This is a genomic window from Streptomyces sp. NPDC093598, assembly GCF_044764825.1.
GTDB lineage: Bacteria > Actinomycetota > Actinomycetes > Streptomycetales > Streptomycetaceae > Streptomyces.
Genome location: NZ_JBIWIV010000010.1, coordinates 221,546 through 264,032, shown reverse-complemented (window position 1 = coordinate 264,032; position 42,487 = coordinate 221,546). Strand labels below are relative to the sequence as shown.

Here is a 42,487-nt window from a genome sequence, read left to right as displayed (position 1 = left end):
CGCCCCGGGGGGGGGGCGCGGGGGCGGGGGGGGGCCGGGGTCGCCGGCCCCGCGCTGGGCCCCCCCCCCCTGCCGGGGGGGGGGCGGCCCCGTCCGGGGGGCCCGCCCCCGCCGGCATGAGGGGGGTGTGGTTCAGGCGGCTTCGGGCTGCTTGCCGTCGTGCAGGGCGATCGCGCGCTGCATCGCCTTGCGGGCACGCGGGGTGTCGCGGGCGTCGTGATAGGCGACGGCCAGACGGAACCAGGTGCGCCAGTCGTCGGGGGCGTCCTCCGTCTCGGCCTTGCGCTGGGCGAAGACCTCGTCGGCCGAGTCCCGGTCGATGCGCCCACTGGGGGTGCGCCGCAGTTCGTCGACGGGCAGACCGCCCTCGGCGTCCAGTTCGGCGGCGAGTTGGCCTGCCTTGCGGGCGAACTGGGTGTTCTTCCACAGGAACCACAGGCCGATGACCGGCAGGATCAGCACGGCGACACCGAAGGTGACGGTGAGGGGCGTGCCGGTCTCGATGAGCAGGACACCGCGGCTGCCGACCAGGACGAAGTAGACGACCAGGACGGCGGCGGTGAGGGCGTAGGTGAGCTTCGCGCGCATGACGGTCAGGGGCTCAGTTCAGGTCCAGGAAGTGTTCCAGGCCGAAGGTCAGGCCCGGAGTGCTCACCACGCGGCGGGCGCCGAGCAGGATGCCCGGCATGAAGCTGCTGTGGTGGAGCGAGTCGTGCCGGACCGTGAGGGTCTCGCCCTCGGCGCCGAGCAGGACCTCCTGGTGTGCGAGCAGGCCGCGCAGCCGGACGGCGTGGACCGGGACGCCGTCGACGTCGGCGCCGCGGGCACCGTCGAGGGCGGTGGTCGTGGCGTCGGGGGCCGGAGCGGTGCCGGCGGCGCGGCGGGCCTCGGCGATGAGCTGGGCGGTGCGGGTGGCGGTGCCGGAGGGGGCGTCCACCTTGTTCGGGTGGTGCAGCTCGACGACCTCGACGGATTCGAAGTAGGGGGCGGCGAGCTGCGCGAACTTCATGGTGAGGACGGCCCCGATGGAGAAGTTCGGCGCGATGAGCACACCCGTGTCCGGGGAGGCGGACAGCCGGCCGTTCAGCTGCGCGAGGCGCTCGTCGGTCCAGCCGGTGGTGCCGACGACCGCGTGGATGCCGTGGCCGACGCAGAAGTCGAGGTTGGCCATGACCGAGTCGGGCGTGGTCAGTTCGACCGCGACCTGGGCGCCGGATTCGGTCAGCGTCTCCAGCTTGTCGCCCCGGCCGAGGGCGGCGACCAGTTCCATGTCCTCGGCGGCCTCGACGGCCCGGACGGCTTCCGAGCCGATCCGGCCCTTGGCGCCGAGGACCGCCACGCGCAGCTTGCTCATCTCTTGTGCTTCCTTCACCAGGGGATGGTCAGGCGACGGCGTCGTGCAGCCGGGCCGCCTGCTTGTCCTTCAGCGGGCCGATGACCGACAGGGAGGGCCGCCGTCCCAGGATCTCTCGGGCTACCTCACGGACGTCGTCCGGGGTGACCGACGCTATACGGGACAGCATGTCGTCGACGGACATCTGCTCGCCCCAGCACAGCTCGCTCTTGCCGATACGGTTCATCAGCGCGCCGGTGTCCTCCAGGCCGAGGACCGTGGACCCCTGGAGCTGGCCGATCGCCCGCCCTATCTCGTCGTCGGACAGGCCGTGCTCGGCGACGTGGTCGAGTTCGTCGCGGCAGATCTTCAGCACGTCGTGCACCTGCGACGGGCGGCAGCCCGCGTAGACGCCGAACAGGCCGCAGTCGGCGAAGCCCGAGGTGTACGAGTACACGCTGTAGGCCAGGCCGCGCTTCTCGCGGACCTCCTGGAAGAGCCGGGAGGACATGCCGCCGCCGAGGGCGGTGTTCAGCACGCCGAGGGCCCAGCGCCGCTCGTCCGTGCGGGACAGGCCCGGCATGCCGAGCACGACATGCGCCTGCTCGGTCTTGCGGTCGACCAGCTCGACGCGGCCCGCGGTGCGCAGGGCCCGCTTGCCGCTGCGCGGGGCGACGGGGTCGGCGGCGAGATCCTTGAAGGCACCGGCCTTGTCGAAGGCGGCGCGGACCTGCCGTACGACCTTGGCGTGGTCGATGTTGCCGGCGCAGGCGACGACCAGGTGGGTGGGGTCGTAGTGCTTCTTGTAGAAGCGGCGGATGCGGTCGGCGGTGAGGGCATTGACCGTGTCGACCGTGCCGAGGACCGGGCGGCCGAGGGCGTTGTCGCCGAACATCGTGTGCGCGAACAGGTCGTGCACGCAGTCGCCCGGGTCGTCCTCGGTCATGGCGATCTCCTCGAGGATGGCGCCGCGCTCGACGTCGACGTCCTCCTCGCGGATGAGCGAGCCGGTCAGCATGTCGCAGACGACGTCGATGGCCAGCGGCAGGTCGCTGTCGAGCACGCGTGCGTAGTAGCACGTGTACTCCTTCGCCGTGAACGCGTTCATCTCGCCGCCGACCGCGTCCAGCGCGGAGGAGATGTCCAGGGCGGACCTGCGGCCGGTGCCCTTGAAGAGCAGGTGCTCCAGGTAGTGCGTGGCGCCGTTCAGCGCCGGGGTCTCGTCGCGGGAGCCGACGTGCGCCCAGATGCCGAAGGTCGCGGAGCGGACCGAGGGCAGGGTTTCGGTGACGATGCGCAGGCCGCCGGGGAGGGTGGTCTTGCGGACCGTGCCGATGCCGTTCTCGCCCTTGATGAGGGTTTGGGTACGGGCGACGGCCCGCGCCTCCGAGGAGGTGCGGGCCGTCGCCTGGAAACCGCGGGACGTCACTGGTCGCCGTCGTCCTTCTGCTCGTCGCCGTCTTCGCCCTCGATGACCGGGATCAGGGAGAGCTTGCCGCGGGAGTCGATCTCGGCGATCTCGACCTGGACCTTGGCGCCCACGCCGAGCACGTCCTCGACGTTCTCCACGCGCTTGCCGCCGGCGAGCTTGCGGATCTGCGAGATGTGCAGCAGACCGTCCTTGCCCGGGAGCAGCGACACGAACGCGCCGAAGGTGGTCGTCTTCACGACCGTGCCCAGGTAGCGCTCGCCGACCTCCGGCATGGTCGGGTTGGCGATGCCGTTGATCGTGGTGCGGGCGGCCTCGGCGGACGGTCCGTCGACCGCGCCGATGTAGATCGTGCCGTCGTCCTCGATCGTGATGTCGGCGCCGGTGTCCTCCTGGATCTGGTTGATCATCTTGCCCTTGGGGCCGATGACCTCACCGATCTTGTCCACGGGGATCTTGACGGTGATGATCCGCGGGGCGTTCGGGGACATCTCGTCCGGCGTGTCGATCGCTTCCATCATCACGTCGAGGATGTGGAGGCGGGCGTCACGGGCCTGCTTGAGGGCCGCGGCCAGGACGGAGGCCGGGATGCCGTCCAGCTTGGTGTCGAGCTGGAGGGCGGTCACGAACTCCTTCGTGCCGGCGACCTTGAAGTCCATGTCGCCGAAGGCGTCCTCCGCACCGAGGATGTCGGTGAGGGTGACGTAGTGCGTCTCGCCCTCGATCTCCTGGGAGATCAGGCCCATGGCGATACCGGCGACGGGGGCCTTCAGCGGCACACCGGCGTTCAGCAGCGACATGGTGGAGGCGCAGACCGAGCCCATGGACGTCGAGCCGTTGGAGCTCAGCGCCTCGGAGACCTGGCGGATCGCGTAGGGGAACTCCTCGCGCGTCGGCAGGACCGGCACGAGGGCGCGCTCGGCGAGGGCGCCGTGGCCGATCTCGCGGCGCTTCGGGGAGCCGACGCGGCCGGTCTCACCGGTGGAGTACGGCGGGAAGTTGTAGTTGTGCATGTAGCGCTTGCGGGTCACCGGGGAGAGGGTGTCCAGCTGCTGCTCCATGCGGAGCATGTTCAGGGTGGTGACGCCCAGGATCTGGGTCTCGCCACGCTCGAACACCGCGGAGCCGTGGACCCGCGGGATGGCCTCGACCTCGGCGGCCAGGGTGCGGATGTCGGTGACACCGCGGCCGTCGATGCGCTTCTTCTCCTTGATGACGCGCTCACGGACCAGGGTCTTGGTCAGCGAGCGGTACGCGGCGGAGATCTCCTTCTCGCGGCCCTCGAACTCCGGGAGGAGCTTCTCGGCGGCCAGGCCCTTGACGCGGTCCAGCTCGGCCTCGCGCTCCTGCTTGCCGGCGATGGTGAGCGCCTGGGCGAGCTCGGGCTTGACGGCGGCGGTGAGCGCCTCCAGGACGTCGTCCTGGTAGTCGAGGAAGATCGGGAACTCGCCGGTCGGCTTGGCGGCCTTGGCGGCGAGGTCCGACTGGGCCTTGCAGAGCACCTTGATGAAGGGCTTCGCGGCGTCCAGACCGGCGGCGACGACCTCCTCGGTCGGCGCCTCGGCGCCGCCCTCGACCAGCTTGATGGTCTTCTCGGTGGCCTCGGCCTCGACCATCATGATCGCGACGTCGCCGTCCTCCAGGGTGCGGCCCGCGACGACCATGTCGAAGACGGCGTCCTCGAGCTCGGTGTGCGTCGGGAAGGCCACCCACTGGCCGTTGATCAGCGCGACGCGGACGCCGCCGATCGGGCCGGAGAAGGGCAGGCCGGCCAGCTGCGTGGACGCGGACGCGGCGTTGATCGCCACGACGTCGTACAGGTGGTCGGGGTTGAGCGCCATGATCGTGGCGACGACCTGGATCTCGTTGCGCAGGCCCTTCTTGAAGGACGGGCGCAGCGGGCGGTCGATCAGGCGGCAGGTGAGGATCGCGTCCTCGGAGGGACGGCCCTCGCGGCGGAAGAAGCTGCCGGGGATCTTGCCGGCGGCGTACATCCGCTCCTCGACGTCCACCGTGAGGGGGAAGAAGTCGAGCTGGTCCTTGGGGTTCTTGGAGGCGGTGGTGGCCGACAGCACCATGGTGTCGTCGTCCAGGTACGCCACGGCGGAGCCGGCGGCCTGCTTGGCCAGGCGGCCCGTCTCGAAGCGGATGGTGCGGGTACCGAAGGCGCCATTGTCGATGACGGCCTCGGCGTAGTGGGTCTCGTTCTCCACTAGCGTTATCTCCTCGTCTTCGTCCCGCCGCTGCCCGTGTGGCAGGGGGACGGTTGCGGAGAAGCGCTCCGGGCTGTGCGGGCCGGTCTTCGATCGAAGCACCCGGGGCTCGCTTTCCCCCGGGGGCCACTACCGAGGACCGGCGGCGGCTAGGTGCGCCTCTCCTCTTCTTGTCGTGCTGTGTCGTCCGTATTGCGTTGTGCTACCACACTACAAAGCAGTGGTGACACTCCGCACGTACAGCAAAGGGAGCGGTCCCCTTTCCTTCGGGAACCGCTCCCCTCACGGCGTCTTACTTGGCGCCCGCCGCACCGCGGCGGATGCCGAGGCGGTCGACCAGCGCGCGGAAGCGCTGGATGTCCTTCTTCGCCAGGTACTGGAGAAGGCGGCGACGCTGACCCACCAGAATCAGCAGGCCACGGCGGGAGTGGTGGTCGTGCTTGTGGGTCTTGAGGTGCTCGGTCAGGTCCGAGATGCGGCGCGAGAGCATGGCGACCTGGACCTCGGGGGAGCCGGTGTCGCCCTCCTTCTGGCCGAACTCGCTGATGATCTGCTTCTTCGTAGCGGCGTCGAGCGGCACGCGTACTCCTCGTAGTCTGTGATGGCCACCGAGTGCCCCCGGTCTGTGTCTCGGGGGAGCTTCCATGACTCGGAAGGCGGGGATCCGCTGGGCGCGGCCTCCAGAGCGGTGAGCTCCGGGGGTGCGTACACAAACGGCCGTCGACCAGCGTACCAGGCGGCCGGGGTCCTCTTTGCCCTGGTCTTTCGAACCCCCCGGCCGGAGCGGAGGGGGCCACTAGGGTGAGCGGATTCGGATCGTTCGTACGTCGGGAAGGGGTCGCTGCGGCATGGCGGAGACGGCTGAGGAGATCAAGGCACGCAAGGAGCGGGAGCGGGACGAGCTCTACGCCCTCGACATCTCCGGTGTCGAGTGGCACAGCGCGCCGGGCACCGAGGGGCACGAGGAGCGGGTCGAGATCGCCTACCTGCCCGAGGGTGCCGTGGCGATGCGGTCGTCGCTGGACCCGGAGACGGTGCTGCGCTACACGGAGGCGGAGTGGCGGGCGTTCGTGCTGGGGGCCCGGGACGGAGAGTTCGATCTTGAGCCGGGGGCGCACGACGGGGGGCTCGAAGCCGGGCGGTAGGCAGCACGGTGGACGACGAGGGGTGAGCCGGTGAACGGCCGCCCCTCTTCGCATGTCTCTTGCGCCGCAAGGCGCCTGCTTCCTCCTGGCCTCAAAACGACTGCCTGGCAAGGTCGTTCACGGATCTTCACGCTTATTGCCCTGTTTGTTCACCAAAGTGCGTGCCGTATACGTCACTTCCGGGCACCTTCTGGGCAGCTTGTGACGCGACGGACAGCTGCTCGCGGGTGGACGGGCCTGCCGGGGCGGGGCTTGTGGTGATTAGGCTGGGACGGGGCGCGCCGTCAGAACCCGTGGTAGGCGTGGGCGTCCCGGGGGGAAGGCGGGGGAGCCTGTGGATCGGACGACCTCGGACGACCTCGCTACGCCTCACACGGCTTCGCACGACGTCGGACGACAAGCAAGGGTCGCCCCCAGCACGGCATGAGGGTGCTCGACCACACCAGGAGGAACACTGTGAGCAGCGATCGGGACGGGATCCGCGGGGGCTGGGCGACACCCGGCGATGACCAGCCCGACGCGGAGTCCGCAGCAGAGGTGACGGGCGAGTTCACCATCGACTACGCGCCGCCCGCCTGGTACACGCAGAACGCCTCGGGGGGTTCGGGGCAGGGGGCGGGGGCGTCCGAGGACTCCAGTGCTTCGGGGGCGCCCGGGGGTTCCGGGCCGGGGGCTTCCGGTGTGCCCGGGGCGAACGGGGCTTCTGGTGTGGCCGGCGGTTCCGGAGCACGGGCTGCCGGGGTGCCCGGAGGTGCCGGGATGCCGAAGGGGCCGGTGCCGCCGCTGCCCGGGCTCACTCCGCCGCCGCATGCCAACCCTTCGGGTGGGTCTTCGTCCCTTCCGGCGTCCCTGCCGGGGCAGGCGTCCGCACCGGCTCCCGCGCCCGGGGCGCCCTTCACTCCTCCCGCGCCGGCGCCCGCTCCGGGCGCTCCGTTCACGCCTCCCGCGCCCGCGCCCGGTGCGCCCTTCGCGCCGCCGGCGCCGCCCGCGCAGCCCGCGCCTTCTTCGCAGGGCCCTTCCGCCGTACCCAGGCTTCCGATGGGCAGCGGCTTCGAGCCGCAGGGGGCGCAGCCGGGGGACCGGTCTCAGGGGCAGTCCGAGGCGCCCGCGGGTGACGCGGCCTCTCCTACGGCCGTGCCGAACATCCCCGTCGGTGGGTATCAGTCGCCGTGGACGCCGCCGGCTCCGCCGGCGGCACCGGTCGTTCCCGGGACTCCGCCTGCCGCTCCTCAGACTCCGGCCACTCCGCAGACTCCGGCCACTCCCGAGGCTTCGGCGGCGGCTTCCGGTGCTGCCGCGGAGCCGGAGAACGGCGATCTGGAGAGCGGTGCCACCATGCGTTTCTCCGCCGGCGCCCTGAAGCGGGAGATCGAGGAGCGTGCCGCTGCGGAGGCGGCTTCCCCGCCCGAGGCCCCCGACGTCACCGAGGCGGAGGACACCGACGGGGCGGCCGGTGGCGGTGCCCGTACCGAGGACGCGGAGGACGAAGGCCCCGGTGTGGAGGCGGACGACTCCGCCGCGGTTTCGGAGTACGCGCTGGACGCGGACGCCTTCACCGACGTGCCGCCGGTCGAGGAGGCCGAGCCGGAGAACACCCGGCCGGAAACCGAGGACGTGGCGCCCGAGGTGCTGGAGCCGCAGGTCGCAGCGCCCGAGGACACGGAGTCCGAGGACGCCGGGTCGGAAGACGCCGAGTCCCAGGACGCCAAGGCCGACGACACGGAGTCCGAGCAGGCACAGCCCGCGGACGCCCAGCCCGAGCACGCACAGCCCGGAGACGCCCAGCCCGACTCCGACGCGCCTGAGGACGCGGTGCCGGCCAGGGCCGAGCACGAGCGCGAGGACCCGGTGGCGCCTGCTGCCGAGCCGGCCGACGCGCCCCCCGCCGACGGCGCGCCCGCGCAGAACGAGCCGGAGGACGCCGTACCGGCCGTACCGGTCTCCCCCGATGCCCCGCCGAGCCCGCCGTCCGACTCCACTCCCCCGCCCCCGCAGGGCGTGCCGCCGCTGCCGCCGTCGTACCAGCCGGCCGCTCCGGTCCCGGCGAGCGAGTGGCCCGCCCCGCCGCAGCAGCAGCCCCAGGCGCAGCCCTCGGACCCGAACGCGCCCGCTCAGCCGCAGCCGCAGCCGACGGCCGCACAGGGACAGCCTCCGGTGCCGCCGCAGCCCTACGTGCCGGCACAGCAGCCGCCGTTCCAGCCACAGGCGCCGCAGCCCGCGCCCGCCTCGTGGAACCAGCCTGCCGCACCGACGCCGCCCCACCAGCCGCCCACCCAGCCCGCACCCCAGCCCGGGGGCTATGGCTTCCCGCACCCGGGAGCTCAGGCCCCGGCCGCGCCGAACGCACAGGGCGGCTACGGCTTCCCGCACCCCGGTGCCCCCGCCCCGGCCGCACAGCCCCCGGCCCCGCAGCCGGACGGCCCGCACGCGCCCCCCGCACAGGGCGGCTACGGCTTCCCTCAGCAGGGCGCCCCCGCCCCGGCAGTCCAGCAGCCCCCGGCCCAGCCCCCTGTCACTCCCCCCACCCCCGCGCCGACGCCGCAGGACGGCTACGGCTTCCCGCAGCCGGGCGTCCCCGCCCCGGCCGCGCCCGACCCCCAGGGCGGTTACGGCTTCCCGCACCCCGGCGCCCCCCACGCACAGGGCGGCTACGGCTTCCCCCAGCCGCCCGCACAGCAGTACCCGACTCAGCCTCACCCCGGCGTGCCCCCGCAGGCCCAGCCGCAGCCCGAGCCCCGGTCTCCGCACGGCGGGCAGCCCGACCCGTCGGGGCAGCCGCACCCCGGGCAGCAGCCGCCCCGGCAGCCCGTGGACCCCCGTACCGGTGCCGCCTGGCCGCAGCCCATGCAGCACGACCAGCGGCAGCCGACCAACCCCGGGGCCGCGCCGCTCGGTTACACCGCTGCCGTGGAGCTGTCGTCCGACCGGCTGCTCAACAGCAAGAAGCAGAAGGCGAAGAGCAGCCGTCCGGTGGCCGGAGGCGGGCGGTTCAAGATCGGCGGGAAGAAGGAGGAGGCCGAGCGGCAGCGGAAGCTCGACCTGATCCGCACGCCCGTGCTGTCCTGCTACCGGATCGCCGTGATCAGCCTCAAGGGCGGTGTCGGCAAGACGACCACGACCACCGCGCTCGGCTCCACGCTGGCCACCGAGCGACAGGACAAGATCCTCGCGATCGACGCCAACCCGGACGCGGGCACCCTCGGGCGCCGGGTGCGGCGGGAGACCGGGGCCACCATCCGTGACCTCGTCCAGGCGATCCCGTACCTCAACTCGTACATGGACATCCGGCGGTTCACCTCTCAGGCCCCCTCGGGTCTGGAGATCATCGCCAACGACGTCGACCCGGCCGTGTCCACGACCTTCAACGACGAGGACTACCGGCGCGCGATCGACGTGCTGGGCAAGCAGTACCCGGTGATCCTCACCGACTCCGGTACCGGTCTGCTCTACAGCGCCATGCGCGGCGTGCTGGACCTCGCCGACCAGCTCATCATCATCTCGACGCCGTCCGTGGACGGTGCGAGCAGTGCGAGCACCACGCTGGACTGGCTGTCCGCGCACGGGTACGCCGACCTCGTCTCGCGGTCCATCACCGTCATCTCCGGGGTCCGCGAGACCGGCAAGATGATCAAGGTCGAGGACATCGTGACGCACTTCGAGACGCGCTGCCGGGGCGTCATCGTCGTGCCGTTCGACGAGCATCTCGCCGCCGGGGCCGAGGTCGACCTCGACATGATGCGGCCGAAGGTGCGGGAGGCGTACTTCAACCTCGCGGCGATGGTCGCCGAGGACTTCGTCCGCCACCAGCAGTCGCACGGACTGTGGACCTCCGACGGCAACCCGCCGCCGGTCGCGGCCCCGCCGCTGCCGGGGCATGCCATGCCCGGCCAGCCCGGACCCGGTCAGCCCTACGCCCAGCCGGGCCAGCCCCCGTACCCCGGGCAGCAGCAGCCGGCTCCCGGTCAGCAGGCCCCCGGCCGGCCGGGCCCGTACCCGCAGCAGCCTCAGGTGCCTCAGCAGCCGCAGCCCGGGCAGCCGTATCCGCAGCAGGGCCCGCCCCCGGCCCAGCCCGGTCAGCCGTACCCGCAGGCCGCGGGCCAGCCGCCCTACCCGCAGCCGGGGCAGCCGGCGGCCCACCCGGGGCAGCCGTACCCCCAGCCCGGACAGCCCCCGGCCGCACCCCCGCAGCCGGGCTACGGCTACCCCCAGCCCGACGGGCAGACCCCGCCGCCCCCGCCTCCTTCGCAGTAATCGCCTCACCCGATCGGCCCCTTTCGAGGGGCCGATCCCTTTGGTGGCCCGCGCCGTTCCGACTCGGCGCGGGCCTCGGCGCGTTCAGGGGTGAATTCCGTTGCCAGGCCCTGGCCAGGAGGGCGTCAGTGGTCTCGACCAATGGGTGCGAAAAGCTCGCCAATTCGTTATTTCCGCAGGCCACAAGGGGTGAAAGCGGCGTTGACGGGTGGAGAGGCCGCTGGTACACACACATCACGCATCTGACAGCTGATCAACCCGTCCTTCCCGTCCGAGCGATGACGCGAGGTCCGACCATGGGCACGAACGATCAGAAGCACAGCCTCCCGCGCGGCCTCCGGCTCGTCGCCCTGGCCGGGGCGGCCGCGCTCACCCTCACCGCCGGTCTCGCGACCCCGCTCGATCCGGCGCCCCAGCAGGCCCGGGCGGCCGACGACGGCAAGAAGGTGCTGACCGTCGCGGTGGCGCAGAGCGTGGACTCGCTCAGCCCGTTCCTCGCGGTCCGGCTGCTCAGTACGAGCATCCACCGGCTCATGTACGAGTACCTGACCAACTACGACCCCAAGGACAACCACGCCATCCCGGGCCTGGCCACCAAGTGGGAACCGTCGCCGGACAAGCTGACCTGGACGTACACGATCCGCTCCAACTCCGCGTGGTCGGACGGGCAGCAGGCCACCGCCGAGGACGCGGCCTGGACGTTCAACAAGATGATGACCGACACCGGCGCGGCCACGGCGAACGGCAGCTACGTCGGGAACTTCCGCAAGGTGACCGCCCCGAGCCCCACCAAGCTGGTCATCGAGCTGAAGAAGCCGCAGGCCACGATGGCCGCGCTGGACGTGCCGATCGTGCCGAAGCACGTGTGGGAGAAGGTCTCGGACTTCTCCGAGTTCAACAACGACAAGACCTTCCCCGTCGTGGGGAACGGGCCGTTCGTGCTGAGCGGCTACAAGGCCGACAGCTACGTCCGGCTCAAGGCCAACAAGAGCTTCTGGCGCGGGTCACCCAAGTTCGACGAGCTGGTCTTCCGCTACTACAAGGACCAGGACGCGGCCGTGTCGGCGCTGCGCAAGGGCGAGGTGTCCTTCGTCGCCGGGTCCCCGTCCCTGACGCCCGCTCAGGCCGAGTCCCTCAAGGGCGCGGACGACATCCAGGTCAACGACGCCCCCGGCCGCCGCTTCTACGCCCTCGCCACCAACCCGGGGGCGAAGGCGAAGAACGGCAAGAAGTTCGGCGACGGCCACCCCTCCCTGCTGGACCAGCGGGTGCGCCACGCGCTGTTCCGGGCCGTGGACCGCGAGGCCATCATCGACAAGGTGTTCCGGGGCCACGCCGTCGAGGGCGAGGGTTACATCCCGCCGCGCTTCCAGGACTACTTCTGGAAGCCGTCCGCGAGCCAGAAGCTGGCGTACGACCCGGCCGAGGCCGCCCGGCTGCTCGACCAGGCCGGGTACAAGAAGAACGGCGACGGCAAGCGCGTCGGCAAGGACGGCAAACCGATCACCTACCGCGTGCTGTGCCACGCCACCGACCCGAACGACAAGGCGGTCGGCAAGTACCTCCAGGAGTGGTGGGGCAAGCTCGGCATCGGCGTCCGGCTCAACTGCCTGGACAACGTGACCGACCCCTGGCTGGCAGGCAAGTACGACCTGGCGTTCGACGGCTGGTCGGTCAACCCCGACCCGGACTTCGTCCTGTCCATCCACACCTGCGGGGCGCTTCCGGCGACCCCCGAGGAGACGGGCGCGACGGACAACTTCATCTGCGACAAGAAGTACGACGAGCTCTACGCCCGGCAGCTGGCCGAGTACGACCCCGCCAAACGGGCGGACATCGTCAAGCAGATGGAGTCGCGGCTGTACGACCTCGGGTACATGAACGTCATGGCGTATCCGAACGCGGTCGAGGCCTTCCGGACGGACCAGATCAAGTCGATCACCACCATGCCGGCGAAGGCGGGCAACATCTACGGCCAGGACGGCTACTGGAGCTGGTGGTCGGCGGTCCCGGCGGACTCCGGCGGATCCTCGGACAACGCGTCGTCGACGGGCGTGGTGGTCGGGATCGTCGCGGGTGTCGTGGTGCTGGCCGGGCTCGGCGCCTTCGCGGCGATGCGGCGGCGGGCGACCGCCGAGGAACGCGAGTAGGGCGGCGAGCGGGCACTCATGACCGCTGACGCGACCCCCGCGCTGGTCGAGGACAAGCAGCAGACGGCGGCCGGGCCGCGGGTACGCAAGAGCTCCGCGTACCCGCGGTACCTGGCGGGCAAGGTGGCCGGTGCCGCCGTGTCGCTGCTGGCCGTCCTCGTGACCAGCTTCTTCCTCTTCCGGCTGATCCCCGGCGACCCGGTGAAGACCATGACGGGCGGTCGTCAGGTGTCGGCGGAGCAGCTGGCCGCCTATCGCGAGGAGTTCGGGCTCGACCTGCCGCTGTGGCGGCAGTTCAGGGACTACTGCGGCAAGGCGCTCACGGGCGACTTCGGCACGTCGTACCAGTTCCGTGCCCCCGTCGTCGACAAGATCACCGAGGCGTTGCCGAACACCCTGCTGCTCACGGGGACCGCGTTCGTCCTCTACACGGCGCTGGGCATCTTCCTCGGCACCCGGTCGGCGTGGCGGCACGGCAAGCTCGGCGACCGCGTCAACACGGGCCTCGCGCTGACGCTGTACTCCATCCCGTCCTTCTGGCTGGGACTGCTGCTGATCATCGTGCTGTCGGTGGGCATCGGCCCGCTGCCCGGCATGTTCCCGACCGGCGGCATGGAGTCGGGTGGCGAGGAGGGCTTCGCGTACGTCCTCGACGTGGCGCACCATCTGGTGCTGCCGGTGGTGACGCTGGTGGCCGTGGAGTACGGGCAGACGCTGCTGGTCACCCGCTCGGCGCTGCTGGACGAGATGGGCAGCGACTATCTGACGACCGCGCGGGCCAAGGGGCTGCGCGACGACCTCGTACGCCGCCGGCACGCCGTGCCGAACGCGCTGCTGCCGACCGTGACCCTCATCTTCATCAACCTCGGCCGGACGGTGGCGGGCGTGATCCTGGTGGAGACGGTGTTCTCCTGGCCCGGCCTCGGCGGGCTGTTCTACCAGGCGCTGAGCGTGCCCGACCTGCCGCTCGTGCAGGGGCTGTTCTTCGTGTTCGCCGCCGCGGTGATCCTGATGAACACCCTCGCCGACCTGGTCTATCCGCTGCTGGACCCCCGGGTGGCCCGATGACGACGACGACCGGGACGACCCCGAGCCCGCGTGCCCTGGCCCGGCAGCGGCGCCGGGCCTCCGTCGCCCGCTTCTGGCGGCGGTACCGCTCCGAACGGGCGGGGCTGTACGGCCTGACCGCGCTCTCGCTGTGCGCGCTGCTGGCGCTGTTCGCACCGCTGTTCGTCGGCTCCGACGTGAGCAGCGTGACCGACGCGCCGGGGCGTCCGATGCAGAGCCCGAGCGCCGAGTTCCCGCTCGGCACCGACCAGTTCGGGCGGGACCTGCTGGGCCTGGTGATCTGGGGCTCGCGGGTGTCGCTGCTGGTGGGGCTGCTGGCCGCCGTGCTGTCGGTGGCGATCGGCACCCTGATCGGGGTGACGGCGGGGCACTTCAAGGGCTGGTACGCGACGGTGATGATGCGGATCACCGACTGGTTCCTGGTCATGCCGACGCTGGTGCTGGCGATCGCTCTCGCGACCGTGATGTCCCGCTCGCTGACCACGACCGTCGTCGCGATCGGCGTCACCACCTGGCCGACCACCGCCCGGCTGGTGCGCGCCCAGACCCTCGCCGTGGAGACCCGGCCGTACATCGAGCGGGCGCAGGCGCTCGGCGGCGGCCACTGGCACATCATGTCCCGGCACGTCCTGCCCAATGTGATGCCGCTGGTGCTGGCCCAGACGACCCTGATCATCTCCTCGGCCATCCTCGCCGAGGCGACCCTCGCCTTCCTCGGCCTGGGCGATCCGACGGTCGTGTCGTGGGGCGGGCTGCTCCAGGACGCGCGCGAGGCGGGCGCGGTCAGTGCCGGGGACTGGTGGTACCTGGTGCCGCCGGGCATCGCCATCGCCGTGGTGGCGCTGGCGTTCACGCTGTGCGGGCGGGCCGTGGAGTCCGTCCTCAACCCCAGGCTGGGGGTGTCGCGTTGAGTCTGCTCGACGTCAGGAACCTGACCGTGACGTACGCGGGCGGGGCGGCCGCCGTGCGCGGGGTCGACCTGCGCCTGGAGGCGGGCCACAAGCTCGGCCTCGCCGGGGAGTCCGGTTGCGGCAAGTCCACGCTGGCACTGGCCCTGCTGCGGCTGCTGCCGGCGGGTGCCCGGATCACCGGGGAGGTGCTCCTCGACGGCGAGGACGTGCTGACCATGAAGTGGGGCCGGGTGCGGGCCGTCCGCTGGGCCGGGGCCTCCATCGTCTTCCAGGGCGCGATGCACTCCCTCAACGCCGTGCACCGCGTCGGCGACCAGATCGCGGAGCCGATCCTGCTGCACAGGAAGGCGACCGCCGCCGGGGCGAAGAAGAGGACCGGCGAGCTGCTGGAGCAGGTCGGCCTTCCTGCGGCCCGCGCGGACGCCTACCCGCACGAACTGTCCGGCGGGCAGCGCCAGCGCGTCATGATCTCCATGGCACTGGCCTGCGACCCCCGGCTGATCATCGCCGACGAGCCGACCACCGCCCTCGACGTGATGATCCAGGCCCAGATCCTCCGGCTCATCGAGCAGCTGGTCGCGGACCAGGAGCTCGGCCTGATCATGATCAGCCACGACCTGGCGGTCCTCGCCGACACCTGTGACCGGCTCGCGGTGATGTACGCGGGCCGGGTGGTCGAGGAGGGCCCGGCCGTCCAGGTGTACGAGGACGCCCGGCATCCGTACGCCCGGGCCCTGTCGGCCGCGTTCCCGCGCATCGGCGACCCGGCGTCCCGGTTCGCGCCGCAGGGGCTGGCGGGCGACCCACCGGACCCGGCCGCGCTGCCGTCCGGCTGCACGTTCCATCCCCGGTGTCCGGTGGCGCTGGAGTCGTGTGCCGAGGAGGACCCGGTGCTGCGCGAGGCGGGACCGGAGCGCCGGGCGGCGTGTGTGCTGGTCGGGCCGCCGGCGGCCGGGTCCGAGATCTCGGACGCGCAGGCGGCGCACCCTTCACGGGCCCGTGACGAGCGGTCGGCCGAGGAACCGGAGGCCCTGGAGGAAGCGAGGCCCAGCACGCCATGACCACGTCCCCGACGGCCCCCGAGGTCACCACGGCCCCGCTGCTGAGCGCCCGGGGCCTCCACGTCACGTTCCCCGGCCGGCACGGCGGCCCCCGGGCCCGCGCGGTGGACGGCGTCGACCTCGACATCCGCCCCGGCGAGATCGTCGCGCTGGTCGGCGAGTCCGGCTGCGGCAAGACGACCCTGGCCCGCAGTCTGCTGGGGCTGGTCGAGCCGACGGCGGGCCGGGTCGCCTTCGACGGCCGCCCGCTGGACTACTCCGGCCGGTCCCTCAAGGCCTACCGCAAACGCGTCCAGCTGGTCCTTCAGGACCCGAGCGGTTCCCTCAACCCCCGCCACACGGTGTACGACGCGGTCGCCGAGGGCCTGCGCATCCACGGCTACGGCGGCGACGAACGCACAGCGGTCGCCGAGGCCCTGTCCCGGGCCGGTCTGCGCCCCCCGGAGCGCTTCTTCCTGCGCTACCCGCACGAACTGTCCGGCGGGCAGCGCCAGCGGGTCGTCATCGCCGGCGCGCTGGTCCTGGAACCCGAACTCCTCGTCGCCGACGAGCCGGTGGCGTCCCTGGACGCCTCGGTACGCGGCGAGATCCTCGCGCTGCTGCTGCGCCTGCGCACCGAACTGGGCCTGTCCGCGCTGGTCGTCACGCACGATCTGGGTCTGGCGTGGAACATCGCCGACCGGGTCGCCGTGATGTACCTGGGCCGGATCGTGGAGACGGGTGCCGTGGAGCAGGTCCTGACGGCACCGCGGCACCCCTACACGCAGGCGCTGCTGTCGGTCCTCCCTGAGGCCCCGGGTGCCCCGGTCGTCCTCACGGGCGAGCCCCCGGACCCCTCACGCGTCCCGCCCGGCTGCCGCTTCCACGTCCGCTGCCAGATCCTGTCGAGCGGCGAGGCGGAACGCGCGGGCGTGGCGGAATCGTGCAGGGGCCGGGACTTGGCCGTGCTGAGCGGGGGCGGGGAGTCGCAGGTCGCTTGTCACTGGGCGGTTGCCCCGCGCCCTTAGGTGCGCGGGGAACTGCGCGACCAGCCATGGCGCACCCGCAGACGGCCTACCCGAGACCTAGGCAGCCCCCTCGGCCGCCACCAGCTCCCTGCACTTCTGGACGTCCCGCCCCATCTGCTCCAAAAGCGCATCCAGCGTCTCGAACTTCGCCTGCCCCCGCACGAACGCCAAGAAGTCGACCGCGACATGCAACCCGTACAGATCGAGCCCCACCCGGTCGATGGCGTACGCCTCCACCGTGCGCTCGGTCCCCTCGAACTGCGGATTCGTCCCCACGGAAATGGCGGCCGGCATCACCTCACCCTGGGCGTGCAGCCAGCCGGCATACACACCGTCGGCCGGGATGGCGGTGTGCGGCAGCGTCTCGACGTTGGCCGTCGGGAAGCCCAGTTCCCGCCCGCGCTGCGCGCCCCGGACGACGACGCCCTCGACCCGGTGCGGACGGCCCAGGATCTCCGCCGCGCCCCGGACGTCGCCCTCGGCGACCAGTCGCCGCGTCAGCGTGGAGGAGAACGGCTCGCCGCCGCCCGCCTCACCGGTCACGTACAGGTCGACGACCTCGACCTCGAAGTCGTAGGTCTTGCCCTGCGTGGACAGGAACTCCACGTTTCCGGCGGCCTTGTGGCCGAAGCGGAAGTTGGGTCCCTCGACGACGGCCTTGGCGTGCAGCTTGTCGACCAGGACCTTGACGACGAAGTCGGCCGGGGACAGCTTCGAGAACTCGGTCGTGAAGGGGAGGATGAGCACCGCGTCCACGCCCAGGTCGGCCATGAGTTCGGCGCGGCGGTGGTGCGGGGCGAGCAGCGGCGGGTGGCTGCCGGGGCGGACGACCTCGCTGGGGTGCGGGTCGAAGGTGACGACGACGGCGGGCACGCCCAGCTCCCGGGCGCGGTCCACGGCATGCCGGATGATCAGCTGGTGTCCGCGGTGGACTCCGTCGTAGGAGCCGATGGTGACGACGCTGCGCCCCCAGTCCTGGGGGATGTCCTCCAAGCCACGCCAGCGCTGCACTGTGCCTGCTCCTTGTCGAAAGCTCGTCGAACCCGTGTCCGGTCGTTGTCCGTGGTTGCCTCGTGCGCAGGTCTAAGGGTGCCATGCCGGGTGCCTCCTGCCCGCATCGGCATGGGGGCTGTGACAGGGCGCACGGCGGCGTGCTGCGGCCCGGCGCCCCGGAGCGGTCATGCGGGGACGCCGGCGCCCGCCAGGTTCTCGATCGTCCGGTGGGAACTGGGCCCGACCAGTGCCGCCCACTCGTCGGGCGCGTCGGCCAGCCAGCCGGCCGCGCGGGCGGCGAAACCGGGCACGTGCCGGCTCAGGTCGACCAGCGCGCGGTCGAAGCGGGCGGCGCCCTCCGGGGTGCGCACGAGGAGCAGTCCGACGCGGTGGACGAGGTCGCGCAGGTCGTCGCCGCAGTTGCGGGCGGCGGCGTGCAGCAGCGCGTCCAGGACGTCGGTGTCGTGCTCGCGGGCCAGGAGCGCGTCGCGCAGTTCGCGGCGCAGCGGCCGTGAGGCGGGGATGCCCGGCGGCGTGAGGACGGCGGCGAGGGCGCAGCGCAACCGCACGTCACCGCCCTCCAGCAGGCCGGTGACCAGCGGGAGGAGCACGGGCCGGGCGGTGGGGCCCCGGTCGAGCCGCTGGTCCGTATACGCGGCCACCTGCCCGGCGAGTTCCGGCCGCTGCCGTGCCGCCCGGCACACCAGGGCGGCGATCCGCCGGGCCAGGCCGGGCGGGGTGGCGTCGGCGAGTGCCCGCAGCGCCTCCTCCGCGTCCGACCGTTCCAGCCGGGCCGCGAAGGCCCCGAGGACCGGCTCGGGGTCGGTGAGGAGGGCCCCGGCCAGCGCGTCCGGTGAGACCTGCGGGTCGCCCGCCGCGAAGTGTTCCAGTGCCCGGGGGAGGTAACGGGCCCGGGTGCGGGGGTCCTGGACGAGGAGGGCGAGCGCACCGCCGTGCAGGGCGCGGTCGGCGGGGCGGGCGAGCAGGGTGAGGGCGGCGTAGCGCAGGAGGGCGCGGTCGCCTCCCGTGCTCACATGCGGCGCGACGCGCAGTCCGTGCGTCACCGCGGCGCTGCGCCGCGCCGGCCGTTCGTCGCGCGCCCACCGGTCGACGGCCCGGCACACCGCCGACGGCTCCTCCTCGGCCAGCACGGCGAGGAGTTCGTCGGCCCGCCGGTGCGCGCGGTCGACGAGCACGTCCGTCAGCTCGTCCAGGGCGCCGTGACGGTGGGTGTGCAGCAGCGCCTGCGCGGCGGTGGCCACGGTCGCGTGCGGGGTGGCGGGCAGCGGCTGCTCGTCGTGGAACCAGCGGACGAGCTGCGGTTGCGCGGCGGCGGGATCGCCGGCGAGGAGTCCGGCGACGGCGTCCAGGAACCGCGGCCCGGCCTCGCACGGCGGCCCGTCGGCGTGCACCAGCCGCCGCAGCAGCGTCCAGCGCGCCTCCTCGGGCAGCCGTACGCCCGTCCAGAAGGCGGGTCCGAGCTCCTCCGGCACGGGCCGCTCCTGCCGCCGCCAGGCCACGATCCGGTCGGTGAGCAGCCGCAGCACCTCCGCGTACGGCGCCGCGTCGGGCAGGGCCGACAGCGTCCCGGCGAGCAGCCGGGCGGCCCACCAGGACCGCGGATCGGCGTCCAGGGCGTGGACCAGGTCGGCCAGGCGGGTGGCCAGTCGACCGGTGCCGTGCTGCCGGGCGAGGCACAGCAGGGCCTGGACGACCGGCCCGATGCGGTGGCGCGGCACGGGGTCGGACTGGGTGTCCTCGCCGCGGTGGACGAGGACGTGCAGAGCCTCGTCGAGGTCGAGGTGCGTGCCCTGGAGCCAGTCGGCGAGCCCCTCGTGCGCGAAGCGGAAGCCGCGCCCGGCGGGCACGAGCAGCCCCTCGGCGAGTACGGCCGACGCCCAGCCCGGGCAGCCGCCGAGCCGCGCCGGGGCGGGCCCCCACGGGAACACCGCCTCGAACGTCTCCCGGTCCAGGTCCCCCGACCCCGGGCCGAGGCTGCGGCGGGCGGCCTCGTGCACCTGCCCGGCGACCTTGGCGGCCAGCCGGCGTACGGCGGTGCCCCGCAGGCCGTGGCCGGCGGCCAGCCGCTGGGCGATGCGCAGGGACATCAGGTCCAGGTAAGCCGAGAAGACGTCGTTCCGGTCGACCGCGGCCGCCTCCAAGGGCTCGGTGACGGCCGCCCGGACCTCGGCGAGCAGACCGAGGGTGAGGGGATGCCGGGCGTCGGCCGGGACGAGGGCGCGTTCCGGGATGCCGTGACTCCGGTACGCCTCGCGGGCCTCGTCCTCGGTGAGGTCGCCGAGACGCACGCACTGCTCCGCCGGGAAGGACGCGGTCTCCCAGTACTCCGGCCGGCACGCCACCACCAGCCGGGCTCCCGTCTCCCGCAGCCACCGTGCGGTCCCGTCCGTCCAGTCGGTCGGACGGCGGGCCAGGGCCGGTGGCATCTCCTCGGGGCCGTCGAGCAGGAGCAGCAGAGGGCGGTCCAGGGCGTGGGCGAGGTGGGCGAGGCGCTCGGGCGTGGTGTCGCCCAGGTCGCCCCGAGCCGTGGCGGCCGCCACGGCGGGGGCGGCCCGGTCCAGCGCCCGGCGTGCCGCGTCCGCCACCGACGTGTCACCGTCCCTCAGTTCACAGCCGCGCAGCCACAGCGTGGGCCGCCCGTCTCGCCGACGCCGCGCGGCGAGCGCCGCGAGTTCCGTCGTACGACCGCTGCCCGGTGGTCCGACGAGGCCGAGCACGGTCGCCGGGCCTCCCATGAACGCGGTGAACTCTGCCGCCACGGCCGCCCGTTCGACCGGTTGCGGCACACCGGGGCCGTCGGGCGGGCCCTCCAGCGCCACCGAGGCGCCGGTCAGCTCCAGCACCCCGGCCAGGTTCAGATCGGCCCCGTAGGCGGGGACCGTCGCCGCGTTCTCGGCGAGCAGTTCGGCGAGCGGGCCCCCGGTTCCGGTGACCCGGGAGTGCAGCGGTACGGCGAACCCGACGTCGCGGTGGTCGGAGCTGAGCGCGGTGCCGAGGACTGCGACGACGGCGCCGGTCCCGGCGTCGAGCACGGGCCCGCCGGCCGCCCCGCCGCCCGGCCGCAGGGCGTCCCGCCCCGCCGTGCCGACCGCCAGCTCCAGGGCGTCGAGGCGGTGGCAGCGGTCCGTGGCCGCGTACGTCACGGCGGCCGGGCCCAGCACCCGGGCCTCGCGCCAGCCGCCCGCGGCGATCCGCACATAGGCGCCGGTTCCGGCGCCGTCCCGCACGGTGACGGGCAGCGGCGGCACGCCGAGCCCCTCGGTCCGTACGAGGGCCAGGTCCAGCGCGGGCAGCGGGGTGATCGCGTCGGCGGCCACGACCCGTCGGCGGTCCCCGGCCCCGTGCAGCACGAGCCGGGACAGGCCGTCGACGGCCTCGTGGCTGGTGATCAGCGTGCCGTGGTGGTCGGCCAGGAAGCCGGTGCCGCGGGGGCGGCCGGCCAGGTCGTGGATACGGACGAGGGCGTCCCCGGGGATCGCCCCGTCCTCGTGCCCTGCTGTTCCGGGGCGGTCCGGGGAGCCTTGTGGGCTGTCGTCCGCTTCCCGGGACCGGTTCCGCGACGCCATCGTCGAGCCTCCCCGCCGTACACCCGTGCCCTTGTGTTCGACAGTAGGGGCGGGATGATCAGCGGGACAGATCGCTCCGCGAAAGCGCCCCCTTCCGCTCCCCCGGTTCACTCCGAGCGCCCGCACGGACGGGTGAAGGAACCGGGGCGGCTGGATACACCCTAGGGGTGGGGGAACCGAGGGGGGACCGTGGAGCGGCGGCAGTGGAGGTACCCCGTGGCCGCCGCTCCACGGACGGGCACCCGGTCCCCCGGTTCCTCCGTCAGGCGAAGACGGCCAGGCTCTTGGCCTTGCCCCGCTGCTCCTCGACGAGGGCGAGGAAGCGGCCCTCCGGGTCGAAGACGGCGACGGGGCCGGAGCCCGCGTACGTCTCGGGCATCTCCAGGCGTACGCCGTTGGTGAGCAGCTTGGCCCGCCGGACGTCGACGTCCCAGCGGGGGAACGCGGCCGCGGCGGCCTCGGCGATCGGCATCACGGTCAGCTCCTGCTGGAGCTGGTCGAGCGTGCGGGCCGCGTCCAGCTTGTAGGGGCCGACGCGGGTTCGGCGCAGGGCGGTGAGGTGACCGCCCACGCCGAGGTCGGCGCCCAGGTCGCGGGCCAGGGCCCGGATGTACGTGCCGGAGGAGCAGACGACCGAGACGACCAGGTCGAGTACGGCCGTGCCGTCGTCTGCGACGGCGTCCCGGACGTCGTACACGCCGAAGGAGGAGACCGTCACGGGCCGGGCCGGGATCTCGAACTCCTCGCCTTCCCGGGCCCGCTTGTAGGACCGCACGCCGTTGATCTTGATGGCGCTGACCTTGGACGGCACCTGCATGATGTCGCCGGTCAGCTTGGCGACCCCGGCGTCGACGGCGTCGCGGGTGACCGCGGAGGCGTCCGTGGAGGAGGTGATCTCCCCCTCGGCGTCGTCCGTGAGGGTGTTCTGCCCGAGCCGGATGGTGCCCAGGTACTCCTTCTCGGTCAGCGCGAGGTGGCCGAGCAGCTTGGTGGCCCTCTCCACGCCGAGGACGAGGACACCCGTCGCCATCGGATCGAGCGTGCCGGCGTGCCCGACGCGTCGCGTTCTGGCGATGCCGCGCATCTTGGCGACGACGTCGTGCGAAGTGAAGCCCGACGGCTTGTCGACGATGACAAGGCCGTCGGGCGTGGTGTGCTTCTGGGTCATTCGGCGCTGTCGTCCGTCTCGTCGTCCTCGGGCTTGCGGTACGGGTCGGCGTCGCCGGCGTACTTCGCGCCCGCGGACGCCTCGCGCACCTTCTCGTCGGACTCGCGCGCCTTGTCGAGGAGGTCCTCGATGGTGCGGGCGGTGTCCGGGAGGGCGTCCATGACGAAGGCGAGGGTCGGCGTGAACTTCACGCCTGCGGCCCGGCCCACCTCGGAGCGCAGCACGCCCTTGGCGCTCTCCAGGCCGGCGGCGGCCGCCGCGCGCTCCTCGTCGTCCCCGTACACGGTGTAGAAGACGGTCGCCTCCCGCAGATCACCCGTGACCCGGGTGTCCGTGATGGTGACGTGCGAGCCGAGCCGCGGGTCCTTGATCCCGCGCTGCAGCTTCTGGGCCACCACCTCTCGGATGAGGTCCGCCAGCCTCTTAGCCCGCGCGTTGTCGGCCACTGGTCCGTCTCCTTAACTGCTTACTTGTTGCTTCAGTCTTCGTCGCTGTGGAGCCTGCGTCGAACCGAGAGCAGTTCGACTTCGGGCCGCCCGGCGACCAGCCGCTCACAGCGGTCCAGTACGTCGGTGAGGTGTCCCGGCTCCCCTGAGACCACGGCGAGACCGATCTCGGCCCTGCGGTGGAGGTCCTGGTTGCCCGTCTCCGCCGCGCTCACACCGTACTTGCGCTGGAGTTCGGCCACGATCGGACGGACGAGAGAGCGTTTTTCCTTGAGCGAGTGGACGTCGCCGAGGAGCAGATCGAAGGACAGAGTCCCCACATACATGTGTGTATCCGGATGTCCCGCCGGTTCGGGGTACGGGCGCCGCGCTTGGACGCCGATACGGGAACCGTACACGCAACGGCCGGGGCCGATCGACGGAACAAGTCCCGCCGACCGGCCCCGATCGTGACTCAGGTCAGACGCGCGGCTTCTCGCGCATCTCGTACGTCGCGATGACGTCGTCGACCTTGATGTCGTTGAAGTTGCCGAGGTTGATACCGCCCTCGAACCCTTCGCGGATCTCGGTGACGTCGTCCTTGAAGCGACGCAGACCCTCGATGTTGAGGTTCTCCGCGACCACCTTGCCGTCGCGGATGAGGCGCGCCTTGGTGTTGCGCTTGACCTCGCCGGAGCGGATGAGAACACCCGCGATGTTGCCCAGCTTGGACGACTTGAAGACCTCGCGGATCTCCGCCGTACCGAGCTCGACCTCTTCGTACTCCGGCTTGAGCATGCCCTTGAGGGCCGCCTCGATCTCCTCGATCGCCTGGTAGATGACCGAGTAGTACCGGACGTCGACACCCTCGCGCTCGGCCATCTGCTGCGCACGCCCGGCGGCGCGCACGTTGAAGCCGATGACGATGGCGTCGGAGCCCATGGCCAGGTCGATGTCGGACTCCGTGACCGCACCGACACCACGGTGCAGGACGCGGATGTCGACCTCTTCGCCGACGTCCAGCTGGAGCAGAGAGGACTCGAGCGCCTCGACGGATCCGGAAGCGTCACCCTTGATGATGAGGTTGAGCTGCTGGATCTCGCCGGCCTTGAGCACCTTGTCCAGGTCCTCGAGGGAGACACGGCGCGTGCGCTTGGCGAACGCGGCGTTGCGCTCACGGGCGGCGCGCTTCTCGGCGATCTGACGGGCCGTACGGTCCTCGTCGACCACCAGGAAGTTGTCGCCCGCACCCGGGACGTTGGTGAGGCCCAGGACCTGCACCGGCGTCGAGGGACCGGCCTCGGCGACGCTGTTGCCGTTGTCGTCGTGCATCGCCCGGACGCGGCCGTACGCGTCGCCGACCACCATGGTGTCGCCGACCCGCAGCGTGCCGCGCTGGACGAGGACCGTCGACACGGCACCACGGCCGCGGTCGAGACGGGACTCGATCGAGATGCCCTGCGCGTCCTGGTTCGGGTTGGCCCGCAGGTCGAGCGAGGCGTCGGCCGTGAGGATCACGGCCTCCAGCAGGGAGTCGATGTGCAGACCCTGCTTGGCGGAGATGTCGACGAACATGGTGTCGCCGCCGTACTCCTCGGCCACGAGGCCGTACTCGGTCAGCTGACCGCGCACCTTGGTCGGGTCGGCGCCCTCGACGTCGATCTTGTTGACCGCGACGACGATCGGGACCTCGGCCGCCTTGGCGTGGTTGAGCGCCTCGACCGTCTGCGGCATGACGCCGTCGTTGGCCGCGACGACCAGGATCGCGATGTCCGTCGACCGCGCACCACGGGCACGCATGGCGGTGAACGCCTCGTGACCCGGGGTGTCGATGAAGGTGATCTTGCGCTCTTCGTCGTTGACCTCGGTCGCGACCTGGTAGGCACCGATGTGCTGGGTGATGCCGCCGGCCTCGCCCGCGATGACGTTCGTCTTGCGGATGGCGTCGAGGAGCCGGGTCTTGCCGTGGTCGACGTGACCCATGACGGTGACGACCGGCGGGCGGACCATCAGGTCCTCCTCGTCGCCCTCGTCCTCACCGAACTCGATGTCGAAGGACTCGAGGAGCTCGCGGTCCTCCTCCTCGGGGCTGACGATCTGAACCGTGTAGTTCATCTCGTCGGCGAGGAGCTGCAGCGTCTCGTCGGAGACGGACTGCGTGGCCGTGACCATCTCGCCGAGGTTCATCATGACCGCGACGAGCGACGCCGGGTTGGCGTTGATCTTCTCCGCGAAGTCGGTGAGGGAAGCACCACGCGACAGGCGAACGGTCTCGCCGTTGCCGCGAGGCAGCATCACACCGCCGACCGACGGGGCCTGCATGGCCTCGTACTCCTGGCGCCTCTGCCGCTTCGACTTGCGGCCACGACGCGCGGGACCGCCGGGACGGCCGAAGGCACCCTGCGTGCCACCACGGCCACCGGGACCGCCGGGACGACCACCGAAGCCGGGACGGCCACCGCCGCCGGGACCACCGGGACGACCGGCGAAACCGCCGCCACCGCCACCGGGACCACCGGGACGACCGGCGAAACCGCCACCGCCGCCACCGGGACGACCGGCGAAGCCGCCGCCACCCGGGCGACCGCCGCCGCCACCGGGACGACCGCCGCCGCCGGGACCGCGGCCGCCGGGGCCACCGCCACCGGGACGCGGGCCGGCAGCCGGACGCTGCGGCATCATGCCGGGGTTCGGACGCGGGCCGCCCGGACCGCCGCCGGGACGCGGACCGCCGCCCTGCGGGCGGGGCATGCCGCCCGGGGTCGGACGCGCGCCGCCCGGAGCCTGCGGACGAGGACCGCCGCCGGCACCCTGCGGACGGGGACCGCCCTGGCCCTGGCCCTGCGGGCGCGGGGCGCCACCGGGCGCACCGGGGCCGCCGGGACGCGGGGCACCGCCCGGACGGGGCGCCTGCGGGCGCGCCATGCCGGTGGAACCACCAGAGGTGAACGGGTTGTTGCCCGGACGGGGACCCGCCGGACGGGCACCGGGACGCGGGGCGCCGCCACCCTGGCGCGGAGCGCCGGGACGGTCGCCACGCTCACCACGGCCCTGGCCACCCTGGCCGGGACCGCCCTGACGCGGAGCACCCGGACGCGGCGCCTGGCCGGCCGGACGCGGGGCACCCGGACGCGGTCCGGAGCCCTGGGACGCGGCCGGGGCGGCGGGAGTCGACGGGGGCGCCGTGAACTCGGGCGTGGTCGGAGCCGGAGACGCCGGGGCGGGCCGCGGCGCGGGCTTCGGGCCCGGGGTGGGACGGGGGCCGGGAGCGGCCGGCGCGGCGGGAGCCGCGGGCTTCTCGGCGGCGGCCGGCTTGGGGGCCGGCGGGCGCGGGGCGGCCGGACGGGCAGCCTGCGCGGGTGAGGGGGCGCCCGGCTTCGCCGGGGCAGCCTTGCGGGCAGGAGCGGACTTGCCGCCTCCGCTGCCCTGCTGGAGGGCGTCCGTCAGCTTGCGTACAACAGGCGCTTCGATCGTCGAAGACGCCGAACGGACGAATTCACCGAGTTCCTGGAGCTTGGCCATGACGACCTTGCTCTCGACACCGAACTCCTTGGCGAGTTCGTAGACCCGGACCTTAGCCACTTCGCTCCTTTGAGGTCCGGGTTGCGTCCGGACCGTCGCTAGTTCATGGGCGTACTCATCGCGTACTCATCGAGTGCTCATCGCAATCTCGACCTGCTTTCGACTCGCGAGGTACCTAGCCGCACGGGGTTCCGTACGGCACGTCTTACCGTGTTGCCTGCTCGGCAACTGTCGTCTGCTCGACGTATCGGCGCAACGCCTTTGTGTCGAGCGGTCCCGGGACGCGCAGTGCCCTCGGGAACGCCCGGCGGCGTACCGCCTGGTCGAGACAGACCGGTGCGGGGTGTACGTACGCACCCCGGCCGGGCAGCGTACCGCGTGGATCAGGGACGCATGCGTCCTCGATCGCCACGATCCGCAGCAGTTCCGTCTTGGCCGCTCGCTCCCGGCACCCCACACACGTGCGTTCAGGGCATGCTTGGTCGCGCGTCCGGCCAGACACCGTTAAGTCTACCTCCCCGTGCGCGCCTCATCCCTTTGGGGCAGGATTCGAACAGTTGGCGCGCATGAACCTGTCGTGATCTGAACGGCCCGCGGCTTGGATCTATTCCTCGGAGTGGTTACCGGCCGGTTCCGTGTCCGGGCGGATGTCGATCCGCCAGCCGGTCAGCCGGGCCGCGAGGCGGGCGTTCTGCCCTTCCTTGCCGATGGCCAGGGACAGCTGGTAATCGGGCACGGTCACCCGGGCCGACCGGGTCGCCATGTCCACGATCTCCACCTTGGACACCCGGGCCGGGGACAGCGCGTTCGCCACCATGTCCCCCGGGTCCTCCGACCAGTCCACGATGTCGATCTTCTCACCGTTCAGCTCAGCCATCACGTTGCGCACCCGGCCGCCCATGGGGCCGATGCAGGCGCCCTTGGCGTTCAGGCCGGAGCGGGTGGACCGTACGGCGATCTTCGTGCGGTGACCGGCCTCCCGGGCGATCGCGGCGATCTCCACCGACCCGTCGGCGATCTCCGGCACCTCCAGGGCGAAAAGCTTCTTCACCAGGTTGGGGTGCGTGCGCGACAGCGTCACGGACGGACCGCGGACGCCCTTGGCGACCCGGACCACATAGCTGCGCAGCCGCATGCCGTGCGGGTAGGTCTCCCCCGGCACCTGCTCCTGCACCGGCAGGATGGCCTCGAGCTTGCCGATGTCGACGAGCACGTTCTTCGGGTCACGGCCCTGCTGGACCACACCGGTGACGATGTCGCCCTCGCGGCCGGCGTACTCACCGAGCGTCGCGTCGTCCTCGGCGTCGCGCAGGCGCTGCAGGATGACCTGCTTGGCCGTGGTGGCGGCGATACGGCCGAAACCGGACGGGGTGTCGTCGAACTCGCGGGCCTCCTGGCCCTCCTCGAGGTCGTCGGGGTCCTCCTTCGCCCACACGGTCACATGGCCGGTCTCCCGGTTGAGCTCCACGCGCGCGTGGCGGCGGCTTCCCTCGGTGCGGTGGTAGGCGATGAGGAGGGCCGACTCGATCGCCTCGACCAGCAGGGGGAAGGAGATCTCCTTCTCCCGAACCAAGCCCCGCAGGGCACTCATGTCGATGTCCACGGCTACGCCTCCTCTTCCTTCTTGTTGTCCTTGTTGTCCTTGCGGCTGAACTCGACCTGGACGCGCGCCCGGACGATGTCGTCGAAGACGAGTCTGCGCGCGGTGGGCTTGCGGCCCTTCACCCCGGGCACCTCGGTGTCGACACCCTCGTCGTCGACCTTCAGGATCCTGGCGACCAGCTCGCCGCCCTCGGCCAGCTGGAACTTCACCAGCCGGTCCGTGGCGCGGACGTAGTGCCGGTGTTCCGTGAGGAGGCGCTCCGCGCCCGGGGTGCCGACCTCGAGGGTGTACTCGCCCTCGCCCATCGCGTCCGTCTCGTCGAGCTTCGCCGAGAGCGCGCGGCTCACATCGGCGATCTGGTCCAGGTCGGCGCCCGTGTCCGAGTCGACGACGACGCGCAGCACACGCTTGCGTCCGACGGAGTCCACCTCGATCTCTTCGAGATCCAGGCCCTGGGAGCTGACGAGCGGTTCCAGTAGCTCTCGCAGCCTCTCGCTCTGGGTGGTGCTCATCCGGGTGACTCCTCGGCCGCGTGTGCTGTTGTGGGACGGTGCGCGTGTCTGGTCAAAGGGTATCCGGTCGCGGGGAGTGTTGCCGTCCACCCGGTCACGAACAGTGCCGCTGAGTGATGCCGGGCGGAGGGCCGGGTACCGTGATCACGGGCGTGCAGCCCTTGCAGTCGCTGTCTTTCTCGAATGTTTCTCGAAACGAGCCCCGAGGACGTCTGACGTGCCGTTCCCCTCATCGCCGCGCGCCCGCTCGGGGCCGCGCAGAAGGAGTCTGCTCGCCGTCGCCCCCGCGGCCCTCGCCCTGTCGGGCTGCACCGGCGGGGAATCCGGTGGGCCGGGCGGCGACGGTCCGTCGGCCGCCGACCGGGCCCGCGCGCGTGCGGCCCGGGACAGCGAGGGGCTGGTGGAGCGGTACGACGCGGTGATCGCCGCCCGGCCGGGGCTCGCGGGGCGGCTGCGGCCGCTGCGCGAGGAGGTCGTACGGCACGCGCAGGCGTTCGGCGGTGGCCGGAAGGCGTCGCCTTCCGCGCCCTCCGCGGTTCCTCCGTCGGCGTCCTCCTCGGTGTCGCCCGCTCCGTCCGCGGCTGTGCCGGGAAACGACAAGGACGCCCTCGCCGGGCTCGCCGCCGCGGAACGGGAGCTCGCCGACCGGCGGGCCAAGGCGCTGGGCGGGGTACCGGGTGAGCTGGCGCGGCTGCTGGCGTCGGTGGCGGCGGCCGGGGCGGCGCACGTGTATCTGCTGACGGAAGGTGACGCGTGAGCGAGGCGAAGGACCGGGAGCTCAGGGCCCTCCAGGCGGCGCTGGCGGCCGAGCACGCGGCGGTGTACGGGTACGGCGTCGTCGGCGGGAGGATCGGCGGGAGGCAGCGCGCCGAGGCACTCACGGCGTACGACGCGCACCGGGCGCGTCGGGATGCGCTGGTGCGCGAGGTGAAGGACCTGGGGGGCCGGCCGGTGGCCGCGTCCGCCGGATACGCGCTGCCGTTCGCGGTGCCGGACGCGGCGGCGGCCGTGCGGTTCGCCGCCGAGCTGGAGGACCGGGTGGCCGGGGTGTACGCCGACCTGGTGCGCGCGGCGGGTGGCGGGCGGCGGGCGCTGGCCGCCGAGGCGCTGCGGGAGGCGGCGGTGCGGGCGGTGCGCTGGCGCGGCGGGAGCGTAGCCTTCCCTGGGCTCGCCGAGCGGGCCGGCACGGCCCCGCCCTCGGCGGCGCCGACGGCGTGACCCGCGCAGGGCATGCACCGCGGACGGTACGAAGGGAACGACTCGCGCATGGTTTTCGAACCGCCGGAGCGTCTGGTCAGGGCGCTCGGTGAGACGGCGCCGGACGGTGACGACTGGCTGGGGAAGCTGCCCGAGGCGGCGCAGCAGGCCGTCGCGCTACGCGAGTTGACCGTGGAGCGGGTGCAGGTGCCCGGCGGGCGCAGCAGCCTGGTCGTGCTGGTGCGGGTGGCCGACGGGACGCCCGCCGTGCTGAAGCTGGCGCCGGGCCGGGCCCGTCCGGAGGCGGAGCGGGCCGCGCTCGCGCACTGGGCCGGGCGGGGTGCCGTACAGCTGCTCGAGCCCTTCTCGGTCGAGGGCGTGCTGCTGCTGGAGCGGCTGCATCCGGATGTGTCGGTGCGGTCGCTGCCGGAGGCGAAGGCGCTGCTGGAGGCGGCGGGGACGCTGCGGCGGCTGTGGGTGGAGCCGCCCGCCGACTTCACCTTCGAGACCGTGGCCGAGCGGACCGGGCGGCAGGCCGAGGCGATGCGGGCGCGGGCGCAGGCCGATCCCGAGGTGGCCCCGCTGGTCGACCTGGCGCTCGCGGCGCGTGAGGAGCTGCTGGCCGCGCCGCCCGAACACCGGTTGCTGCACGGCACGTTCCGGCAGAGCAAGGTGCTGGCCGGGGAGCGGATGCCGTGGCTGGCCGTGGGGCCCGACCCGGTGGTCGGCGAGTGCGCGTTCGACCTGGCCCGGCTGGTCCGGGACCGGGTGGAGGACCTGATCGCCCAGCCGTCCGGCGCGGCCACGACCCGGCGCCGGGTGAAGCGGCTGGCCGAGTCCCTGGACGTGGACCAGGAGCGGCTGCGGGGCTGGACGCTGTTCCGGGCCGTGGAGTCGGGTGTGCGGGCAGGGCGAGTCGGCCGGCCGCGCGATGCGGAGCTGTTGCTGGAGTTCGCCGGCTGGCTGTAGGGCGTCGGGGCTGAGGGGCCGGGTCCCTGGCCCCGAGTGCCGGGCGGACTGGATCGGTCAGCCCGCCCGGCCCCCTCGGTGCTATGCCGTGAGGCGGGCGACGGCCTCCTCGACCGTCAGTTCCTCACGCTCGCCGGTGCGGCGGTCCTTCAGTTCCACCACGCCGTCTGCCGCACGTCGGCCGGCCACGAGGATCTGCGGTACGCCGATCAGCTCCGAGTCCGTGAACTTGACGCCCGGGGAGACGCCGGGCCGGTCGTCGACCAGGACGCGGACACCGGCCGCGGCCAGCTTCGCGGAGATGTCGAGGGCCAGCTCGGTCTGCAGGGCCTTGCCGGCGGCGACCACGTGGACGTCGGCCGGGGCGACCTCTGCGGGCCAGCACAGGCCCTTGTCGTCGGCGCTCTGCTCGGCCAGGGCGGCCACCGCGCGGGAGACGCCGATGCCGTAGGAGCCCATGGTGACGCGGACCGGCTTGCCGTTCTGGCCGAGGACGTCGAGCTTGAGGGCGTCGGCGTACTTGCGGCCCAGCTGGAAGATGTGGCCGATCTCGATGGCGCGGTCGAGGACGAGGCCCGTGCCGCACTTGGGGCAGGGGTCGCCCTCCTGCACGACCACGACGTCGACGTAACTGTCGACCTCGAAGTCACGGCCCGCGACGACGTTCTTGGTGTGCGTGCCGGCCTTGTTGGCGCCGGTGATCCAGACCGTGCCCGGGGCGACCCGCGGGTCGGCGATGTAGGTGACCTTGTCCAGGCCCCGCGGTCCGACGTAGCCGCGGACCAGGTCGGGGCGGGCCGCGAAGTCCGTCTCGGTGACCAGCTCGACGGTGGCCGGGGCGAAGTGCGCCTCGACCTTGTCCATGTCGACCTCACGGTCCCCGGGGACGCCGACGGCGACGATCTCGCCGTCGACCTTCACGAGGAGGTTCTTCAGCGTGGCCGAGGCCGGGACGCCGAGGGAGGCGGCGAGGGTCTCGATGGTCGGGGTGTCGGGGGTCGGGATGTCCTCGGCGGCCGGCACGTCCGAGCCGTCCACGGGCTTCAACTCGTAGCTGATCGCCTCGGTGTTGGCGGCGAAGTCGCAGTTCGGACAGTCGGCGAAGGTGTCCTCGCCGGCCTCGGCCGGGGCGAGGAACTCCTCGGACTTGGAGCCGCCCATCGCGCCGGCGGTGGCGGCGCAGATGCGGTAGTCGAGGCCGAGGCGCGCGAAGATCTTCTGGTAGGCCTCGCGGTGCAGGGCGTACGACGTGGCGAGACCCTCGTCCTCGGTGTCGAAGGAGTAGGAGTCCTTCATCAGGAACTCGCGGCCGCGCAGGATGCCGGCGCGGGGGCGGGCCTCGTCGCGGTACTTGTTCTGGATCTGGTAGAGGATGACCGGCAGGTCCTTGTAGGAGGACGCCTGGTCCTTGACCAGGAGGGTGAAGATCTCCTCGTGGGTGGGGCCGAGGAGGTAGTCGCCGCCCTTGCGGTCCTGGAGGCGGAACAGCTCGGGGCCGTACTCGTCCCAGCGGCCGGTGGCCTCGTAGGGCTCGCGCGGGAGGATGGCGGGGAGCAGTACCTCCTGGGCGCCGACGGCGTCCATCTCCTCACGGACGATCCGCTCGACGTTGGCCAGCACCTTCTTGCCGAGGGGCAGCCAGCTCCAGATGCCGGCGGCGGTGCGGCGCACATAGCCGGCGCGGACGAGGAGCTTGTGGCTGAGGACCTCGGCGTCCGCCGGGTCGTCGCGCAACGTCTTCGCCAACAACTGGGACATGCGCTGGACCGGTACGTTCGCCATGGTTCCTCTGCTCCTGCTGCTGGGGGTCCCCCGCTCGGCGAGGCCGAGAGCGGGGGAAGGTGATGGCAGGAGGTTAGCCGGGGGGTGCGCGGCGGTGGAAATCGGTTATGTGCGGCGCAGCGGCAGGGGGGCGCCCATCACGGCGTACGGCTTGGGCGCGCTGGGGAAGAGGACCTGGCGGGCCAGGTCCTGGTAGCCGAGGGAGCGGTAGAGGGCGCGGGCGGGGCTGTCGGTGTCGATCGCGGAGAGGATCGAGCGGGGTTCGTCGGCGCCGTCGGTGATGGTGGTGATCAACGTGCGTCCCAGGCCGCGGTTCTGGTACGCGGGGTGGACGTGCAGTTCGGTGATCACGAAGGAGTCGTCGAGCCAGTGGTCGTTGTGCTGGGTGCGGAGGTAGGGCTCCACGACGGTGGACCACCAGTGGGTGCGGTCGTTGGGCATGCCGTAGACGAACCCGACCAGGTCGCCGCCGACTGTGGCGCCGAGGGCGCGGGCGCCGGGGTAGGTCATGTGGCGGAGGACGATCTGGCGGCGGACGGCGACTTCGTCGGGGCCGAGACCGAAGGCCACGGCTTGGACGGCCAAGGCCTCGTCTACGTGGGCGGAGAGGTCGAGGGGGCCGATCACCAGGTCCATGGCGGGGAGCCTACAGGGGGGTTTCCACTGCCGTCCGGGTGCCGGTTGATTGTGGTCGCCGGTTCGCCCCCGGGTCCTAGAAGAGGACGCTCATGAAGGCGCCGACTTCCCGGAATCCCACCCTCTGGTACGTCCTGCGCGCCGCCGTGTTGAAGTCGTTGACGTACAGGCTGGCCACGGGGGCGACGTCGGCCAGGGCGTAGCGCAGTACGGCCGCCATGCCGGGGGCCGCCACGCCGGTGCCCCGGTATTCGGGGGCCACCCACACGCCCTGGATCTGGCAGGCGCGGTCGGTCGCGGCGCCGATCTCGGCCTTGAAGACGACCTTGCCGTCCGCGTCGAAGCGGGCGAAGGCCCGGCCGGAGCCGACGAGTTCGGCGACGCGGGCCTGGTAGAGCAGGCCGCCGTCGCCGGCCAGCGGGGAGACGCCGACCTCCTCGGTGAACATCGCCACACACGCCGGCATGATCGCTTCGATCTCGTCCTTGCGGACGCGACGGACGTAGGGGTCCGGGGTGATACCGACCGGGAGATGGTCGGTGACCATGAGCGGTTGGTGGCGGCGGACCTCACGGGCCGGGCCCCACTGGGGTTCCAGCAGCCGCCACAGGTCGGAGGTGGCGGCGGCGGGGCCGACGATGGAGGAGCAGCGGCGCCCGGCCCGGCGGGCGCGGTCGGCGAAGGCGCGGACGGCGCGCGGGCCGGCGCAGATCGGGACCAGGTTGGCGCCGGCGTAGCAGAGGGAGGTGAGTATGCCGTCCTCGTACCAGCCCCACATCTCGCCGCCGAGCCGCCACGGGTCGAGTCCGGCGATCCGCACGCGGGACGTCACGAAGGCGTTCGCGACCGGCTCGCGGTCGAGGACGGCGAGCGCGGCGTCCAGGTCGCTCGGTTCGAGGACCCGTGAGGTCGTCTGGGTCAACACGTGCGGGGGCCTCACACACTGGGGTCGGCTGATCCCCGCACTATAGCTGCGCTGCTCGGGCGGGGCGCCTGGGAGCCCGGGAGTAACGGTCTGTCGGCGGGTGCGCGTTCGTGGTGGCTTGTCGCGCAGTTCCCCGCGCCCCCGCCGCACGCGAGCCCGCCGACGGCATGAGAAGGCTCAGCCCGCGACCGCCACCGACGGCTCGCCCGAGGTCACCCCGTCCTTCTCCATTTGCTCGGCCAGCTTCATGGCCTCTTCGATGAGGGTTTCCACGATCTTGGACTCGGGGACGGTCTTGATGACCTCGCCCTTGACGAAGATCTGGCCCTTGCCGTTGCCGGAGGCGACGCCGAGGTCGGCCTCGCGGGCCTCGCCGGGGCCGTTCACCACACAGCCCATGACGGCGACGCGGAGCGGGACCTCCATGCCGGTGAGGCCGGCGGTGACCTCTTCGGCCAGCTTGTAGACGTCGACCTGGGCGCGGCCGCAGGAGGGGCAGGAGACGATCTCCAGGCCGCGCTCCTTGAGGTTCAGGGACTCCAGGATCTGGATGCCGACCTTGACCTCCTCGGCCGGGGGCGCGCTCAGCGACACCCGGATCGTGTCGCCGATGCCCTGGGAGAGCAGGGCGCCGAAGGCGACCGCCGACTTGATCGTGCCCTGGAAGGCCGGGCCCGCCTCCGTGACGCCGAGGTGCAACGGGTAGTCGCACTGGGCGGCGAGCTGCTTGTACGCCTCGATCATGACGACCGGGTCGTTGTGCTTGACGGAGATCTTGATGTCGCGGAAGTCGTGCTCCTCGAAGAGGGACGCCTCCCACAGGGCCGACTCGACCAGGGCTTCGGGGGTCGCCTTGCCGTACTTCTGCAGGAGGCGCCGGTCGAGGGAGCCGGCGTTGACGCCGATGCGGATCGGGGTGCCGTGGTCCCGGGCCGCCTTGGCGATCTCCTTGACCTTGTCGTCGAACTGCTTGATGTTGCCGGGGTTGACGCGGACCGCCGCGCAGCCGGCCTCGATGGCGGCGAAGACGTACTTGGGCTGGAAGTGGATGTCGGCGATGACCGGGATCTGCGACTTGCGGGCGATGGTGGCCAGCGCGTCGGCGTCGTCCTGCGTGGGGCAGGCGACCCGGACGATCTGGCAGCCGGAGGCGGTGAGTTCGGCGATCTGCTGGAGGGTCGCGCCGATGTCCGACGTGCGCGTCGTGGTCATCGACTGCACCGAGACGGGGGCGTCTCCGCCGACGGCCACGGATCCGACCTGGATCTGGCGGCTCTTCCGGCGCTCGGCGAGCTTGGTCGGAACGGACGGCATGCCGAGAGAAATCGCAGTCATCTGCTGTGCAACCCCAAGTCGTGGATCAAGGTCCGGTCCCGTGAGCAGCGGGCTCCGAGCTTCGAGATTACGGCACATACCTCGGCGCGGGCACATCCCACCCGTCGTGCCACTCGATGGGAGGCGGCCCGGCGAGAAGCATGCCGGGCCGCCTCGAACTCCGTATGACTAGGAGATTCTCACCGGGTTAACCACGTCCGCGATCAGGACCAGGATCGTGAAGCAGATGAAGATCCCGGCGACGACGTAGGCGACCGGCATGAGCTTCGCCACGTCGAAGGGGCCCGGGTCCGGCCGGCGCAGCAGCTTGGCCGTGTTGCGGCGCAGCGACTCCCACACGGCGCCCGCGATGTGGCCGCCGTCGAGCGGCAGCAGCGGGAGCATGTTGAACAGGAACAGGGAGAGGTTGAAGCCGGCGACCAGCATGAGGGCCATGGCCAGCTGCTGGGTGGGCGGGATGTCGAGGGTGAAGATCTCGCCGCCGACACGGGCCGCGCCGACCACGCCCATCGGGGAGTCGGCCTCGCGTGGAGCGCCGTCGAAGGCCGCGTTCCACAGGGCCGGGATCTTGCCGGGGAGAGCGGCGAGGGAGTCGACAGCCTCGCCGATCCGGTCGCCCATCCAGGTCACGGAGTCGCCGAAGTCCTGCTTGACGACGCCCGTGGCGGCGCTGAAGCCGAGGAAGCCGGCCTGGACGTACTGGCCCTCGACGATCTGGCCACTGGAGTCCTTCTTGGCGACCTGGTTGGTGGCGATCTTCGCGTGCAGCGTGACGTCCTGGCCCTTGCGGTCGACGACGATCGGCACCTCCTTGCCGGGGGTGGCGCGGATCAGGTCGGAGAGCTTGTTCCAGTCGTCGGTCTTCACACCGTCGAAGGAGACGATCTTGTCGCCCGCCTTGAGCCCGGCGGCGGCGGCCGGGGCGGCCGGGTCGCCCTTCTCGCACTTGTCGCGGTTCTCGTTCTGCGCGATGACGCACTGGGAGACCGAGCTGACCGTGGTGGTCTGCTGGGTGATGCCGAAGCCCATCAGGACGGTGAGGAACAGGGCCACCGCCAGGACCAGGTTCATGAAGGGCCCCGCGAACATCACGATCACGCGCTTCCAGGGGGCGCGCGTGTAGAACATGCGGTTCTCGTCGCCCGGCTTGAGCTCCTCGTAGGCGGCGGTGCGGGCGTCCTCGATCATGCCGCGCCACGGGGAGGTGGAGCGGGCTTCCATCCGGCCGTCGGGGCCGGGCGGGAACATGCCGATCATGCGGATGTAGCCGCCGAACGGGATGGCCTTGACGCCGTACTCGGTCTCGCCCTTGCGGCGTGACCAGAGCGTGGGGCCGAAGCCGACCATGTACTGCGGCACGCGGATGCCGAAGAGCTTGGCGGTGGACAGGTGCCCGAGCTCGTGCCACGCGATCGAGAACAGCAGGCCGACCGCGAAGAGGACTATGCCGAGGATGAACATCAGGGTCGTCATGCACGGGCCTCCGCCGTCTGTGCCGCCAGTTCCCGGGCCCGGGTCCGCGCCCAGGTCTCCGCTTCGAGGACGTCCGACACGGTGAGTGAGGTTCCCGTACGCGGGGTGCCGTGCTCCTCGACGACCCGGGTGACGGTGTCCATGATCCCGTTGAAGGGCAGTGCGCCCTGGCGGAACGCCTCCACGCACTCCTCGTTGGCCGCATTGAACACCGCCGGGGCGGTGCCCGCGAGCTCGCCCACGTGCCGGGCGAGGTTCACCGAGGGGAAGGCCTCGTCGTCGAGCGGGAAGAACTCCCAGGTCGAGGCCTTGCTCCAGTCGAAGGTGGGCGCCGCGTCGGGCACGCGCTCGGGCCAGCCGATGCCGATGGCGATGGGCCCGCGCATGTCGGGCGGGGTCGCCTGGGCCAGTGTCGATCCATCCGTGAACTCAACCATCGAGTGGACATACGACTGGGGATGCACGACGACCTCAATGCGGTCGAAGGGAATGTCGTAGAGGAGGTGTGCCTCGATGACCTCCAGGCCCTTGTTGACGAGGGTCGCGGAGTTGATCGTGATGACCGGGCCCATGGCCCAGGTGGGGTGGGCGAGGGCGTCCTCGACGGTGACGCTCTCGAGCTCGGCCCTCGTACGGCCGCGGAAGGGGCCGCCGGAGGCGGTGACGACCAGCTTGCGCACGTCGGCGCGGGTGCCGGCGGCCAGGGCCTGGAAGAGGGCGGCGTGCTCGGAGTCGACGGGGATGATCTGCCCGGGCTTGGCGAGGGCCTTGACCATCGGGCCGCCCACGATGAGCGACTCCTTGTTGGCGAGCGCGAGGGTGCGCCCCGCCTCCAGGGCGGCCAGGGTCGGGGCGAGGCCGATGGAGCCGGTGATGCCGTTCAGGACGGTGTGGCAGTCGGACGCCGCCAGCCGGGTGGCCGCGTCCGGGCCGACCAGGAGCTCGGGGAGCGGCTCGCCCGTGCCGTACTGCGCGCTGAGCGCCTCGCGCAGGGCCGGTACGACGTCCTCACGGGCCACCGCGACCGTGGACACGCGCAGCCGGTACGCCTGCTCGGCGAGGAGCGCGACCCGGCCGCCGTTGGCGGACAGTCCGGTGACCCGGAACCGGTCGGGGTTGCGCAGCACGAGGTCGATGGCCTGGGTGCCGATGGACCCGGTGGAGCCGAGGATCACCACGTCCTTGGGACCGTCTCCCGCTACGGGGTCGTAGACCAGGTGCGGGTCGGCGAGGGGGGCTGGACTGTCGCTCATTGCTCCATTGTTGCCGTAAGGGCCGTGTGTGAGGACAGCGCATCCCCTTCGAGGGGGCGCGCACCACGCCTGCGCACGCCCCCGGGGCGGCCGGATCTACCGGATCGGCCGGTGGACGTTCTCCTTCTGCGACGGTCCCGGTGTCGCGTCGGCGATCCAGGGGCCCTCGCCCGACGGGTCGACGATGCCCTGCTCCAGCCACTCGTACGTGCCGGACAGGACGCCCTTGACGACCTTGCGGTCGAGGTCGTCGGTGTTGGTCCACAGGCGGGTGAAGAGCTCCTCGATGCGGATCCTGGCCTGGCGGCAGAAGACGTCGGCGAGCTGGTAGGCCTCGCGGCCGTGGTCGCCCTGGCCGCGCAGCAGTTCGGCCCGGACGCAGGAGGCGCTCATGGCGAACAGTTCGGCGCCGATGTCGACGATCCGGCCGAGGAAGCCCTGCTTGGACTCCATCCGGCCCTGCCACCGGGACATGGCGTAGAAGGTGGAGCGGGCGAGTTTGCGGGCGGTGCGCTCGACGTAGCGCAGGTGCCCGGAGAGGTCCACCTCGTGTTTGAACTCGCTGTAGGAGGCCGGGAGCTGGCCGGGTCCGGCGACCAGTTTCGGCAGCCACTTGGCGTAGAAGACGCCCGCGTTCGCGCCCGCCCTGGCCTTGTCGCCGAGGGACTTCTCGGGGTCGATGAGGTCGCCGGCGACCGCGAGGTGGGCGTCGACGGCCTCGCGTGCGATCAGCAGGTGCATGATCTCGGTGGAGCCCTCGAAGATGCGATTGATGCGCAGGTCGCGCAGGAGCTGCTCGGCGGGGACGCCGCGCTCGCCGCGGGCCCGGAGGGAGTCGGCGGTCTCGAAGCCGCGGCCGCCGCGGATCTGGACGAGCTCGTCGGCCATGGTCCAGGCCGTCTCGGAGGCGTACAGCTTGGCGAGGGCGCCCTCGATGCGGATGTCGTTGCGGTCCTCGTCGGCCATCTGCGAGGCCAGGTCCGTCACGGCCTCCAGGGCGAAGGTGGTGGCCGCGATGAAGGAGATCTTGGAGCCGACCGCCTCGTGGTGCGCGACGGGCTTGCCCCACTGCTCGCGGGCCGCCGTCCACTCCCGGGCGATCTTCAGGCACCACTTGCCGGCCGCGACGCAGGACGCCGGCAGGGAGAGCCTTCCGGTGTTGAGGGTGGTCAGGGCGATCTTCAGGCCCTGGCCTTCCTCGCCGACCCGGTTGGCGGCGGGGACGCGCACCTGGTGGAAGCGGGTGACGCCGTTCTCGATGCCGCGCAGGCCCATGAAGGCGTTGCGGTTCTCGACCGTGACGCCCGGCGCGTTCGTCTCCACGACGAAGGCGGTGATGCCGCCCCGGTGGCCCTCGCTCTTCGGGACCCGGGCCATCACGACCAGCAGATCGGCGACGACGCCGTTGGTGGTCCACAGCTTCACGCCGTCGAGGACGTACTCGTCGCCCTCGGGCAGGGCAGTGGTGGCGAGGCGGGCCGGGTCGGAGCCGACGTCGGGCTCGGTGAGCAGGAAGGCGCTGATGTCCGTGCGGGCGCAGCGCGGCAGGAAGCGCTCGCGCTGCTCCTGGGTGCCGAACAGTTTCAGCGGCTGGGGCACGCCGATCGACTGGTGCGCGGAGAGCAGCACGCCGATCGCGGGGCTGGCGGAGCCGGCCAGGGTGAGCGCCTTGTTGTAGTACACCTGCCCCAGGCCGAGGCCGCCGTACTTGGTGTCGATCTTCATGCCGAAGGCGCCGAGCTCCTTCAGCCCGTCGATCACCTCGTCGGGGATCCGGGCCTCGCGCTCGATGAGGCCCCCGTCGACCTTCGTCTCGACGAAGTCGCGGAGCTTGGCGAGGAACTCCTCGCCGCGCTGGGCCGCCTCCTCGTCCGGGAGGGGGTGGGGGTGGATGAGGTCGAGCCGAAAGCGGCCGAGGAACAGCTCCTTGGCGAAGCTGGGCTTGCGCCAGTGCTGTTCCCGGGCGGCCTCCGCCACCTCGCGGGCCTCCCGCTCGGTGACGGTGGGACGGGAGGAGGGAGTGGTGGAAGCGGACATGAGGGGCACCTCGCCGCAACTAGGGAGATTGAGGACCGTTTCGTTACCGACCAGTGCTACTGGATCGTTGGTACCCGAATCCGGACGCTCCCACCAGTCCTCGCGCGTCCGTTCAGCCGAAGGGGGGCGCAGCGCGCCCGGCACTTGTCGCGCGCCTGACGACGGTGTTGCATCGAGGTGCCGTCCGGACGACGGCTTCCACCCTGAGAGCGCTCCGGGAAATCTGTATCGAAGCGCTTCGACAACCTATGGACACCCACTCCTGCTGGGGCTACTGTCGAACCACCCCCACCCACCCCGATCAGCAACGCGCGCTGTCGAAGCGCTTCACAAGAGCTTGGAGAGCTGGATGGTCACCCTCGCCGAGGTCGCCCAGCACGCCGGAGTCTCGGCGAGCACGGTGAGCTATGTCCTCAGCGGCAAGCGGTCCATCTCCGCGAACACCCGGCAGCGGGTCGAGCGGAGCATCCGCGAGCTCGGGTACCACCCGAACGCCGGGGCCCGCGCCCTGGCCAGCAGCAAGTCGAACATCATCGCGCTGATGGTCCCGCTGCGCACGGACATGTACGTGCCCGTGATGATGGAGATCGCCATCGCCGTGGCCACGTCCGCCCGCGCCCACGGCTACGACGTGCTGCTGCTCACCGGCGAGGAGGGCCCCGACGCGGTGCGCCGTGTGGCGGGCAGCGGGCTCGCCGACGGAATGATCCTGATGGACGTCGAACTGGACGACGAGCGGCTGCCGCTGCTGCGCGCGACGGACCAGCCGTCCGTGCTGATCGGGCTGCCCGCCGACACCTCCGGCCTGACCTGCGTCGATCTGGACTTCAGGGCGACGGGCGCGCTGTGCGTGGAGCACCTGGCCAAGCAGGGCCACCAGGACATCGCCGTCATCGGGGAGGCCCCGGCCGTCTACGAGCGGCACACCGGCTTCGCCGAACGCACCCTCGACGGGCTCAGGTCCCGTTCCCGGGAGCTGGGCGTGCGGCTGCTGCACCGGCCGTGCGAGGGCGGGTACGACGCGATGGCGGTGACACTCGCCCGGATCCTCGACGAACGCCCGGACACCTCGGGGCTCATCGTGCAGAACGAGTCGGCGGTCGAGCCGCTGCTCGCACTGCTGCGCCAGCAGGGCCGGGCCGTGCCGGAGGACGTGTCGGTGGTCGCGATCTGCCCGGACCAGGTCGCGATGCAGGCCTCGGTGCGGCTGACGTCGGTCGCCATCCCCGCCCAGGAGATGGGCCGGCACGCCGTGGACCACCTGGTCGCCAAGCTCGAGGGGCACGGCAGCGACGAGGTCGTGCTGATCGCGCCCGAGCTGACGGTACGGGGGAGCACGGGGGCGGCGCCGAGCCGGCCGTAGGCACCCCGTCCTCCCCACCGTCTGGAACACCGCCCTCCTCTCAGGGCACCCCCATGTCTGCACTCCTCCAGGAGCACAGGAGCACGCCACGTGAATCAGCCTGCTGAAAACCAGCCCCAGGTGAGCCTGGCGCAGTCCTCCCCCACCGTCGGCACCTTCCGCGAGCGGGACGGCGCCCTGGAGTGGAGCGGCCGCCAGGAGACCCTCCGGATCGAGCCGTGGGGTCCGGACGCGGTCCGGGTGCGTGCCCGGCTCGGCGGCCCGGTCCTCGAAGGACTCCCGGGCGCCCTGCTCGACGAGGCCCCCGCGACGCCGGCCACGGTGAAGATCGAGGACGGCCGGGGACTGCTGACCGTCGGCGCGCTCACCGTCGAGGTGAGCGCCGAGGGCCTGATCCGCTTCCTGCGGACGGAGGACTCCGCCGAGATCCTCGCCGAGGACCGCGCCCACTTCTGGTGGCCCGGCTCCCGCCTCTACACGGCCGTCGGCAACGGCCACCACCGCCTGGAGCAGCGCTTCGCCGCCTATGACGACGAGAAGCTGTACGGCCTCGGCCAGCACCAGCACGGCCGCCTGGACCAGAAGGGCCTCGTGCTGGACCTGATCCAGCGCAACGCCGAGGTCGGCATCCCGGTGCTGACGTCCAGCCGCGGCTACACCCTGCTGTGGAACAATCCGGCGATCGGACGCGTGGAGCTGGCGCACAACGGCACCCGGTGGGTCGCCGACTCGGCCCGGCAGATCGACTACTGGATCACGGCGGGCGACCCGGCCGGTGGCCAGCGCCGCTACAGCGCGGTGACCGGCCGCAGCCCGATGCTGCCGGAGTGGGCGGCGGGCTTCTGGCAGTGCAAGCTGCGCTACCGCACCCAGGACGAACTCATGGCGGTGGCCCGGGAGTACAAGCGGCGGGGGCTGCCCATCTCGGCGATCGTCTGCGACTTCTTCCACTGGACGCACCTCGGCGACTGGAAGTTCGACCCCAAGGAGTGGCCGGACCCGGGCGCGATGGTGCGCGAGCTGGAGGAACTCGGCATCAAGCTGGTGGTGAGCGTGTGGCCGTCGGTGTCGCCGCTGAGCGAGAACCACCCCGTCCTGGAGCAGCGCGGCTGGTTCATCGGCACCCAGTACGGGCCGAT

The 42,487-nt window shown here is 72.1% G+C and carries 33 protein-coding genes (1 of these 33 only partly in view); 12 read left to right on the top strand and 21 right to left on the bottom strand.

All coding sequences use genetic code 11. The features are described from left to right. Nucleotides 1-132: 132 nt before the first annotated feature. The 5 genes from ACIRDU_RS27210 to rpsO form a co-directional block, all read right to left on the bottom strand. Nucleotides 133-588: a hypothetical protein gene (locus tag ACIRDU_RS27210; RefSeq protein WP_403583810.1), complete on the bottom strand. Its 456-nt coding sequence runs from the start codon at nucleotides 586-588 to the stop codon at nucleotides 133-135. Nucleotides 589-601: 13 nt separating this feature from the next. Then, complete coding sequence (gene dapB / locus ACIRDU_RS27205; RefSeq protein WP_403583808.1) at nucleotides 602-1,354, bottom strand: 4-hydroxy-tetrahydrodipicolinate reductase; 753 nt, start codon at nucleotides 1,352-1,354, stop codon at nucleotides 602-604. 28 nt (nucleotides 1,355-1,382) lie between these two features. Next, nucleotides 1,383-2,762 carry a M16 family metallopeptidase gene (locus tag ACIRDU_RS27200; RefSeq protein ID WP_403583806.1) on the bottom strand — a complete coding sequence of 460 codons (1,380 nt, stop codon included), beginning with the start codon at nucleotides 2,760-2,762 and terminating at the stop codon, nucleotides 1,383-1,385. Next, nucleotides 2,759-4,975, bottom strand: coding sequence for a polyribonucleotide nucleotidyltransferase (locus tag ACIRDU_RS27195; RefSeq protein ID WP_403583804.1), 2,217 nt, complete (start codon nucleotides 4,973-4,975; stop codon nucleotides 2,759-2,761). Before ACIRDU_RS27195 ends, ACIRDU_RS27200 begins: the two co-directional genes overlap by 4 nt. A gap of 292 nt (nucleotides 4,976-5,267) precedes the next feature. Beyond that, entirely contained in the window at nucleotides 5,268-5,555 is a 288-nt protein-coding gene (gene rpsO, locus ACIRDU_RS27190; RefSeq protein ID WP_015657483.1) for a 30S ribosomal protein S15, read from the bottom strand. A gap of 268 nt (nucleotides 5,556-5,823) precedes the next feature. On the opposite strand from rpsO, the gene ACIRDU_RS27185 reads away from it, so the two are divergent. From ACIRDU_RS27185 to ACIRDU_RS27155, 7 genes are all read left to right on the top strand, one after another. Further along, nucleotides 5,824-6,120 (top strand): DUF397 domain-containing protein, encoded by a 297-nt coding sequence (locus tag ACIRDU_RS27185; protein ID WP_403583801.1) that lies wholly within the window; start codon nucleotides 5,824-5,826, stop codon nucleotides 6,118-6,120. Nucleotides 6,121-6,543: 423 nt separating this feature from the next. Beyond that, entirely contained in the window at nucleotides 6,544-10,371 is a 3,828-nt protein-coding gene (locus tag ACIRDU_RS27180; protein WP_403583800.1) for an SCO5717 family growth-regulating ATPase, read from the top strand. A gap of 296 nt (nucleotides 10,372-10,667) precedes the next feature. Then, nucleotides 10,668-12,521 (top strand): ABC transporter substrate-binding protein, encoded by a 1,854-nt coding sequence (locus tag ACIRDU_RS27175; RefSeq protein ID WP_403583797.1) that lies wholly within the window; start codon nucleotides 10,668-10,670, stop codon nucleotides 12,519-12,521. 18 nt (nucleotides 12,522-12,539) lie between these two features. Continuing rightward, on the top strand, nucleotides 12,540-13,589 hold the full coding sequence (locus ACIRDU_RS27170) for an ABC transporter permease (protein ID WP_403583794.1): 1,050 nt from the start codon (nucleotides 12,540-12,542) through the stop codon (nucleotides 13,587-13,589). Next, nucleotides 13,586-14,500 (top strand): ABC transporter permease, encoded by a 915-nt coding sequence (locus tag ACIRDU_RS27165; protein ID WP_403583792.1) that lies wholly within the window; start codon nucleotides 13,586-13,588, stop codon nucleotides 14,498-14,500. The genes ACIRDU_RS27170 and ACIRDU_RS27165 overlap by 4 nt, the downstream gene beginning before the upstream one ends. Further along, on the top strand, nucleotides 14,497-15,561 hold the full coding sequence (locus ACIRDU_RS27160; protein WP_403583788.1) for an ABC transporter ATP-binding protein: 1,065 nt from the start codon (nucleotides 14,497-14,499) through the stop codon (nucleotides 15,559-15,561). Before ACIRDU_RS27165 ends, ACIRDU_RS27160 begins: the two co-directional genes overlap by 4 nt. Further along, entirely contained in the window at nucleotides 15,558-16,568 is a 1,011-nt protein-coding gene (locus ACIRDU_RS27155) for an ABC transporter ATP-binding protein (protein WP_403583785.1), read from the top strand. Before ACIRDU_RS27160 ends, ACIRDU_RS27155 begins: the two co-directional genes overlap by 4 nt. 57 nt (nucleotides 16,569-16,625) lie before the next feature. Here ACIRDU_RS27155 and ACIRDU_RS27150 read toward each other — a convergent pair whose 3' ends face one another. The 9 genes from ACIRDU_RS27150 to rimP all read right to left on the bottom strand — a co-directional run bounded on the left by ACIRDU_RS27150 (nucleotide 16,626) and on the right by rimP (nucleotide 28,378). Continuing rightward, entirely contained in the window at nucleotides 16,626-17,579 is a 954-nt protein-coding gene (locus tag ACIRDU_RS27150; protein ID WP_403583783.1) for a bifunctional riboflavin kinase/FAD synthetase, read from the bottom strand. Nucleotides 17,580-17,746: 167 nt separating this feature from the next. Beyond that, nucleotides 17,747-21,148, bottom strand: coding sequence for a trypsin-like peptidase domain-containing protein (locus tag ACIRDU_RS27145; protein ID WP_403583780.1), 3,402 nt, complete (start codon nucleotides 21,146-21,148; stop codon nucleotides 17,747-17,749). Between the two features lie 262 nt (nucleotides 21,149-21,410). Next, nucleotides 21,411-22,316: a tRNA pseudouridine(55) synthase TruB gene (truB, locus tag ACIRDU_RS27140; protein ID WP_403583777.1), complete on the bottom strand. Its 906-nt coding sequence runs from the start codon at nucleotides 22,314-22,316 to the stop codon at nucleotides 21,411-21,413. After that, nucleotides 22,313-22,762 carry a 30S ribosome-binding factor RbfA gene (rbfA, locus tag ACIRDU_RS27135; protein ID WP_403583774.1) on the bottom strand — a complete coding sequence of 150 codons (450 nt, stop codon included), beginning with the start codon at nucleotides 22,760-22,762 and terminating at the stop codon, nucleotides 22,313-22,315. The genes truB and rbfA overlap by 4 nt, the downstream gene beginning before the upstream one ends. Nucleotides 22,763-22,794: 32 nt before the next feature. After that, entirely contained in the window at nucleotides 22,795-23,088 is a 294-nt protein-coding gene (locus ACIRDU_RS27130; protein WP_097221188.1) for a DUF503 domain-containing protein, read from the bottom strand. 133 nt (nucleotides 23,089-23,221) lie between these two features. Then, complete coding sequence (gene infB, locus ACIRDU_RS27125; RefSeq protein ID WP_403583772.1) at nucleotides 23,222-26,323, bottom strand: translation initiation factor IF-2; 3,102 nt, start codon at nucleotides 26,321-26,323, stop codon at nucleotides 23,222-23,224. Nucleotides 26,324-26,468: 145 nt separating this feature from the next. Continuing rightward, nucleotides 26,469-26,765, bottom strand: coding sequence for a DUF448 domain-containing protein (locus ACIRDU_RS27120; RefSeq protein WP_390989232.1), 297 nt, complete (start codon nucleotides 26,763-26,765; stop codon nucleotides 26,469-26,471). Nucleotides 26,766-26,867: 102 nt separating this feature from the next. Beyond that, nucleotides 26,868-27,866 carry a transcription termination factor NusA gene (gene nusA, locus ACIRDU_RS27115; RefSeq protein ID WP_403583770.1) on the bottom strand — a complete coding sequence of 333 codons (999 nt, stop codon included), beginning with the start codon at nucleotides 27,864-27,866 and terminating at the stop codon, nucleotides 26,868-26,870. Between the two features lie 2 nt (nucleotides 27,867-27,868). Then, nucleotides 27,869-28,378 carry a ribosome maturation factor RimP gene (gene rimP, locus ACIRDU_RS27110; protein ID WP_403583768.1) on the bottom strand — a complete coding sequence of 170 codons (510 nt, stop codon included), beginning with the start codon at nucleotides 28,376-28,378 and terminating at the stop codon, nucleotides 27,869-27,871. 217 nt (nucleotides 28,379-28,595) lie between these two features. Between rimP and ACIRDU_RS27105 the strand changes: the two genes are divergently transcribed. The 3 genes from ACIRDU_RS27105 to ACIRDU_RS27095 are packed head-to-tail and all read left to right on the top strand — an operon-like array spanning nucleotide 28,596 to nucleotide 30,544. Further along, the gene (locus ACIRDU_RS27105) at nucleotides 28,596-29,135 is read left to right on the top strand and encodes a hypothetical protein (protein ID WP_403583766.1); all 540 of its coding nucleotides are present in this window, start codon (nucleotides 28,596-28,598) and stop codon (nucleotides 29,133-29,135) included. Beyond that, the gene (locus ACIRDU_RS27100) at nucleotides 29,132-29,596 is read left to right on the top strand and encodes a DUF4439 domain-containing protein (RefSeq protein ID WP_403583763.1); all 465 of its coding nucleotides are present in this window, start codon (nucleotides 29,132-29,134) and stop codon (nucleotides 29,594-29,596) included. The genes ACIRDU_RS27105 and ACIRDU_RS27100 overlap by 4 nt, the downstream gene beginning before the upstream one ends. A 48-nt stretch (nucleotides 29,597-29,644) precedes the next feature. Beyond that, a complete protein-coding gene (locus tag ACIRDU_RS27095) occupies nucleotides 29,645-30,544 on the top strand; it encodes an aminoglycoside phosphotransferase family protein (protein WP_403583760.1) in 900 nt (299 codons plus the stop codon). 81 nt (nucleotides 30,545-30,625) lie between these two features. On the opposite strand, the gene ACIRDU_RS27090 is transcribed toward ACIRDU_RS27095, so the two are convergent. The 7 genes from ACIRDU_RS27090 to ACIRDU_RS27060 form a co-directional block, all read right to left on the bottom strand. Further along, entirely contained in the window at nucleotides 30,626-32,326 is a 1,701-nt protein-coding gene (locus ACIRDU_RS27090; protein WP_403583758.1) for a proline--tRNA ligase, read from the bottom strand. 105 nt (nucleotides 32,327-32,431) lie between these two features. Continuing rightward, the gene (locus tag ACIRDU_RS27085; RefSeq protein WP_403583755.1) at nucleotides 32,432-32,962 is read right to left on the bottom strand and encodes a GNAT family N-acetyltransferase; all 531 of its coding nucleotides are present in this window, start codon (nucleotides 32,960-32,962) and stop codon (nucleotides 32,432-32,434) included. Nucleotides 32,963-33,038: 76 nt separating this feature from the next. Next, nucleotides 33,039-33,887, bottom strand: coding sequence for a GNAT family N-acetyltransferase (locus ACIRDU_RS27080; RefSeq protein ID WP_403583753.1), 849 nt, complete (start codon nucleotides 33,885-33,887; stop codon nucleotides 33,039-33,041). Nucleotides 33,888-34,064: 177 nt separating this feature from the next. Continuing rightward, a complete protein-coding gene (gene ispG, locus ACIRDU_RS27075; protein ID WP_030853172.1) occupies nucleotides 34,065-35,222 on the bottom strand; it encodes a flavodoxin-dependent (E)-4-hydroxy-3-methylbut-2-enyl-diphosphate synthase in 1,158 nt (385 codons plus the stop codon). A gap of 168 nt (nucleotides 35,223-35,390) precedes the next feature. Beyond that, the gene (locus tag ACIRDU_RS27070) at nucleotides 35,391-36,683 is read right to left on the bottom strand and encodes a M50 family metallopeptidase (protein WP_403583839.1); all 1,293 of its coding nucleotides are present in this window, start codon (nucleotides 36,681-36,683) and stop codon (nucleotides 35,391-35,393) included. Between the two features lie 8 nt (nucleotides 36,684-36,691). Continuing rightward, nucleotides 36,692-37,948 (bottom strand): 1-deoxy-D-xylulose-5-phosphate reductoisomerase, encoded by a 1,257-nt coding sequence (dxr, locus tag ACIRDU_RS27065; protein ID WP_403583750.1) that lies wholly within the window; start codon nucleotides 37,946-37,948, stop codon nucleotides 36,692-36,694. A 96-nt stretch (nucleotides 37,949-38,044) separates the two neighbouring features. Then, nucleotides 38,045-39,985, bottom strand: a complete 1,941-nt coding sequence (locus tag ACIRDU_RS27060) for an acyl-CoA dehydrogenase family protein (RefSeq protein WP_403583747.1) — start codon at nucleotides 39,983-39,985, stop codon at nucleotides 38,045-38,047. 349 nt (nucleotides 39,986-40,334) lie between these two features. Between ACIRDU_RS27060 and ACIRDU_RS27055 the strand changes: the two genes are divergently transcribed. Both ACIRDU_RS27055 and ACIRDU_RS27050 read left to right on the top strand, forming a co-directional pair. After that, nucleotides 40,335-41,348 (top strand): LacI family DNA-binding transcriptional regulator, encoded by a 1,014-nt coding sequence (locus tag ACIRDU_RS27055; protein WP_403583745.1) that lies wholly within the window; start codon nucleotides 40,335-40,337, stop codon nucleotides 41,346-41,348. Between the two features lie 90 nt (nucleotides 41,349-41,438). Continuing rightward, on the top strand, nucleotides 41,439-42,487 hold the 5' portion of the coding sequence (locus ACIRDU_RS27050; protein ID WP_403583743.1) for a TIM-barrel domain-containing protein. 994 nt of this gene lie beyond the right edge of the window; only the first 1,049 of its 2,043 coding nucleotides appear in the window; its start codon is at nucleotides 41,439-41,441; its stop codon lies beyond the right edge, outside the window.

Bases quoted from the DNA above. Each gene is read 5' to 3' on its own strand.
- ACIRDU_RS27170 (WP_403583794.1), top strand. From the start codon at position 12,540: ATGACCGCTGACGCGACCCCCGCGCTGGTCGAGGACAAGCAGCAGACG.
- ispG (WP_030853172.1), bottom strand. From the start codon at position 35,222: ATGACTGCGATTTCTCTCGGCATGCCGTCCGTTCCGACCAAGCTCGCC.
- ACIRDU_RS27155 (WP_403583785.1), top strand. From the start codon at position 15,558: ATGACCACGTCCCCGACGGCCCCCGAGGTCACCACGGCCCCGCTGCTG.
- dapB (WP_403583808.1), bottom strand. From the start codon at position 1,354: ATGAGCAAGCTGCGCGTGGCGGTCCTCGGCGCCAAGGGCCGGATCGGC.
- ACIRDU_RS27185 (WP_403583801.1), top strand. From the start codon at position 5,824: ATGGCGGAGACGGCTGAGGAGATCAAGGCACGCAAGGAGCGGGAGCGG.
- ACIRDU_RS27165 (WP_403583792.1), top strand. From the start codon at position 13,586: ATGACGACGACGACCGGGACGACCCCGAGCCCGCGTGCCCTGGCCCGG.
- ACIRDU_RS27210 (WP_403583810.1), bottom strand. From the start codon at position 588: ATGCGCGCGAAGCTCACCTACGCCCTCACCGCCGCCGTCCTGGTCGTC.
- ACIRDU_RS27175 (WP_403583797.1), top strand. From the start codon at position 10,668: ATGGGCACGAACGATCAGAAGCACAGCCTCCCGCGCGGCCTCCGGCTC.
- dxr (WP_403583750.1), bottom strand. From the start codon at position 37,948: ATGAGCGACAGTCCAGCCCCCCTCGCCGACCCGCACCTGGTCTACGAC.
- ACIRDU_RS27095 (WP_403583760.1), top strand. From the start codon at position 29,645: ATGGTTTTCGAACCGCCGGAGCGTCTGGTCAGGGCGCTCGGTGAGACG.
- ACIRDU_RS27130 (WP_097221188.1), bottom strand. From the start codon at position 23,088: ATGTATGTGGGGACTCTGTCCTTCGATCTGCTCCTCGGCGACGTCCAC.
- ACIRDU_RS27145 (WP_403583780.1), bottom strand. From the start codon at position 21,148: ATGGCGTCGCGGAACCGGTCCCGGGAAGCGGACGACAGCCCACAAGGC.
- ACIRDU_RS27070 (WP_403583839.1), bottom strand. From the start codon at position 36,683: ATGTTCATCCTCGGCATAGTCCTCTTCGCGGTCGGCCTGCTGTTCTCG.
- rimP (WP_403583768.1), bottom strand. From the start codon at position 28,378: ATGAGCACCACCCAGAGCGAGAGGCTGCGAGAGCTACTGGAACCGCTC.
- truB (WP_403583777.1), bottom strand. From the start codon at position 22,316: ATGACCCAGAAGCACACCACGCCCGACGGCCTTGTCATCGTCGACAAG.
- ACIRDU_RS27180 (WP_403583800.1), top strand. From the start codon at position 6,544: ATGAGGGTGCTCGACCACACCAGGAGGAACACTGTGAGCAGCGATCGG.
- ACIRDU_RS27060 (WP_403583747.1), bottom strand. From the start codon at position 39,985: ATGTCCGCTTCCACCACTCCCTCCTCCCGTCCCACCGTCACCGAGCGG.
- ACIRDU_RS27055 (WP_403583745.1), top strand. From the start codon at position 40,335: ATGGTCACCCTCGCCGAGGTCGCCCAGCACGCCGGAGTCTCGGCGAGC.
- ACIRDU_RS27090 (WP_403583758.1), bottom strand. From the start codon at position 32,326: ATGGCGAACGTACCGGTCCAGCGCATGTCCCAGTTGTTGGCGAAGACG.
- ACIRDU_RS27085 (WP_403583755.1), bottom strand. From the start codon at position 32,962: ATGGACCTGGTGATCGGCCCCCTCGACCTCTCCGCCCACGTAGACGAG.